Origin of the sequence: Pseudoduganella namucuonensis (assembly GCF_900116645.1) — a bacterium.
Classification (GTDB): domain Bacteria; phylum Pseudomonadota; class Gammaproteobacteria; order Burkholderiales; family Burkholderiaceae_D; genus Rugamonas; species Rugamonas namucuonensis.
The window spans coordinates 21,293-78,963 of sequence record NZ_FPBO01000011.1; the positions used below are offsets into that span (position 1 = coordinate 21,293).

At 67.2% G+C, this 57,671-nt stretch carries 47 protein-coding genes and 1 pseudogene (1 of these 48 cut by a window edge); 33 read left to right on the forward strand and 15 right to left on the reverse strand.

Annotated elements, in window-relative coordinates; translation table 11 throughout:
- On the reverse strand, positions 1 to 440 hold a 440-nt coding region (locus BM436_RS13550), incomplete at its 3' end, for a pectinesterase family protein (protein ID WP_229490247.1).
- On the opposite strand from BM436_RS13550, the gene BM436_RS37540 reads away from it, so the two are divergent.
- Both BM436_RS37540 and BM436_RS37850 read left to right on the forward strand, forming a co-directional pair.
- On the forward strand, positions 427 to 642 hold the full coding sequence (locus tag BM436_RS37540) for a hypothetical protein (RefSeq protein ID WP_218164852.1): 216 nt from the start codon (positions 427 to 429) through the stop codon (positions 640 to 642). The genes BM436_RS13550 and BM436_RS37540 overlap by 14 nt on opposite strands.
- A gap of 66 nt (positions 643 to 708) precedes the next feature.
- A pseudogene (locus BM436_RS37850) lies at positions 709 to 894 on the forward strand ((2Fe-2S)-binding protein); the annotation flags it as partial.
- A 49-nt stretch (positions 895 to 943) separates the two neighbouring features.
- Here BM436_RS37850 and BM436_RS13560 read toward each other — a convergent pair.
- The 5 genes from BM436_RS13560 to BM436_RS13580 all read right to left on the reverse strand — a co-directional run bounded on the left by BM436_RS13560 (position 944) and on the right by BM436_RS13580 (position 5,350).
- On the reverse strand, positions 944 to 1,858 hold the full coding sequence (locus BM436_RS13560; RefSeq protein ID WP_093556064.1) for a helix-turn-helix domain-containing protein: 915 nt from the start codon (positions 1,856 to 1,858) through the stop codon (positions 944 to 946).
- Between the two features lie 233 nt (positions 1,859 to 2,091).
- The gene (locus BM436_RS13565) at positions 2,092 to 2,289 is read right to left on the reverse strand and encodes a hypothetical protein (protein ID WP_093556065.1); all 198 of its coding nucleotides are present in this window, start codon (positions 2,287 to 2,289) and stop codon (positions 2,092 to 2,094) included.
- Positions 2,286 to 2,966 (reverse strand): MlaA family lipoprotein, encoded by a 681-nt coding sequence (locus BM436_RS13570; RefSeq protein ID WP_229490249.1) that lies wholly within the window; start codon positions 2,964 to 2,966, stop codon positions 2,286 to 2,288. Before BM436_RS13570 ends, BM436_RS13565 begins: the two co-directional genes overlap by 4 nt.
- Positions 2,967 to 3,169: 203 nt before the next feature.
- The gene (locus BM436_RS13575; RefSeq protein ID WP_093556067.1) at positions 3,170 to 4,375 is read right to left on the reverse strand and encodes an ABC transporter substrate-binding protein; all 1,206 of its coding nucleotides are present in this window, start codon (positions 4,373 to 4,375) and stop codon (positions 3,170 to 3,172) included.
- 57 nt (positions 4,376 to 4,432) lie between these two features.
- The gene (locus BM436_RS13580) at positions 4,433 to 5,350 is read right to left on the reverse strand and encodes a helix-turn-helix domain-containing protein (protein ID WP_093556068.1); all 918 of its coding nucleotides are present in this window, start codon (positions 5,348 to 5,350) and stop codon (positions 4,433 to 4,435) included.
- A gap of 134 nt (positions 5,351 to 5,484) precedes the next feature.
- Between BM436_RS13580 and BM436_RS13585 the strand changes: the two genes are divergently transcribed.
- From BM436_RS13585 to BM436_RS13600, 4 genes are read left to right on the forward strand one after another with little or no spacing between them, the layout of a single operon-like run.
- Complete coding sequence (locus tag BM436_RS13585) at positions 5,485 to 5,802, forward strand: c-type cytochrome (RefSeq protein WP_093556069.1); 318 nt, start codon at positions 5,485 to 5,487, stop codon at positions 5,800 to 5,802.
- Positions 5,799 to 6,431, forward strand: a complete 633-nt coding sequence (locus tag BM436_RS13590) for a TMEM175 family protein (protein WP_143133112.1) — start codon at positions 5,799 to 5,801, stop codon at positions 6,429 to 6,431. Before BM436_RS13585 ends, BM436_RS13590 begins: the two co-directional genes overlap by 4 nt.
- A gap of 22 nt (positions 6,432 to 6,453) precedes the next feature.
- Positions 6,454 to 6,927 (forward strand): (2Fe-2S)-binding protein, encoded by a 474-nt coding sequence (locus BM436_RS13595; protein WP_093556071.1) that lies wholly within the window; start codon positions 6,454 to 6,456, stop codon positions 6,925 to 6,927.
- A gap of 1 nt (position 6,928) precedes the next feature.
- Positions 6,929 to 9,082, forward strand: coding sequence for a xanthine dehydrogenase family protein molybdopterin-binding subunit (locus BM436_RS13600; RefSeq protein ID WP_093556072.1), 2,154 nt, complete (start codon positions 6,929 to 6,931; stop codon positions 9,080 to 9,082).
- On the opposite strand, the gene BM436_RS38685 is transcribed toward BM436_RS13600, so the two are convergent.
- The 3 genes from BM436_RS38685 to BM436_RS13615 all read right to left on the reverse strand — a co-directional run bounded on the left by BM436_RS38685 (position 9,006) and on the right by BM436_RS13615 (position 13,803).
- Entirely contained in the window at positions 9,006 to 9,419 is a 414-nt protein-coding gene (locus tag BM436_RS38685; RefSeq protein ID WP_371859640.1) for a thermonuclease family protein, read from the reverse strand. The genes BM436_RS13600 and BM436_RS38685 overlap by 77 nt on opposite strands.
- A 144-nt stretch (positions 9,420 to 9,563) precedes the next feature.
- Positions 9,564 to 13,118 carry a pectinesterase family protein gene (locus BM436_RS13610; protein ID WP_093556074.1) on the reverse strand — a complete coding sequence of 1,185 codons (3,555 nt, stop codon included), beginning with the start codon at positions 13,116 to 13,118 and terminating at the stop codon, positions 9,564 to 9,566.
- A gap of 76 nt (positions 13,119 to 13,194) precedes the next feature.
- On the reverse strand, positions 13,195 to 13,803 hold the full coding sequence (locus BM436_RS13615) for a PEP-CTERM sorting domain-containing protein (protein WP_177307180.1): 609 nt from the start codon (positions 13,801 to 13,803) through the stop codon (positions 13,195 to 13,197).
- 332 nt (positions 13,804 to 14,135) lie between these two features.
- Here BM436_RS13615 and BM436_RS13620 point away from each other — a divergent pair, with 332 nt between their 5' ends.
- Complete coding sequence (locus BM436_RS13620) at positions 14,136 to 14,504, forward strand: hypothetical protein (protein WP_143133114.1); 369 nt, start codon at positions 14,136 to 14,138, stop codon at positions 14,502 to 14,504.
- A gap of 36 nt (positions 14,505 to 14,540) precedes the next feature.
- Here BM436_RS13620 and BM436_RS13625 read toward each other — a convergent pair whose 3' ends face one another.
- The gene (locus BM436_RS13625) at positions 14,541 to 15,497 is read right to left on the reverse strand and encodes a LysR family transcriptional regulator (protein WP_093556077.1); all 957 of its coding nucleotides are present in this window, start codon (positions 15,495 to 15,497) and stop codon (positions 14,541 to 14,543) included.
- A gap of 90 nt (positions 15,498 to 15,587) precedes the next feature.
- Here BM436_RS13625 and BM436_RS13630 point away from each other — a divergent pair, with 90 nt between their 5' ends.
- Entirely contained in the window at positions 15,588 to 16,880 is a 1,293-nt protein-coding gene (locus BM436_RS13630; protein WP_093556078.1) for an NAD(P)/FAD-dependent oxidoreductase, read from the forward strand.
- 21 nt (positions 16,881 to 16,901) lie between these two features.
- On the opposite strand, the gene BM436_RS13635 is transcribed toward BM436_RS13630, so the two are convergent.
- Positions 16,902 to 17,810 (reverse strand): LysR family transcriptional regulator, encoded by a 909-nt coding sequence (locus BM436_RS13635; protein ID WP_093556079.1) that lies wholly within the window; start codon positions 17,808 to 17,810, stop codon positions 16,902 to 16,904.
- 94 nt (positions 17,811 to 17,904) lie between these two features.
- On the opposite strand from BM436_RS13635, the gene BM436_RS13640 reads away from it, so the two are divergent.
- From BM436_RS13640 to BM436_RS13675, 8 genes are all read left to right on the forward strand, one after another.
- Positions 17,905 to 18,981 (forward strand): tartrate dehydrogenase, encoded by a 1,077-nt coding sequence (locus tag BM436_RS13640; RefSeq protein ID WP_093556080.1) that lies wholly within the window; start codon positions 17,905 to 17,907, stop codon positions 18,979 to 18,981.
- Positions 18,982 to 19,073: 92 nt separating this feature from the next.
- A complete protein-coding gene (locus BM436_RS13645) occupies positions 19,074 to 20,381 on the forward strand; it encodes an MATE family efflux transporter (protein ID WP_229490251.1) in 1,308 nt (435 codons plus the stop codon).
- A 136-nt stretch (positions 20,382 to 20,517) separates the two neighbouring features.
- A complete protein-coding gene (locus BM436_RS13650) occupies positions 20,518 to 21,045 on the forward strand; it encodes a hypothetical protein (protein ID WP_093556082.1) in 528 nt (175 codons plus the stop codon).
- An 88-nt stretch (positions 21,046 to 21,133) separates the two neighbouring features.
- The gene (locus BM436_RS13655; RefSeq protein ID WP_093556191.1) at positions 21,134 to 22,708 is read left to right on the forward strand and encodes a S10 family peptidase; all 1,575 of its coding nucleotides are present in this window, start codon (positions 21,134 to 21,136) and stop codon (positions 22,706 to 22,708) included.
- Entirely contained in the window at positions 22,705 to 23,085 is a 381-nt protein-coding gene (locus BM436_RS13660; protein WP_143133116.1) for an EF-hand domain-containing protein, read from the forward strand. The genes BM436_RS13655 and BM436_RS13660 overlap by 4 nt, the downstream gene beginning before the upstream one ends.
- Positions 23,086 to 23,221: 136 nt before the next feature.
- A complete protein-coding gene (locus tag BM436_RS13665) occupies positions 23,222 to 25,387 on the forward strand; it encodes an ATP-binding protein (protein ID WP_093556084.1) in 2,166 nt (721 codons plus the stop codon).
- A 70-nt stretch (positions 25,388 to 25,457) separates the two neighbouring features.
- Entirely contained in the window at positions 25,458 to 26,951 is a 1,494-nt protein-coding gene (locus BM436_RS13670; RefSeq protein WP_093556085.1) for an AMP nucleosidase, read from the forward strand.
- Positions 26,952 to 27,018: 67 nt separating this feature from the next.
- Positions 27,019 to 28,155 carry an HAF repeat-containing protein gene (locus BM436_RS13675; protein WP_229490255.1) on the forward strand — a complete coding sequence of 379 codons (1,137 nt, stop codon included), beginning with the start codon at positions 27,019 to 27,021 and terminating at the stop codon, positions 28,153 to 28,155.
- Here BM436_RS13675 and BM436_RS13680 read toward each other — a convergent pair whose 3' ends face one another.
- Together BM436_RS13680 and BM436_RS13685 are read right to left on the reverse strand one after the other, a co-directional pair.
- Positions 28,156 to 29,943, reverse strand: a complete 1,788-nt coding sequence (locus tag BM436_RS13680) for a thiamine pyrophosphate-requiring protein (protein WP_093556086.1) — start codon at positions 29,941 to 29,943, stop codon at positions 28,156 to 28,158.
- Positions 29,944 to 30,025: 82 nt separating this feature from the next.
- Positions 30,026 to 32,128 (reverse strand): TonB-dependent receptor, encoded by a 2,103-nt coding sequence (locus tag BM436_RS13685; RefSeq protein ID WP_093556087.1) that lies wholly within the window; start codon positions 32,126 to 32,128, stop codon positions 30,026 to 30,028.
- Between the two features lie 263 nt (positions 32,129 to 32,391).
- On the opposite strand from BM436_RS13685, the gene BM436_RS13690 reads away from it, so the two are divergent.
- Genes BM436_RS13690 through BM436_RS13715 form a run of 6 tightly spaced genes read left to right on the forward strand, consistent with a single transcriptional unit; the run spans position 32,392 to position 40,661 of the window.
- The gene (locus BM436_RS13690; protein ID WP_093556088.1) at positions 32,392 to 33,600 is read left to right on the forward strand and encodes an ATP-grasp domain-containing protein; all 1,209 of its coding nucleotides are present in this window, start codon (positions 32,392 to 32,394) and stop codon (positions 33,598 to 33,600) included.
- 14 nt (positions 33,601 to 33,614) lie between these two features.
- Positions 33,615 to 35,579 (forward strand): IucA/IucC family protein, encoded by a 1,965-nt coding sequence (locus BM436_RS13695; protein ID WP_093556089.1) that lies wholly within the window; start codon positions 33,615 to 33,617, stop codon positions 35,577 to 35,579.
- Positions 35,576 to 36,862 carry an MFS transporter gene (locus tag BM436_RS13700; RefSeq protein ID WP_093556090.1) on the forward strand — a complete coding sequence of 429 codons (1,287 nt, stop codon included), beginning with the start codon at positions 35,576 to 35,578 and terminating at the stop codon, positions 36,860 to 36,862. The genes BM436_RS13695 and BM436_RS13700 overlap by 4 nt, the downstream gene beginning before the upstream one ends.
- Positions 36,849 to 38,696 (forward strand): IucA/IucC family protein, encoded by a 1,848-nt coding sequence (locus BM436_RS13705; protein ID WP_093556091.1) that lies wholly within the window; start codon positions 36,849 to 36,851, stop codon positions 38,694 to 38,696. Before BM436_RS13700 ends, BM436_RS13705 begins: the two co-directional genes overlap by 14 nt.
- The gene (locus BM436_RS13710; RefSeq protein ID WP_093556092.1) at positions 38,687 to 39,907 is read left to right on the forward strand and encodes a type III PLP-dependent enzyme; all 1,221 of its coding nucleotides are present in this window, start codon (positions 38,687 to 38,689) and stop codon (positions 39,905 to 39,907) included. The genes BM436_RS13705 and BM436_RS13710 overlap by 10 nt, the downstream gene beginning before the upstream one ends.
- Complete coding sequence (locus BM436_RS13715; protein WP_093556193.1) at positions 39,894 to 40,661, forward strand: HpcH/HpaI aldolase family protein; 768 nt, start codon at positions 39,894 to 39,896, stop codon at positions 40,659 to 40,661. Before BM436_RS13710 ends, BM436_RS13715 begins: the two co-directional genes overlap by 14 nt.
- Here BM436_RS13715 and BM436_RS13720 read toward each other — a convergent pair.
- Positions 40,648 to 41,865 (reverse strand): MFS transporter, encoded by a 1,218-nt coding sequence (locus tag BM436_RS13720; protein WP_093556093.1) that lies wholly within the window; start codon positions 41,863 to 41,865, stop codon positions 40,648 to 40,650. The two genes, BM436_RS13715 and BM436_RS13720, sit on opposite strands and share 14 nt — an antisense overlap.
- A 136-nt stretch (positions 41,866 to 42,001) precedes the next feature.
- On the opposite strand from BM436_RS13720, the gene BM436_RS13725 reads away from it, so the two are divergent.
- Positions 42,002 to 43,294, forward strand: coding sequence for a cyclic di-GMP phosphodiesterase (locus BM436_RS13725; RefSeq protein WP_093556094.1), 1,293 nt, complete (start codon positions 42,002 to 42,004; stop codon positions 43,292 to 43,294).
- A gap of 108 nt (positions 43,295 to 43,402) precedes the next feature.
- On the opposite strand, the gene BM436_RS13730 is transcribed toward BM436_RS13725, so the two are convergent.
- On the reverse strand, positions 43,403 to 44,032 hold the full coding sequence (locus tag BM436_RS13730; RefSeq protein WP_093556095.1) for a response regulator: 630 nt from the start codon (positions 44,030 to 44,032) through the stop codon (positions 43,403 to 43,405).
- 103 nt (positions 44,033 to 44,135) lie between these two features.
- On the opposite strand from BM436_RS13730, the gene BM436_RS13735 reads away from it, so the two are divergent.
- The 10 genes from BM436_RS13735 to BM436_RS13780 form a co-directional block, all read left to right on the forward strand.
- A complete protein-coding gene (locus BM436_RS13735) occupies positions 44,136 to 45,569 on the forward strand; it encodes an ATP-binding protein (RefSeq protein WP_093556096.1) in 1,434 nt (477 codons plus the stop codon).
- Between the two features lie 296 nt (positions 45,570 to 45,865).
- Complete coding sequence (locus tag BM436_RS13740; protein WP_229490259.1) at positions 45,866 to 48,367, forward strand: TonB-dependent receptor; 2,502 nt, start codon at positions 45,866 to 45,868, stop codon at positions 48,365 to 48,367.
- An 87-nt stretch (positions 48,368 to 48,454) separates the two neighbouring features.
- Positions 48,455 to 49,807 (forward strand): MFS transporter, encoded by a 1,353-nt coding sequence (locus tag BM436_RS13745; protein ID WP_093556098.1) that lies wholly within the window; start codon positions 48,455 to 48,457, stop codon positions 49,805 to 49,807.
- Positions 49,808 to 49,817: 10 nt separating this feature from the next.
- Positions 49,818 to 50,774, forward strand: coding sequence for a glycoside hydrolase family 43 protein (locus tag BM436_RS13750; RefSeq protein WP_093556099.1), 957 nt, complete (start codon positions 49,818 to 49,820; stop codon positions 50,772 to 50,774).
- The gene (locus BM436_RS13755) at positions 50,771 to 51,832 is read left to right on the forward strand and encodes an aldose epimerase family protein (RefSeq protein ID WP_093556100.1); all 1,062 of its coding nucleotides are present in this window, start codon (positions 50,771 to 50,773) and stop codon (positions 51,830 to 51,832) included. Before BM436_RS13750 ends, BM436_RS13755 begins: the two co-directional genes overlap by 4 nt.
- Positions 51,833 to 51,933: 101 nt before the next feature.
- Positions 51,934 to 52,755, forward strand: coding sequence for a hypothetical protein (locus tag BM436_RS13760; RefSeq protein ID WP_143133118.1), 822 nt, complete (start codon positions 51,934 to 51,936; stop codon positions 52,753 to 52,755).
- Between the two features lie 366 nt (positions 52,756 to 53,121).
- Positions 53,122 to 53,385, forward strand: coding sequence for a translation initiation factor IF-1 (gene infA, locus BM436_RS13765; protein ID WP_093556102.1), 264 nt, complete (start codon positions 53,122 to 53,124; stop codon positions 53,383 to 53,385).
- Positions 53,386 to 53,533: 148 nt separating this feature from the next.
- Positions 53,534 to 55,276 (forward strand): IlvD/Edd family dehydratase, encoded by a 1,743-nt coding sequence (locus tag BM436_RS13770; RefSeq protein ID WP_093556103.1) that lies wholly within the window; start codon positions 53,534 to 53,536, stop codon positions 55,274 to 55,276.
- A 57-nt stretch (positions 55,277 to 55,333) separates the two neighbouring features.
- Positions 55,334 to 56,326, forward strand: a complete 993-nt coding sequence (araD1, locus tag BM436_RS13775) for an AraD1 family protein (RefSeq protein ID WP_093556104.1) — start codon at positions 55,334 to 55,336, stop codon at positions 56,324 to 56,326.
- Positions 56,323 to 57,671 carry the 5' portion of an aldehyde dehydrogenase (NADP(+)) gene (locus BM436_RS13780; RefSeq protein ID WP_093556105.1) on the forward strand. It continues 223 nt past the right edge of the window, so the window shows 1,349 of its 1,572 coding nt (coding positions 1-1,349); its start codon is at positions 56,323 to 56,325; the stop codon falls past the right edge of the window. Before araD1 ends, BM436_RS13780 begins: the two co-directional genes overlap by 4 nt.

Genomic DNA, 57,671 nt, shown 5'->3' on the forward strand with positions numbered 1-57,671 from the left:
GAGATCGACGGCGAACGCAGGGTCGTATTGCGGATGGTGAGCTTGTCCAGCTTCAGCATGTCCGCCGCTTCCACCAGCAGCACGGAACGGCCGCCCGACGCCGTCACGGTGGTGCCCGGGGCCTGGCTGCCGCCCGAGCCGGGGTTCAGCGTGTCGTAGTTGGTGTACTGGATTACCGCGCCGTCGCGGCTTTCGCCCCGGATGGTCACGTTGTCCTTGCCTCGCAGGTACAGCAGTTCCTCGTAGACGCCATTTTTCACGGTGATCGTCACCGGCGTCGCCTTGTCGAACTTCTGCATCGCGAAGTTTAGCGCGCCCTGCACGGAGCTGAAATCGCCCGAGCCGTCCGCCGCCACCGTCAGGCTGCCATCCTCCAACGGCGCCCCGCACTGGCAATTGGCGCCGCTCAGCATGGCATGGGAACACTTGAAGACGGACAAGGCGCTGTGCGAAGCCTTCGTCGACAAGAAAAAAAACGGTGACCGCGACATCGCCAAATTAGTGGAGCATATGACGAACGATCCCCTCGTGCAGTGGGCCTGGGCGCCGGGCGATCGCAAAGCGCCATCCATCAGCCAGCAGGATTTCCATTTGCTGGTCAAGCACTGGGGGAGCTCCGGCGCGGCTTGCCCGGGCAAATAAAAAGCATTCGCGCTCGGGAGAGGTCGTTTTTTGACTCTGCAGGACTTTCTTGGTTAAGGAACCGCGATGGAGATACGACTGAATGTGAACGGTGGCGTCCACCCAGTCAATGTAGATGGCGACACCCCTTTGTTGTGGGTGTTGCGCGATGTGCTGGATATGACTGGCAACAAATTTGGGTGCGGCATGGCGCTGTGCGGAGCATACACTGTCCATGTTGACGGGCAACCCGTACGTTCCTGCGTGCTTCCCAATTTGCGTCTGGAAACCAGCATCGCCAAGTTGCAGTTTTGCAGTGAAGTCAAGGCCGATGGCGCCGGTCACCGAATTCACGTGCGTAGGCCGTGGGCGTCACCCCGATATGCGAGCGGAAGCGCCGGGTGAAATAGCTTTGGTCGGCATATCCAACCAGCATCGCGACCTGGGAAAGTGGCATGCCGCCTGCCTGTATCAATGCCTTGGCGCGTTCCATGCGCACCCGTTCCAGGAAAGTCATGGCGCTGACACCGGCACTCCGGCGGAACACCCGTGCAAAGTGAAACCGGCTGACATTCGCCAGCGAGGCGAGGGTGTCGAGGGTGATATGTTGATCCAGATTTTCCTGGATATAGTCTTTCACGCGTTGTACGGCGCGTGTGTGCATGTCGACCGGCGCCGGCTGGACCGGCGAGCCTTGAGTGTTGAAGCGGCATACCATGTGGCAGGCCAGCGCGCTGGACAGCGCTTGAGTGATGTAGGTCTGCGCCGGATGGGGCGGTGCTCGCAGTTCGTCCAAAAACAAAGTAATGATGCGTTCGACGAAAACATCCTTCCGGCCAAAGCAATTCCGCAGTTCAATTGCAGCCGGGGCCGACTTGAGTGCGGACTCGGCCGCATCCACCAGCAGGGTGGGAGGAATACGTGCGATCGCGACCGCGCCTGGCTTATCCCATGACCATTTCGACTCCATCCCGCGCGGATCGAGCGTCACATTGCCAGGCATCGCTATCGAGGTGTGGGTCTTGCCATCTCGGGTCTGCATCAGACGCACTGGCCCTGATATGCGCAAGGCGACGACGTCATGATCAAGGGCAGGGGAGCTTGCGTAGCCACCGCTTTTCCAGTCGTGCCAGTCGACCACAACACCTTGCCACTCACGACCTCGGCTGGTCATATTGGTGGCAAGTGTCAGTGCCGGGGAATTTATCGGTGGCGACGGTGCGCTCGGAACGGGCATGAATCTCTCCGAAAAGGGGCCCAAAACCAGCAAGAAAATATTAGTCTGAGCAAGACTTTATCATCTTTTTTTGCTAACGGAACGACAATCGGACCGATGAAATAGCATGGGCGTCCGCCTGCTCGCCGCAGTAATTCCGAAGGTGTGCAGTTCGATATAGATGGGCAAGCTCATTCAGCGAAGTACCGCGTTCCACAGTACCGAGTGGTTTTTTTAATTCGCGTCCCGGTCGTTCAGGCATCCACAAAACGAAGCTGGGCCAGCGTGCCCTCGGCGATGGTCGAGTCGATCGTCAGCGACCAGCCGAAGCGCTCGCAGATGCGTTTGGTGAGGAACAACCCGAGGCCCTGTCCGCCGCCCAGTTTTGCCGAGTTACGCAAGGACATCGGCTTGCCGCCGTCGAAGGCCGTCAGATGTCGCAGGGGCTTCATCGGAGGCCTTCCGGAGGCGCAGGCGCTGCCGGCTCGCCATTGCGCACCTTGCCCTTGCGCCGCTGCAGGTGGCCGTCGCGGAGGAAGGCGTAGCGGTCGAGCGCCGCCGCGTCCATCAGGTCGGTCGCCTCAAGCAGGCCGGCCCGGTCATCGACCAGCCGGACCAGGGTTCCCGCCATCTTGACGCCGCCGGACGTGGAGAGGCTCCACGGGTCTGCCGCCATGTCGACGGGAAGTGCGCTGGCGTCCCGGACTGTCGAGGGGCCAAGCAGGGGCAGCATCAGGTAGGGACCGGATGGCACGCCCCAGAAACCGAGCGTCTGGCCGAAGTCCCCGTCGTGCTGCGCCAGGCCGGCCCAGGTCGCCACGTCGAGCACGCCGGCGATGCCGACAGTCGAGTTGATTAGCACGCGGCCGAAGTCGGAAAGGCCGGCTTTCGCCTTTCCCTGCAGCAGGTTATTGGTGCCGGTGCATGCGTCGGACAGGTTGGCGAAGAAGTTGGTGACGCCGGTCCGGACCGTGTCCGGCAGGATCGATTGATAGGCTGTCGCAGCAGGACGGAGCGCATTGCGGTCGACCGCATCGTTGAAAGAGAAGATTTGCCGGTTAAGCTTTCCGTAGGGATCTTTTTCGGCGAGGGAGGCGCAGCCGCTGACCAGCAGCACCATCGTGAACATGGCGCCTCTGCCCCCCATGGGCAGCGAAGAGGGCAAGCCGCAGCAGCGTATCGCCGTACTGCCGGACGATGTGCCGGTGGCGGTGAAGGAGATGGGCTGAACTCAGTGACATTGCGGCCTCGCTTGACTGGGAAAAACCGCAGTCTAGGGGGACGATGTCGTCGTTTTGTCGCGGAGGGCGGCCCGAGGACTGCGCGATTTGCCTACTTCCAGAGTGCGCAGCGCGTTTCGGCGCGGGCGGTGAACGCGTCGTCGCCGCGTATCGTTTGCAGCACCTTGTAGTAATCCCAGGGGTACATCGATTGCGACGGTGCCTTTACCTGCATCAGGTACATGTCGTGCACCATCCGGCCGTCGGGCCGGATGGTGCCGCTGGATGTGAACATATCGCTCAGTGTTGTGCGTTTCAGGTAGGCGAGTACCTTGTCCGGGTCGTCGCTACCGATCGCCTTGACCGCTTGCAGGTATTGGAGAGCGGCAGAGTAGTCGCCTGCCTGCAGCATGGTCGGCATGCGCTTCATTTTCGCGAAATAGCGCGCCGACCATGCGCGGCTGGCCGGGCTCTGGTCCCAGTACCAGCCATCGGTCACATACATCCCCTGGGTTAAATGCAATCCCAGGGTATGGATGTCGCTGATGAAGATCGCCAGGCCCGCGAGCTTCATCGAACGCCCGATGCCGAACGCATTGGCGGCCTTGATCGCATTGATGGTATCGCTGCCGGCCGTGATCAGTCCAAGGACCTGCGCCTTTGAGGCCTGCGCCTGCAACAGGTAGGATGAAAAGTCCGATACCGCGAGCGGGAACCTGACACTGCCTGCCACCGCGCCGCCGGCCGCTTCGATGACTGCGGAGGCGTCCTTTAGCATCTGCACGCCGTAGGCGTAGTCGACACTGATGAAGTACCAGGATTTTTCACCTTGCCTAGTCAGGGCTGCCGCGGTACCGCGCGCCAGTGCGAGCGTGTCGAAGGCGTAGTGGATCGTATAGCGCGAACAGTCCTCGTTGGTCAGGCGCGTCGTGCCGGCGCCGACGGCGATGAACACGCGCCGCTTTTTGGCCGCCACGTGCGCCATCGCGAGGCTTGTGCCCGAATTGGTGCCGCCTATCAGCATGTCCACGCCATGCTGGTCGAACCATTCGCGCGCCTTCCCGGCCGCAATGTCGGCCTTGTTCTGGTGGTCAGCCACCAGCAGCTCGATCCTCTTGCCGTCAATCGATCCGCCGGCTGCGGCGATTGCCATCCTGATCGCTTCGACCCCGCCCGGTCCGTCAATGTCCGAGTAGACGCCTGACAAATCCGTCAGGAAGCCGATCCGCACCACGTCGCCGGAAACCCGGGGCGCAGCGGCGGCGGGCGTGCCAAGGCCAAGGGCGATTGCGGCGGCGATAATGTGGTAGTGGCGCATTCCTTGTCGCGATTTGTGCGGGCGCGATGTCCGTGCAGGCACGCTGCTTATGCTTTCTCAGACCGGGATGCGGCGCGCGGCGCCCGACTCGCGCGCGTAGGCGGCCGGCGTCATGCCAACCCGTAGCCGGAAGCGCCGTGTGAAATAGCTTTGGTCCTCGTAGCCAACCCCGATCGCCACCAGCGACATCGACAGGCCGCCTGTCCGGATCAATTCTTGTGCGCGCGCCATGCGTGCGCGCTCGAGGTAGGCCATCGCACTGACGCCCGTGCTGTGCCGGAACATGCGCGCGAAGTGGAAGCGGCTGACATTGGCCAGCGATGCGAGCGCATCGAGGGTGATGGCTTGGTGCAGGTTCTCCTGTATGTAGTCTTTCACGCGCTGCACGGCACGGGCGTGCAGGTCAAGGGGCCCGGCTTCGGCCGGCGGCCTCGGGGCATTGAACCGGCTCGCCATGTGGCGGGCCAGCGCGACGGACAGCGCTTCGGTCGTGTATGCCTGCGCCGGGTGCGGCGGCGCGTGTAGCTCATCGAGGAAGAGCGCGATGATACGCTCGATGAAGGGATCCTTGCGGCCAAAGCAGTTTTGCAGCTCCATCGTGAGCGGCGGCGATTTCAGCGTGGACTCGGCGGCATCTGCCAGCAAGGCGGGCGGGATGCGCACGATCGCGATCGCTCCCGGCTGGTCCCACGACCAATTCGACTCCATGCCGCGCGGGTGCAGTGTCACGTTGCCCGGCAGCGCGATCGCCGTGTGGGTCTTGCCGTCGCGGACCTGCGTCAGCCGCACCATGCCGGAAGTGCGCATGGCGATGACGTCATGATCGAGGGCGGGGGAGCTGGCGCGGCCGCCGCTTTTCCAATCGTGCCAGTCGACATCGACACCTTGCCAGTAACGGCCCTGGCTCGACGCATTGGTGGCGCGCGCCAGTGCCGGTGAAATCAAGGTGGGGGCTTGGACTTTCAGCTCTGGCATGGGTTCGGCCGCTTGGTTGGGACGTTAAACCAGCAAGTAAATACTAGAACTTCGCACGATATTACCATTATTTTTTTTATGACGGAAAGATAATCAACATAGCGGAAACCACTGAAACCAGCAGGAGAACAAGAATGATCAGACAGGCGATAACAGCCCTTTTTATCACCGCCGCACTGGCTTCACATGCGTTTGCCAGCCCGGAGCTGGCCAAGCAAAAGAACTGCATGGCCTGCCATGCGGTCGCCACCAAGATGGTCGGGCCCGCATTTAACGCGATCGCGGCCAAATATGCAAGCGATGGCGGCGATGCAAAAGCAATGGCAGTCAAGATACAGAAAGGCAGCAAGGGCACCTGGGGCACGATGCCGATGCCGCCGAATCCCCAAGTCAACGATGCAGAGGCAAGTGCGCTCGCCACCTGGATCATGAACCAGAAGTGGACGCCATGACACAATTGACGCCAAGCCGAGGCCTTCGCAAGACCGAACGTACAACTTTGTTCAGCGATGGCGTGTTCGCGATCGTCATCACCATTTTGGTGCTCGAACTGCGGGTGCCACCGCATGAAGCTGGCCAGTTGTTGCAAGCCTTGCTGCATCAATGGGCAAGTTTGCTGGGCTACGTGGTCTCGTTCATTTACATCGGAATCGCCTGGTTGAACCACGAGGCGGTTTTTGCGCGCGTGCGCTATGTCGACCTCCGGCTGCAATGGATCAATCTGGGGATCCTGCTGACGACCGCCTTGCTGCCGTTTCCTACCGGCGTGCTGGCCGAGGCGCTCGGCGAGGGGAACCTGGCCGACCAGCAGGTGGCGGTCGCACTTTACGCGCTGACGGCATGCCTGATGTCGGCGGCCTGGCTGCCGATCTTTGGCTATCTGCGCGACCACCCAGAACTTGTCGACGAGGCGACGCCGCCCGCCTACTTCCACCTGCAGCGGATGCGGCCCTGGACGGGTATCGGCCTGTACCTTTTTGGTGCCGTCGTGGGCGCGTTCTATCCCGTAATCGGCCTGCTGCTGTTCATGGTGATGGTGCTGTACCACGCCTGCACCAGCGAGGGACGGCAAACAGCTTGAATGACCAACCAAGGATTTGGCAATGAAAACGACAATCAATATAAATGGCGCGGCGCATACCGTGGACGTCGATGGCGATACGCCATTGCTGTGGGTGCTGCGCGATGTTCTGGGCATGACAGGCACCAAGTTCGGATGCGGCATGGCCTTGTGCGGGGCCTGCACGGTCCATCTTGATGGCCAGCCGGTACGTTCGTGCGTGACACCGGTCGAATCGATCGGTAAGGGCGCGGTCACCACGATCGAAGCGATCGGCCAGACTGCCGTCGGGCGCCAGGTGCAGCGGGCCTGGACCTTGAAAGAGGTACCACAATGCGGCTATTGCCAGTCGGGCCAGGTCATGGCCGCCACCGCGCTGCTGCAGGCGCAGCCCAACCCGAGCGATGCCGATATCGACCAGGCGATGTCGGGCAATGTGTGCCGTTGCGGCACCTACGTCCGGATCAGGGCGGCGGTCAAGGATGCCGCCCGTGAAATCGCGGCAACAAGGAGCTGACATGGACGACCATACTGCCATTTCCCTCCCGCGCCGGCGCTTCCTGGCGTCGTCGGCAGCCAGCGCGCTGGTGATCGCCTTCCAATTGCCCGGCGCCGCAAAGGTGGCCCATGCGGCGCAAGACCAGGGGTTTTCGCCCAATGCCTACCTGCGAATCGGCGCCGATGATTCCATCACCATTATCGTCGCCCTGGTTGAAATGGGGCAGGGGACCTTTACCTCGGTGCCGATGCTCATCGCCGAGGAGCTCGAAGTCGAACTGTCGAAGGTGAAGGTCGAGCCGGCGCCGGCGGACGAGAAGACCTTCGGTCATCCGCTGTACGGCCTGCAGATTACGGGTGGCTCGGCATCGATCCAGGGGGCGTGGGCCAAGCTGCGCCAGGTGGGCGCGACCGCAAAACAGATGTTGGTGACGGCGGCGGCGCAAACCTGGGCCGTTCCCGAACAGGAATGCCGCGCGGTTGGCGGACAGATCATCCATGGTCCATCCGGACGCAAGCTCAGCTATGGCAAGCTTGCCGCTGCCGCGTCGCGCCTGCCGGTGCCGGCTGGCGCGCCCCTGAAAGACCCATCGCAGTTTCGCCTGGTCGGCACGTCGGCGCCGCGGGTGGACACGCCGTCCAAGGTAAATGGGGCGGCGCAATTCGGCATCGACGTCAAGCTGCCGGGGATGAAGGTGGCGGCGATCGCCGTGTGTCCGGTCATAGACGGTACTTTTGGCAGCGTCGACGACAGCCCGGCAATGAAGGTATCTGGCGTGCGCCAAGTGCTACGCTCGGCGAACGCGATCGCGGTGGTGGCCGATCATTATGGCGCCGCCAAGAAGGGACTCGCGGCGCTGGCGATCAAATGGAACGAAGGCAAGTCCGCCAACTTCTCGAGCAAGATTTGGCGCGCGCAGCTGGCCACTGCGCTCAAGGGCAAGGGCGTGGTGGCGCTCAACGAAGGCAGCTTTGCCAAGGCGAACGCGGCGGCGGCTCGGCGCCACCAGGCCGTGTACGAATCGCCCCCGCTTGCGCATACGACGATGGAGCCGATCAATTGCACGATCCACGTGCGCAAGGACGGCTGCGAGGTCTGGCTGGGAACGCAGGCGCCGGCACGCGCGCAGGGGCTGGTCGCCAAGGCCGTCGGCATGGCGCCGGAACGGGTCGTCGTCCATAACTTCCTCATCGGAGGGGGCTTTGGCCGCAAGCTCGATGCGGACTACGTCGAAACGGCGGCGCACCTTGCGAAACAAGTCGATTTCCCCTTGAAAGTGGTGTTCAGCAGGGAAGAGGATATCCAGCACGACGCCTACCGGCCGTATTTCCTCGATGAGATAGCGGCTGGGCTCGATAAGGATGGCGTTCCGGTCGCATTTAGCCATCGCACGGCTGGTTCGGCGGTCATCGCGCGCTATGCGCCTGCATGGCTCAATAAGGGACAGGACACCGATGCGGTGCACACTGCGGAAACGCCATATGCCGTGCCGAACAAGTTCGTCGAATTCGTGCGGCATGAACCTCCCGCCGGCCTGCTGACCGGGAACTGGCGTGGCGTCGGGCCGACCCACCATGCGTTTCCCAACGAATGCTTCATCGATGAGCTGGCCGTGCTGGCCAAGGCCGATCCAGTCAGCTACCGCGAGCGGCTGCTGGCGAAAAATCCGCGCGCGCTGGCCGTATTGAAACTGGCAGCGGACAAGTCCGGGTGGGGCGCATCATTGCCCGCAAGGCAGGGCAGGGGCATCGCCCTGGTCGATGCCTGGGACAGCTGCGCGGCCCTGGTGACCGATGTTGAGGTTGGCAAGGACGGTTCGGTCAAGGTGAACCGCATTGTGTGCGGGCTCGATTGCGGGATTGCTGTCAATCCCGCCGGGGTGGAGGCGCAAATGGAAAGCGGCATTGTCTATGGCCTGACCGCGGCGCTGTATGGCACGCTCACCTTCGAACGGGGGCGTGTCGTTCAAAGCAATTTCCACGACTATCCGCCGCTGCGATTGAACGAGATGCCGACCGTGGAGATTCACTTGCTCAAGAGCGGCGCGAAGCCGGGGGGCGTTGGCGAGATGGGAACGGCGGTGGCGATCCCGTCGCTCATGAATGCGATCTACGCGGCGACGCGGAAGCGATTGCGTACCTATCCTGTGGCCGTGGATCAGTTGAAAGCCTGAGGCGGGAGTTTAGCGGAGAGGGATACAAGCCGGCTTCGGCCGGCTTGTGTCGCCTGTGGCTAGGATGCCGGCGCAAGATTGCGCAGTTTCTTGTTCTTGCGATACTCCCACGGCGGCACTGCGGCGGCTTCGCTCCACACGCCCCGGAGCTGAGCCCTTGCCGTATTTTGGCCGCTTCGTAGCTCAGGTCCTTCGTATATTGCCGGTACATCCACGCCATGCCCGCGTACACCTGCTCGCGGTTGACGTCGGTCCGTCCGAGCCGGACTTTGCAGATCGACCGCTTGTAGCGATCGCGGGCGGTGACGTCGATCTCGACCATGCGCTTGAAGGTCAGGTCTGACGGGGCCCGCTTCGAGGCCTACCCGAAAGGCTGCGATTTTTCCGGCGCGTCGTCTCCGTGCAGACGGGGACCCAAGTTGCCGGCGGCTCGCCGAACTTGGGTTCCCGCCTTCGCGGGAACGACGTGGTGGTGGCAAATTCAGGGCTGCGGATCCCACCCCGCGCCATTGTTATACGCCGCGAACACCAGCGCCCGCGTCGCGAATCCCGCCGCCACATCCCCCGCGCTCAGCTGGAAACCGCCCACGCGCGTGGCCAGGTTCAGCGGATTCCCCGCCAGGTCCGTGGTGCCGTACTCGCGCCAGCCGCTGACGGCCGTCGGCGTCACCGGGTTCGGCGCCGGCTGGTTGTTCACCCCCAGCCCCGCCCATCCGGCCGGCGCCACGTGCGCGTCCATCCTGCAGTTCACGAAGGCGATGTTGTCCCAGGTGGCGGTGCCGCCGGGGCTGCGCGCCAGGTAGGTCGCGCCGTTCGGCACATCGCCATGCAGCGGACCCGGTCCCGGACCATGCGTCAGGCTGCTGTTGAGGAACACGAAGCCTTTGTCCGTGGCGTTGGGCACGCGCGCCTGCAGCACATAGCCGCCGCCGGTCGCGCTGGTGGTGTCGCCCACCGAGCGGATCTCGCTTTCCTCGAACAGCGCCGCGCGGCTGCCGCCCCAGATGAAGTCCACATTGCCCGCCACCAGCGTGCGGTGGAACCACGACCAGCCCTTCAGGTTCAGCGTGTCCTGCTCGCTGTGGAAGGCGGAATCGGTCACCACCAGGCGTCCAGCGTCGTTGTTGAAGTACATGGTTTCGGCCTGCGCCGAGATCGACGGCGAACGCAGGGTCGTATTGCGGATGGTGAGCTTGTCCAGCTTCAGCATGTCCGCCGCTTCCACCAGCAGCACGGAACGGCCGCCAGACGCCGTCACGGTGGTGCCCGGAGCCTGGCTGCCGCCCGAGCCGGGGTTCAGTGTGTCGTAGTTGGTGTACTGGATCACCGCGCCGTCGCGGCTTTCGCCCCGGATGGTCACGTTGTCCTTGCCTCGCAGGTACAGCAGTTCCTCGTAGACGCCGTTTTTCACGGTGATCGTCACCGGCGTCGCCTTGTCGAACTTCTGCATGGCGAAGTTCAGCGCGCCCTGCACGGAGCTGAAATCGCCCGAGCCGTCCGCCGCCACCGTCAGGCTGCCGTCTTCCAATGGCGCCGCGTCGCGCGTGGCGAAGCTCCAGCCACCCAGCTTGCCGATGCCGACGAATGGCACACCGCCCAGCGTGGCGCCCGTGATCACGCCGTTCGACATCGCAACGTAATACTCCGTGCCATACGCCAGCTTGTTGCTGTGCGGGCGCACGGTCAGCGTCTTGCCGCTGATGGAGATCGGCGTCGTGTTCACCTTGCGCACCAAGGTCTGGCCGGCGTAGCCCAGTTCATCGCTCTCGCCGGACAGCTTCAGCACGTCCACCAGCGCGTCGTCCACCTTGCGGAAGATGCGTATCGTGCCGCCGGTGCCCAGCGTGGGGGCGTTGTCGAAGGTCAGCTTCAGCGCCGGGTCGATGCCGACGCCGGTCTGGTTCGCCGCCGGGCTGACGGCGCCGCCCAGCGTGTAGGCTTGGGTGGGCTGCACGAATTGCGGGTTGATGTTGGCCGCGATGACGCGCTTGAGCGTGGGATCGGAATCGCTGGCCACGACGATGTTCGCGGTGCCGGCGCCCACCGGCGTCAGGGTCAGCGTGCCGCCGTTGACGCCCACCGCCACCACCGCCGGATTGCTGGAGCTGGCCAGGTAGGTGTCCGCCGTGCCGTTCGGCTTCACCGCGTTGACCGCGACGTTCAGCGGCGTGTCGCCCGCCTCGGCGGCGTAGGTGCCGGTGGCCGGGTTGAGCGTCAGTTGCGAGGGCTTCAGGCTCGGATCGCCGATGCGCACGTCGTCGATCTGGAACGACTTGTTGGCCGTGTACAGGCCCACCAGGCCGCGCGCGGCGAAGCCCGTGTCGGTGACCGATCCCAGCGACTCGCCGTCGAGGTAGACCGTCAGCGTGCTTCCTATCATCTCGAAGCGCACGGTGTAGAACTGCGCGTCCATGTTGATCGGCTTCTTCACCTGCTTGGGGCGGCTCAGCGTACCGTTCAGCATCTTGGCGATTTCGACCTGGGTGCTGGCGGTGGTGCTTTGCACATTCAGGCCGCCGCCGTACCAGTTGGTCGAATTAACGTAACGCGTCACGAGATATAGCTGCTTGTTGCCCGTGGTGCTGTTGGTGAGCGGCTTGATGCGCGCCTCGACGTAGTAGTCGGCGCCCGGGATCGCGGCCAGCGCGCTGGATTTCAGCAGCGCGAGCACGCCGCCGGTGGTGGCGGCCGTGTATTGCAGCACCTTGTTGCTGGCGCCGACATTCTCCGCCTTGACTCCGAAGCTGCCGTTCGGACCGGCCACGGGCAGCAAGTCCCAGTTGGCCGTGCCGCCGCCCTGGAAGTCGTCGCAGAAGTACAGGCCGGTGGCGGGGCAGGTGAGGGTCAGGCCGGGATTGGAGGTGACGTCGCCGGTGCCGGTGATGGCCGTGGTCAGCTTGCCGCCGCCGGCTTGCGCCAGCGCGTTGGCCTTCACCAGCGCCGCGGGACGCGGCGTGAACGCGTATGGCGGCGTCCAGTTCACGGTGTTCGGCAGTGTGCAGCCGGCCAGCGCGGAACCGTTCAGCAGAGAGCCGCTGTCCTTGAACACGCCCGTCGGCGTGCCGCCCGGGTTGACCACCACGTCCGCGCAGTTGCTGGCGCCGGCGATCTCGAACACATTGCCGTTCGAGAGCACCTTGGCGTTGTAGCCGGCGCCGATGCTGTAGTCATGCTTGTATATCGGGGAGGTGGTGCTGCCCACGAAGTAGTTGTTCAGCATGTGCACCTGGCCGTAGCGCACGCGCGGCGCGCGGTTGGTCACGTCGCGGAACACGTTGTTGCTGAAGGTGACGCGCAGCTTGCCCTCGTCGGCGGTCGCGCCGTCGCCCGAACCTATCAGGTTGTTCTTGTGGTGCTGGCCGAAGACGTTGTACGAAATCGTCACGTAGTCGGACGCGTTGGTGACGTCCAGCGCGCCGTCGTGGCACTGCTTGATCTTCCCGTTCTCGATCGGCAGCAGGTTGTCCGTCATGGCGCCGTCGGTGAAAGTGTTGTGGTCGATCCAGACGTGGTCCGAACCGGACACGCCGATCGCGTCGTAGGCCGAGTTCCAGTTGCCGGTGGCGCCGTCGGTCGGGTCCCATATCGGGCCCACGTCGCACGGCGCCACGATCTTCAGGTTGCGGATGATGACCTGCGAGACGTTGCTGACCAGGATGTGGCCATTGACGATGCCGGCGCTGGCGCCGTCGCCGATCAGCGTGGTGTTGCTCTTCATGCGGATGGCGCCGCGCGCGGCCTGGTCGCCGGTGTTCGCGTAGGGCACGCCCTCCGTCATGTCGATGGTGCCGACCAGTTTGATGATCTTGGCGTTGTTGCCGCCGTTGCTCAGCGCCGTGAGCAGCTGCGCGCGGTTGGCGACGGTGTAGATGTTGTTGGCGGTGGCGGCCGAGCCGCCGGCGGTGCCGCCGGCCTGGCTCGCCCAGCCGTCGGCGGGCGCGGTCTGGCGCGCGCTGTCCGTGGCGGCGGTGGCGCTGGCGCTGGCGATGCATAGCGTCGCCAGGCAAAGCGCGGCCCTGAAACCGAGATGTTTCATAATTTGCTCCTGTGGCAGGAAATCGATAAGGCGCCCGAAGGGCGGTGCGTAGGTCGCGAATCGCGGGCGCGGCCGGTCAGGCGCGCATCGCGTGGCTCGCGGCCTCTCCGGCCCCACTGCCGCCCGCGCGTCCCCGCCGGCGAACCAGCGCCATCGCGACCAGGCCGGCCAGCAGCACGGACGCCGTGCCAGGCTCCGGCACTTCGGCCGCGCCGATGCGGGCGCTGATGGTCTGGAAGTCATCGCCCCAGTCCACCGCGCTCAGGTCCAGGCCCAGCGCGAGGCCGCCGTCCAGTATCGAGAATTCCGGCAGGCCCGCCGCCACGCTGCTGTTGAGCAGCGCGAAGCTGGTGATGGGCAAGGCCAGGGTGCCGCCGAAATCGAAGCGGAAGCTGTAGCTGCCCGCCGCGACGGGCGCGTTGTTGTAGATGGTGAGGGTGCCGTCCTCGGCGAAGTCGAAGCCGAAAAGGGCGTCGGCGGTGAAGAACTCCACGCCGCTATTGGTCGGATCGAGCGCCGTGGTGTTGGAGCCCGCTTCGGCCGCGAAGCCGTGGTCCAGGCCCAACACCGCGCCGGCCGAGCCGTTGTAGGTGGCCGTGATGACGGCGTCCCGCAGCGGCACGACCGATGCTTGCGCCGTGCCGGCGCAAGCGGTGATGGCGGTGATCGCGACGGCACGCGCCATTGTCTCCCATATCTTTTTTCTCATTTTTTGCTCCACGTAGGAATAGGACTACCGGGAAAAGACTGGCCTCCGCGTAGCGGAAGCCGCCGGGACACCTCGCGTGACCCGTGCCTCTCGGACGAGGGCTGCGAGAGGAGGGCGCCGAGGTCGTTGAGGGGAGCAAGTGCTGGATCGCACTTTTGTTTCTGGAGTCTACATTGGCCTGACCAAAAATTCAAGTTGGTTAGGCCAAATGGCGTTGAAAGGCTACTTTATTGCAAGTGAGAAAATATTGTATTGCTGGCATGTGAATATGGCATCATTATTGTTCCCACCGTTAACAGGAGACCAAGATGGCATATGTCGCACCCGCGCAAAGAAGGATCGTCGCGGCCACTGGCGTGTTGAACGCTCCGGGCCCATACGACGCGAATCCGATATTCGCCCAGGTTCCGCAGCTGGAATGGGCAAATCTCGGCTACCAATACACGCTGACCGTGCAATGGAGCGGTGTCCCGGTTCCCGGCCTGGCTGTGATCACGGTGCGGGCGCACGTGCACTACCGCTGGCAGCCAGCCATACCGCCCGCCGTCGCCGGCCACTGGACCAAATTCTCCGGCAATGCCTGGATCTCGGGTGTGAATGGCTGGTCCATGCAGACACCCAACGCCGTCGTCGTGCTGACACCGGCGGCGCCGCCCGACCCGAACTACCACGCGTGACGGCGCGCGCCTCCGGGCGCCGCATGCGCGCATGGCTCATTTCCCCTTGGGCTTGGGATGCATGTGCTTGCGGTAGAAGGTCTCCAGCTCCGCGCCGATCAGGTCCTGGCCGGAGTTGACCATGAAGTCGCGGAAGGCCGCGGCGATGCGGGGCAGGGGCTGGTCCACCAGGTGCATCACGTGCCAGTCCCCCTCGACCGGGCTTTCCCTCATCGGCAGGATGTCGATCAGCCCCGCCTCGAACTCCAGCGCGCAGGCGTGCACCGACACGAAGCCAACGCCCAGGCCCGCCGCCACCATGCTCTTGATGGCCTCGTTGCTCGACACCTCGGAGCCGAAGTGCAGCGAGTGGCCGTGTTCCTTGAACACGCGTTCCACGGTGGTGCGCGTGCCCGAGCCCCGTTCCCGCACCATCAGGTTGGCGCCGACGATGTCGTCCAGCGTCACGCGTTTTTTTCGCATCAGCGGGTGCTTGGGGCTGGCCACGAAGGCCATCGGATGGTGGGCGAAGCGCGCCGCGTTGATGCGGAACTCGCGCGGCGGCGTGCCCATGATCGCCAGGTCCACCTCCTTGCGCGACAGCAGGCCCACGATCTCGCTGCGGTTGCCCACCTGTAGCTTCATGCGCACGTTGGGACGCTCGGTGGTGAACTTCACCAGCATGGACGGCAGCAAGTGCTCCGCCGTGGTCACCGCGCCGATGCGCAGCGTGCCGGTGCTCACGCCCTGCAGTTCGCCCAGCTCGTCGCCCGCCTGTTCCCACAGCTGCAGTATGCGCTCGGCGAAATCGAGCATCACCTCGCCGGCCGCCGTCAGCTGGATGTTGCGCCCCACCTTGCGCGTGAGGGCCGTGCCGGCCACCTCCTCCAGGGCGCGCAGTTGCGCCGAGATGGCCGGCTGCGTCACGTGCATTTCCTCCGCCGCGCGTGACACGCTTTCGTGGCGTCCAACCAGAACCAGCGCTTGGAGCTGGCGGAAACTTGCGTGATACATATAAAGCAAACCTTATCAATGATTTAGAATAAGTAATTTCTCTTTTCTTTTCGTGGCCTCTATATTAACAGCCAGAAGGAGGGAAAAATCATGCAAACCATCGTAATCGTAGGCGGAGGCGCGGGCGGCCTCGAACTGGCAACACGTCTGGGCGACACCATGGGCCGCAAGGGCCGCGCGCGGGTCATCCTGGTCGATCGTTCGCCCACGCACTTCTGGAAGCCATTGCTGCACACGGTTGCCTCGGGCAAGCGCGATCCGCAAGTGTTCCAGATCGAGTACTCGGCGCAGGCGGCGCAGCACGGCTTCACCTTCATCCACGCCGAGCTGCGCTCGGTGGACCGCGCGGACAAGTCGCTGGAACTGGCGCCCATCCTGTCGGACGACATGGGCGAGGCGCCGTCGCGCAAGCTCGGCTACTCGACGCTGGTGCTGGCGCTGGGCGCGGTCACCAACTTCTACGGCGTGCCCGGCGCGGCGGACAACGTCTGCACGCTGGACAGCGTGCGCGACGCCAAGGCCTTCTACCGCCGCTTCTTCGGCGCCTGCGTGCGGGCCTCGGAGGAGGAGGGGCGGCAGGTCAACGTGGTGATCGTCGGCGGCGGCGCCACCGGCGTGGAACTGGCGGCGGAACTGGTCTACAGCGCCCGCGCGCTGGCCAAGTACAAGGCCCACTCGCTGGACCCGGCGCGCGACGTGCGCATCAGCGTCCTGGAACGCGGCGAGCGGCTGCTGCCGCACCTGCCGGCCGAACTGTCGGCGCGCGCCGAGGCCTACCTGCGTTCGCGCGGCATCGAGATTTGCACCGGCACGGCCGTCAAGAGCGTGGAGGCGGATACGGTGCACGTGGCCGAGGGCGCGGGGGAAGCCAGCGCGCGGCCCGCCACGCTGACCTTGTGGGCGGCGGGAGTGGAAGGGCCCGCGATCTGCACCACGCTGGGCCTGCAACTGAGCCGCATGCGGCAGATCATGGTGAACGCGTCGCTGCAATCGATCGACGACGCCAGCGTGTTCGCCATCGGCGACTGCGCCAGCTTTGTCTGTCCGGTGAAGGGCGCCGCGCCGCCGCGCGCGCAGGTCGCGCACCAGCAGGCCGTGTTCCTGGCCGCCGCCCTGGCCCGCCGCGAGGGCAAGCCGCTGCCGGAGTTCAGCTACCGCGACTACGGTTCGCTGGTGTCGCTGGGGCCGGTCGCCGCCATCGGCGTGCTGCTGGGCGGATCGATCGGCCGGCAGCTGCCGGTCAGCGGCACCATGGCCCAGGTGCTGTACGGGCTGATGTACCAGAAGCACCTGATGGCCCTGCACGGCTTCGTGCGCGCCGCCGCCGTTACCCTGTCGGACTGGCTGCGGAAACGTTTGACGCCGTCGGTCAAGCTGCATTGACCGGATCCGGCGCCGTTCGACCTACGGCGCCGGTTTCGCCAACCAGTCCTCCAGGAACTGCACGCACACGCGCACGTTCGCGGACGTCCCCAACCGCGTGGGGTAGATGGCCCACACGTCGGCCTCCTGGCTGTAGTCGGGCAGCACCCGCACCAGGCGTCCGTCGGCGAGGCTGGGGCCGACGTCCCAGATCGAGCGCAGGATGACGCCGTGGCCGTCGATGGCCCACTGGTGGACCAGCTCGCCGTTGTTGGTCGACAGCGGACCGCCGACCTTCACCGCCTCCGGCCCCCGCGGCCCGGTCAGCCGCCAGCGTCCCGGGTCCTGGTCGCGCTCGCGGATCACGATGCATTGATGCCTCAACAGGTCGCCCAACTCCCGCGGCGTGCCCGCCCGCTCCAGGTAGGCCGGCGAGGCGCACAGCACGCGCGAATTCTCGGCGATCCGCCGCGCGATCAAATGCTGCTCCCGCACCTGTCCCACGCGGATGTCGAGGTGGAAGCCCTCGGCGATCAGGTCCACCGGCCGGTCCAGCAATTCCAGTTCGATCTCCAGTTCGGGATACTGCCGCGCCAGCACCGAGATGGCGGGCGCCACGCGGTTGCGGCCGAAACCGGAACTGGTGCAGAGCCGCAGCGGCCCGCGCGGCGTGGTGCCTTTCTGCGATATCGCCTCCTCGAGCTGGTCGGCGTCCTCCAGGATGCGCTGCGCCCACTGGTGGACAACCGTGCCATGATCGGTCAGCGACACCTTGCGCGTGGTACGGTGCAGCAGCCGCACCTCCAGCGTCTTTTCCAGGATGGCGATGCGCTTGCTCACCAGCGCGTTCGACACCCCCAGTTCCTGCGCGGACGCCGCGAAACTCTGCTTGCGCACCACCACGCAGAACATACTGAGGTCTTCCAACAGCGGCCGGTCTTGATTGTTCACGATATGTGTATTGTAGGATCACGAATGGCATCATTATATATTGAAGCGTATTCAGTACAATGAAGCGGTCAAATCAACCACGAGAGGCGTCACCATGAAAACCCACAAGATCGCAGTCATCGCCGGCGACGGCATCGGCAACGAAGTGATGCCGGAGGGCCTGCGCGTGCTGGAGGCGGCGGCGCGCAAGTTCAACATCGGCCTGGAACTCACCACCATGGACTGGGCCAACTGCGACTATTACCTGGAGCACGGCCAGATGATGCCGGACGACTGGCGCCAGCAGCTCGAGGGCTTCGACGCCATCTACTTCGGCGCCGCCGGCATGCCCGACAAGGTGCCCGACCACATCTCGCTGTGGGGTTCGCTGCTCAAGTTCCGCCGCGAATTCGACCAGTACGTGAACCTGCGCCCGGTGCGCCTGATGCCCGGCGTGCCCAGCCCCCTGGCCAACCGCAAGCCCGGCGACATCGATTTCTACGTGGTGCGCGAGAACACCGAGGGCGAGTACTCGTCGGTGGGCGGCAAGATGTTCGAGGGCACGGACCGCGAGTTCGTGGTGCAGGACGCCATCTTCACCCGCAGCGGCACCGACCGCATCCTGAAATACGCCTTCGACCTGGCGCAGAGCCGCCCCAAGAAGCACCTGACCTCGGCCACCAAGTCCAACGGCATCTCGATCAGCATGCCGTACTGGGACGAGCGGGTGGAGGCCATGGCCCCGTCCTACGCCGACGTGCGCTGGGACAAATACCACATCGACATCCTGTGCGCGCGCTTCGTGCTGTCGCCGGAGCGCTTCGACGTGGTGGTCGCGTCCAACCTGTTCGGCGACATCCTGTCCGACCTGGGCCCCGCCTGCACCGGCACCATCGGCATCGCGCCGTCGGCCAACCTGAACCCGGAGCGCAAATTCCCGTCGCTGTTCGAACCGGTGCACGGCTCGGCGCCGGACATCTTCGGCAAGAACATCGCCAACCCGATCGGCATGATCTGGTCCGGCGCGATGATGCTGGACTTCCTGGGCAACGGCGACGCCAGCCACACCGCCGCGCACGACGCCATCATGCGGGCCATCGAAGCGGTGCTGGTGGAGGGCCCGGTGACGCCCGACCTGGGCGGCGCCGCCAACACCAGCGACGTGGGCAAGGCCATCGCCGCGGCGCTGTGAGGCGCGCTGTTTAGCGCTATCATCATGGGATGACCGCCGCCGCCACTTCGTCCGCCCCCCGTCCCCATATTTTCACACTCGCCTGGCCCCTGTTGATCGAGCTGTTCCTCGCCGTGGCGCTCGGCGTGGCCGGCACCGCGCTGGCCGCCCGCATGTCCGACACGGCGGGGGCCGCGTTCGCGATCGCCAACCAGATCTCGGTGACGCTGTTCATGCTGTTCCGTATCATCGGTTCCGGCATCGGCGTCGTGGTCACCCAGAACCTGGGCGGCGGACGGCGCGACATGGCCAACAAGGTGGCGCTGTCGATGCTGGGCGCCAGCACCTGGCTGGGCGCCTTCACCGCGCTGCTGGCCTTCGTCGGCGCCGACTGGCTGCTGCGCCTGATGCACACGCCGGCCGAGGTGCTGCCGCTGGCCACGCCGCTGCTGCAGGCGCTGGCCCCGGCCATGCTGTTCGACGCCTGGAACGCCTCCATGGCCAGCGTGATGCGGGCCCACCTGCGCACGCGCGACACGCTGACGGTGCTGGTGGCCATGCACCTGAGCCACGTCGCGCTGGCCGTGCCGCTGATGCAGGGCTGGGGGCCGCTGCCCGCGATGGGGCTTCCGGGCTTCGCGCTGGCGCTGCTGGTCAGCCGCGTCATCGGCCTCGCGTTGCACCTGCTGGTGTGGCGCCGCCACCTGGGACTGGCGCCGGTGGCCGGCGACTGGTGGCGCTTGCGGCGCCGCGAACTGGCGGACGTGCTGCACATCGGCATCCCCGCCGCGGCCGAGAACATCGCCTGGCGCGTGTCCTTCATGGCCAGCATGGCGGTGGCCGGCCTGCTGGGCGCGCAGTCGCTGGCCACGCTGGCCTACGTCCACCAGATCGGCAGCGTGGTGGTGATCTTCAGCCTCGCCACCGCCTTCGCGGTCGAGATCATGGTGGGGCACATGATAGGCGCGGGCGAGCTGCGCGACGCCCATCGGCTGGTGCGCAGCGCGCTGGGACGCGGCCTGGTGATCAGCGGCCTGATCTCGGGCAGCGTGGCGCTGGCGGGGCCATGGCTGCTAGGCCTGTTCACCAGGGACCCTGCCATCATCGCCAGCGGCGGCGCGCTGCTCTGGCTGGCCGTGCTGCTGGAACTCGGGCGCACCTTCAACCTGGTCGTCATCAACGCGCTGCGCGCGGCGGGCGATGTGCGCTACCCGGTGATGGCGGGCGCCGCGTCGATGTTCATCGTGCTGGCCGGCGGCAGCTGGCTGCTGGGCGTCCACTTCGGCCTCGGCCTGGCCGGCCTGTGGATCGCCTACTGCGCCGACGAATGGATACGCGGCCTGCTGATGTGGCGGCGCTGGTCGGTGCAAGCCTGGGTCCCCCACGCCCGCGCCGCCCGCCGCCGCCTGCGTCCGCAATGACCGTTCCCCGCCGGCGCCTACAAATTCACGACAAAATTGTTAGTATTCGTGACATTGTGGCGCCAAAAACTTGTCACAATACCGGCTTTGCCCGCGCGGGCGCCTCACAGGGGGAATCGTGGTCACGACAGGGACGTTGAAAACGGCGGTACGGCACGCCGCGGCCGTCGCGCTGCTGGCCTCCGCCGTGCTGGCGTCCGGCTGCTCGCGGACCGAGCGCTGGCAGGAGGAGGTGCGCCTCGGTTCCGGCCAGGTCATCCTGGTCGACCGCGTCAGCGGCGAGCGCGACGCCTCGTTGCGCTTCTCCCTGCCCGGCGTGCCGCGCAAGGTCTACGAGTGGCACGCGCTGCACGACGGCGGCATCTGGCGCCACGAGAATCCGCTGGTGCTGGACGTGGAGAACGGCGTGCCGGTCATCTACACGGTGGTGGTCACGTCGCCCGGCTGCCGCCTGTTCACGCGCTACAGCAACCGCAACGGCGCCTGGGTGGAGGAGGTCTTGCCGGACAAGTTCAAGGGCAAGGCCATGAACCTGTTCGTGCGCGGCGGCCTCGATGTCGGCGACACCGTCACCCTGGACCAGAAGCGCCGCGAAAGCACCGTCATCTCCTATTCCCGCTCGCTCAAGTATCTCGGGCCATCGGACAAGGCCTGCCGCCGCTAAGGCCGGAATGTTGTATTCCATGCATCGGAATGGTGCATAATCTCTCCAGGCAAAGTCACACACTTCCTGGAGACCGGCTGTGGCCAACATATCAAAAGAATATCGCCTGACCGCGCTGGCCTCCGCCTGCGCGGCATTGCTGCTGGCGGGATGCGGCGGCGGCGGGGGAGGGAGCGGCGCCACCACGCCGCCGGTGACCACGCCGCCCGTCACCACGCCCGCCGACGGCTCGCTCGCCGAGAACATCGCCTACTCCGGCGCCGCCACCGCGTCGCTGGCCACGGCGGCGGAGCGCGCCGCGACCGTCAAGGGCACGCTGGCGCTGAACGGCGCCACCATCGCCTACACCGCAACCACCGGCCACCTGACCGGCACCGATTCCCGCACCGGCCGCGCCGCCTCCTTCTTCTACGTGGCCTACACGCGCGACGGGCAGGACCTGGGCAAGCGGCCCGTCACCTTCTTCTACAACGGCGGCCCCGGCTCGGCGTCCATGTGGCTGCACCTGGGCTCCTTCGCGCCCAAGCGCATCGTCACGCAGATCCCGTCCAGCGTGGTGGCGTCGCCGGTGCAGCTGGTGGACAACGCCGAGAGCCTGATCGACGCCAGCGACCTGGTGTTCGTGGACGCCGTGGGCACCGGCTACTCGCAGGCCGTGGCGCCGGCCACCAACCAGGACTACTGGGGCGTGGACACGGACGCCGCCGGCTTCCGCGACTTCGTGCAGCGCTACGTGGCCGTGAACGGGCGGCAGGCCTCGCCCAAGGTGCTGTTCGGCGAATCCTACGGCGCGCCGCGCACCGCCGTGCTGGCCAACCTGCTGGAGACGGCGGGCGTGAGGGTGGACGGGGTGGTGCTGCATTCGGCCATCATGGATTACAACGCCAACTGCGGCGTGCTCGAAGCGGCCATCAGCTGCGAGGGCTATATCCCCACCTACGCGGCCACCAGCAACTACTACAAGCTGGCCAGCCCCGCGCCGTTCGACTTCAACGACTTCATGCGGGAGCTGCGCGGCTTCAGCGCCACCGGCTACCGGAGCGCGGCGCAAGCCTTCCTGTCGCCGGCCCGCACACCGCCGCCGCAAACGGTGGTGACCAAGCTGGTGAGCTACACCGGCATCCCGGCGCTCACCTGGCAGCAGGACCTCAACTACACGCCGGGCAGCTACGCGCGCAACCTGCTGCCCGGCCAGCTGCTGGGCCGCTACGACGCGCGCGTCTCCGGCGCCGTCAACGGTCCGCTGGCGGTGGACGGCGACCCGTCGCTGACGGTGGTGAACAATCCCTTCATCACCACCATGCGCAGCTACCTGGCCGGCACGCTGAAATACAGCGCGCTGACCAATTACCTCAATTTCAACGACATCATCGGACGCTGGAACTTCCGCCACGATGGCAAGGAGCTGCCGGACACCATCCCGGACCTGGCCGCCGCCATCACGCTGAATCCGGCCATGAAGGTGCTGGCGCAAAGCGGCTATCACGACCTGGCCACGCCGTTCTATCAGACCGAGCTCGATATGGCGCGGCTGGGCGCCAATCCCAACATCCAGGTCCGCAACTACCACAGCGGCCATATGATCTACCTGGACGACGCCGCGCGCAGCGCGCAGCGGGCCGACCTGGTTAGCTTCTATGGCGGCATCACGGCGGGGAAATGATGAACACACTACGCAACCTTGGCTTGGGCCTGGCCCTCCTGGCGTGCTGCGGCGGCGCGCTGGCCGGCGATCCACCCGCGCCGTGCATGGACCCCTGCGTGCCGCCTTCCAAGCGGCCGTCCACCGAGGCGCCGGCGTCCGGCGAGCGGCTGCGGCAACAGGCGCTGGACAAGCTCGAACAGCGCTTCCAGGAGGCGGACCTGGACCGCGACGGCGCGCTCACCGAGGAGGAGGCGCGCAAGGCGGGACTGGGCTATGTGGCCAACCATTTCGCGGAGATCGACACCGCCCGCCGCGGCCGCGTCACCTTCGAGGACCAGCGGCGGTACATGGCCCAGCGGCGCCGGCAGGCCATGGCCGAGCCGCCGCAACGCTAGCTTGTCCTGGACGGTTCGCCGGTCGCGCGGACCGCTTCGACGCCCTCGATCGCAGCCCTTCATCGCATCCCTTCAATTGCGCGGCGATGGCCGGGGGTGTCCCGTACAATGGGCGCACCATCGTTAAGAGTGCGTCATGACATCGATCCTTCCGGCTGCGCCGCCCGGCGCGGAGCCTTCCCATTTTGTTCGGTTCTACCACGAGGACGCGAGCTTGCTGGACGAGGTCGCCTCCTTCATCGACGACGGCTTGCGTTGCGGCGGCACCGGCATCGTCATCGCCACGGCCGAGCACCGGGCCGAGCTGGAACGCCGCCTGGCCGGATTCGGCGCGCCCAAGGGAACGAGCCGGCACACCGGGCGCCTGGAATGCCTGGACGCGGACGAGACGCTGTCGCAATTCATGATCGAGGGCTGGCCCGACGCCACCCGTTTCGAGCAGACGGTGGGCCGCCTGGTGCGCGCCGCGGCGGCCTCCGGCGGCGCGGTGCACGCCTTCGGCGAAATGGTGGCGGTGCTGTGCGCGCAGGGCAGGTACGAGGCCGCGCTGAGGCTGGAGGAACTGTGGAACGACCTGGCGAAGGAGGCGCGCTTCGCGCTGTTCTGCGCCTACCCGTGGAAGCTGTTCCGCACCGCCGAGCATTCCGCCGCGTTCGGCAAGGTGTGCTCGGCCCACGACCACGCCGGCCCCTGCCACGCGCACGCGGCGGAGCCGGCGGCCGATCCTGCGCGCCGTATCCTCGAACTCGAGCAGCAGGCCATCGCGCTGCAGTCGGAAATCGCCCGCCGCCGCGCCGCCGAGCTGGCGCTGGCCGAGCGCGAACGCGAACTGGCTGAGTTCCTCGACAACGCCGCCGAGGGTATCCACCGGGTGGACGCCGACGGCACCATCCTCTGGGCCAACAACGCCGAACTGAAGTTGCTGGGCTACCGGTGGGAACACTATATCGGCCGCCCGATCACCGATTTCCACGCCGACCGCGCCGTCATCGACGACATCCTGGCGCGCCTGAAAATGGGGGAAACGCTGAACGACGTGCCGGCGCGCCTGCGCCGCCAGGACGGCGGCATCCGCCATGTGCTCATCAGTACCAACGGCTGCTTCGAGGACGGCGAACTGCGCTACACGCGCTGCTTCACGCGCGACGCCAGCGAGCGTTACCAGCGCGACGAGGCGCTGACACAGCGCGACCGCATGCTGACGCACGCCCCGGTGGGCGCGGCGCTGGTGCTGGGGCCGGAGTTCGCCTTCTATCTGGCCAACCAGCGCTTTTGCGACATGACCCACCGCGGGCCGCTGGAGGGCAGCACCTTCCAGCATGCCTTCCCCGAACTCGCCGGCACGGAGCTGGACGCGCAGCTGCGGCGCGTGCTGGAAACGGGTGAACCCTACGCGGCCGAGGAGGCCCGCCTGCCCATCGACAACGGCGAGGGGCTGGAGGAGCGCTTCTTCCAGGTGGGCCTGCAGCCGCTGACCGGCGCCGACGGCCAGGTGCAGGGCGTGATCCTGGTGCTGGTGGACGTGGGCGAGCATGTGCGCCTGCGCCTCAGCCTGGAGAACGCGCAGGCCGCGCGCGAGGCGGTGCTGGCGGAGCTGACCGCCAGCGGCCGCGCCAAGGACGAGTTCCTGGCCATGCTGGGCCACGAGCTGCGCAATCCGCTGTCGCCCATCGTGTCGGCGGTCGAGCTGATGCGCATCAAGGGCGACGGCCGCACGCAGCGGGAGCAGGAGGTCATCCGCCGCCAGCTGTCCCACCTGGTGCGCCTGGTCGACGACCTGCTCGACATCTCGCGCGTCAACAGCGGCCGCATCGAACTGCACATCGAACACATCGCGCTGGACGACATGCTAGGCAAGGCCGCCGAGATGGTGCGGCCCCTGCTCGGGCAGCGCTGCCACCAGTTCAGCCTCGAGGTCGAGCCGGGAATTTCGCTGCGCGGCGACGCGGTGCGCCTGGCCCAGGCCTTCTCCAACCTGCTGACCAACGCCGCGCGCTACACGCCGCCCGGCGGGCGCGTGCGCCTGGTCGCCCGGAGCGACGGGCCGGAACACGTGCGCGTGTGCGTCGAGGACAATGGCGTCGGCATCCCGGCCGACATCCTGCCCAGGATCTTCGACCTGTTCTTCCAGGGCAAGCGCGGCATCGACCGGGCCGAGGGCGGCCTGGGCGTCGGCCTGGCGCTGGTGCAGTACATCGTCAGCCTGCACGGCGGCGAGGTGGCGGCCCACAGCGCGGGGCAGGGTGGCGGCAGCGAATTCGCCGTGCGCCTGCCCCTGGCCGGGCCCGCCGACGACGCCTGAGCAAAATTGCTGCACTGCAGCGAATAGCCCTATACAATGGAAGCGTGCTTTCTTTGTGAAGGAGTCTATCGTGCATACCCGTCCGTTCATCGCCCCCGTGAGTTTCGATGATCCCGCCGCCGCGCTGGCACAGGTCCAGGCGCTGTATGACGGCAGCATACGGCATTTGCGCGAATCGCTGCAGCGCTTTGTCGACGGCGAAAACCCGCCCGAGCACGTGCGCGCCTGCTATCCCTTCGTGCGCGTGCACACGGACACCGTGGCCCGCGCCGACTCGCGCCTGTCCTACGGTTTCGTGGCCGGCCCAGGCACCTACGAAACCACGCTGACCCGGCCCGACCTGTTCGCCCGCTACTACCTTGAGCAATTCCGCCTGCTGCTGAAAAACCATGGCCAGCAGCTGGAGGTGGGCATGAGCTCCCAGCCCATCCCCATCCATTTCTCGTTCGCCGAGCACGATCACATCGAGGGCAACATGCCGCCGGACCGGCGCATGCTGATGCGCGACGTGTTCGACCTGCCCAACCTGGCGGCCATGGACGACGGCATCGCCAACGGCACCTACGAGGCGCCGCTGGGCGAGGCGCAGCCGCTGTCGCTGTTCACCGCGCCGCGGGTGGACTATTCGCTGCAGCGCCTGCGCCATTACACCGGTACCTCGCCCAGCCACTTCCAGAAGTTCGTGCTGTTCACGAACTACCAGTTCTACATCGACGAATTCGTGCGCCTGGGCCACGAGATCATGCGCGCGCCGCTCGAGGGGGGCGCCGGCGCCGAGTACATCGCCTTCGTCGAGCCGGGCAACATCGTCACGCGCCGCGCCGGCGTGCCGGCCGAACCGTCCGACCTGCTGGGCGCCGCGCCGCCGCGGCTGCCGCAGATGCCCGGCTACCACCTGATACGCAAGGACGGCAGCGGCATCAGCATGGTCAACATCGGCGTCGGCCCGGCCAACGCCAAGACCATCACCGACCACATCGCCGTGCTGCGGCCGCACGCCTGGCTGATGCTGGGCCACTGCGCCGGCCTGCGCAACACCCAGCAACTGGGCGACTATGTGCTGGCCCACGGCTACGTGCGGGAGGACCACGTGCTCGACGAGGACCTGCCGCTGTGGGTGCCGATCCCGCCGCTGGCCGAGGTGCAGGTGGCCATCGAGGCAGCCGTGGCCGAGGTCACGCAGCTCACCGGCCACGACCTCAAGCAGGTGATGCGCACCGGCACCGTGGCCAGCACCGACAACCGCAACTGGGAGCTGCTGCCCCAGCGCACGCCGGAGCGCCGCTTCAGCCAGAGCCGCGCCGTGGCGCTGGACATGGAAAGCGCCACCATCGCCGCCAACGGCTTCCGCTTCCGCGTGCCCTACGGGACCTTGCTGTGCGTGAGCGACAAGCCGATGCACGGCGAGATCAAGCTGCCCGGCATGGCCAACCAGTTCTACCGCGACCGCGTCGACCAGCACCTGCGCATCGGCATCCGCGCGGTGGAACTGCTGCGCGAGCTGGGGGTGGACAAGCTGCACAGCCGCAAGCTGCGCAGCTTCGCGGAGGTGGCCTTCCAGTAAGCCCGCGGCGCTTGTTATCGGCTGGGCAACGCGGTATATTTCCCGGACTAATCCAATGGAGACGTCCATGAAATACACCGCCCTGGCGCTGGCCCTGCTCACCATGACCCTCGAGGCCGGCGCGGCCCCCGACAGGGAGGCCGAACCGGGCTTCGGCGAGCGGCCCGGGGAGAGCAGCGTGGCGGTGGACGCGAACCGCGTGGGCCAGGTGGCCGGCGTGATCGAGGACGCCGATGGCCGCCGCCGCGCCGTGATGTACGCGCAGGGAAGGGTGACCGAACTGGGAACGCTGGGCGGTTCGGACAGCTACACCACCGCCATCAACGCCTCCGGCGTGGTGACGGGCTCCGCGCAGAACGCCGAGGGCCGCTGGCGCGCCTTCATCTACACGCCCGGCCAGGGCATGCGCGGCCTGGACACACTGGGCGGCAACAGCAGCCACGGACTGGCGATCAACCAGCTGGGCCAGGTGGCCGGCCACGCCGACGTGGCGAACGGCGACTTCCACGCCATGGTGTTCGACGGCGCGCAAATGCGGGACCTGGGCACGCTGGGCGGCAAGACCAGCTACGCCACCAGCATCAACAACTCCGGCCAGGTGGTGGGCACCGCGCAGAACGCGCAAGGCTACCGCCGCGCCTTCCTGTACCAGCCGGGCGAGGGCATCGTGGAACTGCCGTCGCTGGGCGGGCGCGTGAGTTCGGCGGCCGCCATCAACGACGCCGGCGTCATCGCCGGCACCGCCGAGACGGCCGACCGCCGCATGCACGCCTTCGTCTACGACGGCAAGACCATGATCGACCTGGGCGCCAAGATCGGTCACGGCACCAACACCTACGCCACCGGCATCAACGCCGCCGGGCACGTGGTCGGCTCGGTGACGGCGCAGGGCTTCGCGCCGCTGACCTTCGTCTACCGCGAGGGCAAGATCTCGGTCCACCCGCGCGAGGCGGGCCTGTACCTGACCAACAAGATCAACGACAGCGGCCTGGTGGTGGGCGCCAAGTTCTCCGGCCAGCGGCTGCAGGCCTTCGGCGTGGACGAGGTGGCGCCGGTGAAGGAAACCAGCCCGTGGGACTGGGCCGTGCGCGCCGTGCTGCTGGCGGCGGCCGGCTTCATGCTGGTGAAGATGCAGCGCCGCGCCAGCGCGTCCATGTTCCCCAGCGGTTCCGTGCGCGTCGTCTCGCACAACTTCGTGCGCTGATCACCGCGCGGGCGGGAACCAGGAATCCCAGGTCTCCTTGATGGTGGCCTTGACGATGGCGATCGAATCCGGATCGCCCTTCAGCAGCGCCGAGACATAGGCGCCGGCCTGCTTCAGCGACACGTCCGGCGGCAGCGGCGGCACGTTCGGGTCGGTCACCATCTCCAGCACGCAGGGCCGGTCCGCCGCCAGCGCGGCGTCCCAGGCCGGCCCCACGTCCTCGGGCCGCGACACGCGTATGCCCTTCAAGCCCAGTAGCTCGCCGTAGGCGGCGTAGGGAAAGTCGGGCAGGCCCTGCGACGGCGCGTAGCGCGGGTCGCCGCCCATGGCGCGCGCCTCCCAGGTCACCAGATTGAGGTCGCCGTTGTTCAGCACCATCACCACCAGGCGCGGGTCGCGCCACTGGGGCCACAGCCGCGCCACGGTGATCAGGCCGTTGATGCCGTTCATCTGCATCGCGCCGTCGCCCGCCAGCGCGATCACGGGCCGGTCCGGCCACGCGAACTTGGCCGCGATCGCGTAGGGCACGGCCGGTCCCATGGTGGCCAGCCCGCCGGACAGACTGGCCATCATGCCGCGCCTGAGCTTCACGTCGCGCGCGTACCAGTTGGCCGACGAGCCGGAGTCGCAGGTGATGATGCTCTTGTCCGGCAGCCGCGACGACAGTTCCCAGAACACCCGCTGCGGATTGACCGGATCGGCCTCGTTCATCGCGCGCGCCTCCAGCACCTGCCACCAGCGCTGCGTGTTTTCCTCGATCTGTTGCTGCCAGCCGCGCTCCTGTTTGCGTTCCAGCAGCGGGATCAGCGCGCGCAGGGTGGCGCGGGCGTCGCCCACCAGGCTGCACTCCATCGGATAGCGCAGGCTGGTGAGGCGGGCGTCGATGTCGATCTGCACGCCGCGCGCCTGGCCCTCCTTCGGCAGGTATTCGGCGTAGGGGAAGGACGAACCCACCATCAGCAGCGTGTCGCAGCCGTTCATCATGTCGTGGCTGGGTTTCGTGCCCAGCAGGCCGATGGAACCGGTCACGTAGGGCAGGTCGTCCGGCACGGCTGCCTTGCCCAGCAGCGCCTTGGCGATGCCCGCGCCCAGGATCTCGGCCACGGAGATCAGCTCGTCGGTCGCGGCCAGCGCGCCGGCGCCGGCCAGGATCGCCACCTTCTTGCCGCTGTTGAGGATGTCGGCGGCCTGCCGGAGCGCCTCCAGCGGCGGCTCCAGGCTGCGGTGCAGCGCGCCTATGCCCGAGTGCACGCTGCCATGCTCGCGCGGCGGCTTGGGCACGGCGGGCAGGTCTTGCACGTCGTTGGGGAAGATGATGCAGGTGACGGTGCGCTGCTCGCGCGCGATGCGCATCGCGCGGTCTATCAGGTGGCGCACCTGGGCCGCGTCGGTCGCCATGTGCACGTATTCGTGCGCCACGTCCTTGAACAGCGACAGCAGGTCCACCTCCTGCTGGTAGTCGCCGCCCATGGCCATGCGCTGCTGCTGGCCGACGATGGCCACCACCGGCTGGTGGTCCAGCTTGGCGTCATACAGGCCGTTCAGCAGGTGGATGGCGCCGGGCCCCGAAGTGGCCAGGCAGACGCCGGTCTCGCCGGTGAACTTGGCGTGGGCGGTGGCCATGAAGGCGGCCATCTCCTCGTGGCGCGGCTGGACGAACTCGATCTGGTCCTGCCGCCCGAAGGCGCCGACGATGCCGTTGATGCCGTCGCCCGGATAGCCGAACACCCGCCGCACGCCCCATTCGGCCAGGCGCTGCAGCAGGAAATCCCCCACGGTGGTAGCCATGCCCCGCCTCCCGTCGATTGAAGTGGCCCCATCTTAGTGAGGCTGCGGCGGGGGCGGCGCACGCTATCTGCGCGGCAAGTCGTCAGAAGCGGTAGCGCGCGGTCACGCGGAAGGCGCGCGGCGCGCCGGGCAGCATCAAATGCTTGCTGCTGCCGTGGCCGGACACGATGTAGCCGCGGTCGAACAGGTTCAGCACGTTGAGCTGCAGGTCCAGCGATTTGGTCCTGTAATAGACCATCGCGTCCGCCGTCGTGTAGCCCGCCAGCGTCACCGTGTTGCCCGGATTGGCGAACCGGTCGCCCACGTAATTGACGCCGGCGCCCACGCCCACGTTGGCGGTCAATTCCTTGCTCAGCCAGGCGTTCGCGCTGTGCTCGGGCGTGAGGGTGGGGCGCTTGCCCTGCACCGCCTGGCCGTCGTCCCTGGCGATGGAGGCCACCATGCGGCCGTCCAGCCACGAGTAGCCGGACCACGCCTTCCAGCCCTGTCCCAGGTCGCCGGTGAAGGTCAGTTCCAGGCCGTCGGTGCGCTGGGTGCCCATGGAGATCACGCGCGAGGTGGCCGGATCGGTGGCCTTCATATTGGTCCGCTCCAGGCGGAACAGCGACACGCCCGCCGCGGCCTTGCCGCCCAGCAGATCGAACTTGGCGCCCACCTCCTTGTTCTTCGTGACTTCCGGCGCCAGGTCGGCGTTGCTGGCCGCCAGCGTGAAGGTCTCGCCGGAAGGCTGGAAGGAGCGGCTGAACGAGGCGTAATAGGACTGCTCCGCCGTCGGCTGGTACACCAGGCCGGCGCGCGGACTCCAGGCCACGTCGGTGCGGGTGAGGCTGGACTGGCCGGCGCGGCGCTCCCGGTTCTCCTGCTCGAAGTGGTCGTAGCGCACGCCCGCCAGCGCCTTCCAGTTCGCCGCCAGCGTCACCAGGTCCTGCACATAGGCGCTGGCCACGGTGAACACGCCCAGGTTGTTGGCGGTGGGGTTGCCGGCCGCCGTGAACGGCACCACCGGCGCGATCGGGTTGAACAGCGACACGGTGGCGGCGTTGGCCTGCGAGCGCACCACCTGGTCCTTGTCCTGCGCGCCGAATTCCAGGCCATACAGCAGCTGGTGGCGCATGCCGGCCAGGTCCAGGTTCTGCGTCAATTCGGTCTGATTGAACCAGCAGTCCTCGTTGCGCAGCACGTTGCCGCGCGTGAGCGACACGGTTTGCGCGGCCTCGTTCACGGAGCCCACCAGCGTGTTGTTGCGGTCCAGTTTGTAGTCGTAGTGGCGGAAGGCGTTGCGCAGCGAGAGCTTGTCGTTGAAGCGGTGCTCCAGCGTGAAGCCCAGCGCCTTCACGCGCGCCTCGCTGAAGTCGAAGTCCCTGGCGTTGGCCGCGCCGTAATAGGTGGACGGCGCCACGTCCACCGGCCTGCCCTGGTAGGAGGGCAGGCCGAAGTCGGTCAGGCGCTTGTCGTGCAGGTACTCGGCCTGCAGCAGCAGGCTGGTGTTCGCGCCCAGCTTGAACTGCACCGACGGCGCCAGCGCCTCGCGCTCCAGGAATTGCTGGTCGCGGTAGCTGTCCGCGTCCTCCACGGCGCCGGTCACGCGCCAGGCGACGCCGCTGTCGGCGTGCCTGCGCGCCAGGTCGAACTCGCCGCGTTTCTGGCCCCAACTGCCGGCCCGCAGCGTCACTTCGCTCACGTCCGCGCCGGGCTTCTTCGTCACGCGGTTGATCATGCCGCCGGACGAGCCGCGCCCGTACAGCACCGAGGCCGGTCCCTTGATGACCTCGATCTGCTCGATGTTGGACAGGTCGCGGTAATACAGCGCGTCGTCGCGCAGGCCGTCGATGAACTGGTCGGCGATGGCGGAGAAACCGCGGATGGTGACTTGGTCGCGCTGGCCGTCGCCGGTGGACATGCCCACGCCCGGCACGGCCTTCAGCGCGTCCTGCAGGGACAGCGTGTCCTGGTCGCGCAGCAGCGCCTGCGGGATCACGTTCACGGTTTGCGGGATGTCGCGCAGCGGCGCCTCGATCTTGGTCGCGCCGGTGGCGGTGGGGGGATTGTAGCCGGCGTCGCCGTTGGCGCTGACGGTCACCATCGGCAGGCTGGCGTCGGCCTGCGCGGTGCTCTGTGCGTAAAGGGCCGGGGCGGGGACGGTCAGGGCCAGCGCCAGGGCCAGCGGCAGTTTTTTCAGTTTCATGCGGAGTCCAGGAGGGTGAGGGCTGGCTGGCATCCGGACGACGCGTGGCTGGCTAAATGAGAATGATTGCTAATTATGAAGGCTTTGCCGCGGACGCACAACCGGGAAAATAGTTATTGCAAATGATTCTCATTAACCTTATGATGGCTTCGTCGCTGGCATAGCAAATCATCCATATTGATGATTTCGCCATGCCGCGCCCGCCACCCATCAGCCAGCCCCCTCCCTGGAAGCCAGCAAGCAACCAACCTCTAGGGAATTCCATGCAAGAACTGATCATCCTGGCCCACGTGCCGACCGACACCGTCAACCTCGGTTTCCTGCCCGCGGCGCAAGCGCTCGGCCTGTCCGTGGTGCTGCTGACCGACCATGCCGACGCCCACCGCGCCCACTACAGCCAGCCCGGGCTGGCCGCCTATCCGGCCGAAATCGTCGCCTGCGACGTGTTCAACCCCTTGGCCGTGATCGGCGCGCTGACCTGCCGCGCGCAGACGCCGGCCGCCGTGTTCTCCAACAGCGACCACCTGCAGGCCAGTACCGCGCTGGTGGCCAGCTATTTCGACCTGCCGCACAAGGATTGGCGCGTGACCTACCGCGCCAAGAACAAGGCCGAAATGCGCAGCCACCTGAAGCTGCAGGGACTGGACCCGCTGTGGTACGGCCTCGCGTGCGGGCCCGCGGACCTGGCGCGGCTGGCGGAAGAGGCGCCGCTCCCCTGCATCGTCAAGCCGCGCGAGGGCGTGGCCAGCCAGCAGGTGACGCTGGCGGCGAACCGCGACGAACTGGCGGCGCAGTGCGCGGCCGTGTGGGAGTCCCAGCCCGGGCTGCCCTTGCTGCTGGAGGAGTACATCGACGGGCCCCTCTACACGCTGGAGACGCTGGGCGACGGCGAGCGCGTTTGCGTGCTGGGCGGCTTCCAGGTGACGCTGTCGCCGCCGCCGTTCTTCGTGGAACTGGAAGCGCGCTGGGGCACGGGGCTCGACGAGCGGCAGCAGGCCAGGGTGCTGGACCTGGTACGGCGTTTCGGCGTGGGCTTCGGGGCCTGCCACACCGAATTCGTGATGAGCGAAAGCGGGCCGCGGCTCATCGAGATCAACTACCGCAACATCGGCGACTATCGCGAGTTCCTGCTGCAGGAGACGTTGGCGATCCCGCTGTTCGAGATCGTGCTGCGGCTGTACCTGGGCGAGCCCTTGCCCGACCTGCGGCTCGCGCCGAACGCCGCGCAGATCCGCTACTTCACGGCGCGGAGCGAGGGCAGGCTGTCCACGCCGCCCGCCGCCTTCGCCGACCAGGGCGACGGCATGCAACTGCACTACCAGCCGCTGCGCGCGGCGGGCGACAGCATCAGTCTCAGCAACTCCAACAAGGACTACCTGGGCGTGCTGCGCGGCATAGGGCCGGACGCGCGGCGCCTGGGTCTGGCGATGGACCGCGTCAGCAACACCTTGAACTGGGAGATCGCGGCGTGAGGGGCGGATTGGGAATGAAGGCGGCGCCCGACGCCGATGCCGGCGATCCGCGGCACGTTCAATACATCCGCCAGCGCGTGCTCGACGCGCTGCTGCGCGAAGACGTGCGCGGCTGCGTCAGCGGCGCCACGCTGGTGGCGTCCGAAGCCTTGCCGCCCGGCGCCGCCGCGCTGGAGGCGTTCAGCGCCGCGCCAACCGGCGCCGCCGCGCTGGAGGCGTTCAGCGCCGCGCCAACCGGCGTTGCCGCGCTGGAGTTGTCCGAGGCGCCGCCACCCGGCGCCGCCGCGCATGCCCGCGTGGCCCGGCGTTGGCTGCGCGTCGGCCATTTCGAGGGCGGCATGCTGTGGATACCTGTGCTGCCCGCGCGTTTCATGCAGGTTTGGCGCAGCGCCGGCCTGCCGCTGCTTTGGCGGGAGCACGGCGCTGAGCCGGTGGCGCTGAACGACCTGGCCGGCGTCCTGGCCTGCTACGCTCGCGGCCTGCCGCCGCAGGCCGCCGCCTTGTTCCGTGCCTTCGGCGAGGAGTGCGACGCCGCCGTCGGCCACCGGGTCCATAGCGAGTCCGAACGCGAGCGCTGGTTCGCGGAGCTGCGTGGGGCCAGCGCGCCGCGCAGTGTCGCGCTGGCGGCGGCCGGCGGCGCGCCGGCCGTCGACTGGCAAGCATCGCTGCTGTACCACGACCGCGTGGCGGCCTTCCACGACCATCCCCTATACCCGACCGCCCGCGCCAAGCTGGGCTTCGACGAGCATAGCCTCGCCGCATACGGCCCCGAATGCCAGCGCGAGTTCCAGCTGCGCTGGCTGGCGCTGCCGCGGGACATCCACCATCCCAGCGCCGACGCGCGTCATTGGCCCGCCTTGTGGCCATCCTTCGCCGACGTCGGCCTCGATCCAGCGTTGGCGGACAGCCACGCGCTGCTGCCGGTCCATCCCTTCATGTGGGGCGCCCAGCTGCAAGCCATGCTGGAGGACGCCAAGCTCGCGCAAGCCGCCATCCCCGCGCCGCGCCCCTGGCTGCGCGTCGCGCCCACGCTGTCGGTGCGCACAGTGGTGCTGCTGGATGCGCCCGAGTGGCACGTCAAGGTCCCGCTCACCATCCGCACGCTGGGCGCGCGCAACATCCGCACCATCAAGCCCAGCACCATACGGGACGGCCACGCGGTCCAGACCCTGCTGGGCGCCATCGCGGCCCACGAACCGGGTATCGGCGGCCGCCTGCTGCTCACCGATGAACGCTGCGGCGCGCATGCCGACCACCGCATGTTCCTGGGCTACATACTGCGCCGCTATCCGGACGCGGCGCTGCAAGGCTGCGACGTGGTTCCCATCGCCGCCCTGGCGGCCGACGCCCCACACGGCGGCATCGTCGCGCAAGACCTGGCGCGCCGCCACTACGGCGGCGACCTGCTGGCCTTCTTCGACGACTACCTCGACCTGACGCTGAACCTGCACTTGACGCTGTGGACGCGCTACGGTGTGGCGCTGGAGTCGAACCAGCAGAACTCCGTGCTGGTGCTGGGTGGCGGCGGGCCTTTGCGCCTGCTCCTCAAGGACAACGACGCGGCGCGCATCCATACCGGCCGCCTGCGCCAGCGCTGGCCGCTGCTGGCGGCGCACGTGGCGGAACTGCGGGACGATCGCATCGCTGTGAACGACGAACTCCCGCTGGCGCAGATGTTCACCACCATCACGCTGCAGCTGAACATCGCGGTGCTGGCCGAAAGCTACGCCGTGGCGCTGGACCGGCCGCCCGCCGCCCTGTACGCGCTGGTGCGGCGCCGCGTCGACGCGGTGCTGGCCAGGCTGGACGTCGAAGGGGAGGACACCGCGCTTGCCCGCCACGTGCTGCTGGACAGCGAGTGGCTGCACTTGAAATGCCTGCTGGTGGCGGCCACGCTGGCCGAAAAGAGCGAGACCGGCGCGGCGGACGTCAACAAGTTCTACGGCCGCAGCGCGCCGAACTTCCTGAGGCAGGCATGACCGGATCGCAAACCCGGCCCGGCCTGGCGGACTGCGGCGCCCCCCGCGCCGTGGTGGCCACCGTCATGGGCTGCCACTTCATCGCCGCTTTCGCCGCGCTGGGCATGCCGCCGTTCTTCGCGTTGATACTGAATCAGTCGCTGCAAGGCGGCGCGCCCTACCTGGCGGGCTGGCTGTACGTGCTGCCGACCTTCTTCACCGCCCTCAGCAGCCCGTGGTGGGGCAGGGTGGCGGACCGCTACGGCAAGAAGCCGCTGCTGCTGCGCGCGCAGCTTGGCCTGGCGGCCAGCTTCCTGCTGGCCAGCTACGCCAACGACGTGCCGACCTTTGTGGCCGCGCTGGTGCTGCAAGGGCTGCTGGGCGGCACCTTCTCCGCCTCCAACGCCTACCTGGCCACGGTGGTGAGCGGCCCCGCGCTGGCGCGCAGCCTCACGCTGATGCAATGGTCCGCCCGCGCCGCGCTGGTGGCCGCGCCGGCCGCGCTGGGCTGGCTGGTCGACGGCGCGACCTCGCCGCTGGAACTATACCGCTGGCTGGCGTTGCTGCCCCTGGTCGCCGCCCTGTGCATCTGGCGCCTGCCCGCTCCGGACCAGCCGCCGGCTTCGAAACAGGAAGCCGGCGCGCCCCCCGTGGCGCGTCGTTCGCGCGCAGGCGGGAACCCAAGTTCCGCGCCGCTGCCCGCGTCCGGCGACCCTGCAGCCACCCCGCGCCAGGTCTACGTCCTGCAATGGCTCTTCGTCTTCGCCACCGTGCTGACCTTCCCATACTTCGTGCCCTACCTGCGCGAGGGCGGCGCGCTGACCGCGGCGGCGGCGGGCCTGCTGTTCGGCCTCCCGCACCTGGTCTACCTGGTCTGCGCGGTGCCGCTCACGCGCTGGCTGGGCAAGGACAGCCTGCTGCCCACGCTGGCCCTGGCCTGCCTGCTGCTGGCCGCCTCGCTGTTCGGCCAGGCCTGGAGCGGCGCGGAGGCGTGGCCCTTGCTGGCCGCCTGGCGCCTGCTGATGGGGCTGGGCATGACCATGGCCTACCTCGCCCTGCACGGCCTGATCGCCGCCCAGGTCCACAGCGGCAACGCCGGCCGCACCTTCGGCTGGTTCGAAAGCAGTTCCAAATGGGGGGCGGTCGCCGCCGGACTGGCCGCCGGCGCGCTGGCGCAGGCCGCCGGGCTGCGCGCCCCCTTCGTCATCGGCGGCGCGGCCATGCTGGCCGCCGCCGGCCTCACCGCGTGGATAGCCTCCAGCCAGCTCCACCTGAACAACAGGAGTCAACATGCAAACAAGTAATCACCTGAACAGGCAAGCAAATACGCAAGCAAACCCGCAAGCCATCCCGCGCGCCGTCGCGGCGCTGCACGAAGCCCGCCGCCGCGCCAGCGAAACGCTGCTCAACTGCTATTGCCGCGAAGTGGCGGGGCCCGCCGGGCATCTGAGCGTGGGCCCGCTGTTCGGCCAGAACGACTGGCCGCAGTCCGTGCGCCTGGCCCTGCGCGCCAGCGGCGGCAGCGTCATGCACGTGCTGCTGCCGCGCACCCGCGCCCGGCTGCTGGCCGTGGTCGCGCTGCCATCCCCGACCGGCAATTACAGCTACCGCTCGCCGCTGTATTGCAAGGCCGAGGCGCAGCCATGGGCCTTGCTGGACAACGAGGAACTGGCCGGCGCGCTGCTGCGCGAACTGGCGCTGCAGACCGGCACCGACTACAACGACGAGTTGATGCGGCAGATGCGCGACAGCGTGACCGTCACGGCGGCCCTGCTGGAAAACGCCCGTCCCGCGCCGTTCTCCGCCTACCCCGCGCTGGCCTTCATCGAGAGCGAGCAGTCGCTGTTGTACGGCCATCCCTTCCATCCCGCGCCCAAGAGCCGGCAGGGCGTGTCGCACGAGGACATGTTGCGCTATTCGCCGGAGACGGGCGCGCGTTTCCCGCTGCATTACTTCGCCGTGCGGCGCGATTGCCTGCGCCAGCAATCCTTGCTGGACCAGCCTTGCGACGAGATCGTGGCGGCCCAGGCGCCGGCCGGCCTGGCCCCAAGTCAGGACTATGCGCTGATCCCCGTCCATCCGTGGCAGGCCGGGCACCTGCTGGAACTGCCGTCCGTCGCCGCCGCGCTGGAAGACGGCCGCCTGCGCGACCTGGGCCCGCGGGGCCGCGACTACATCCCCACCTCGTCCATCCGCACGCTGTACGAACCCGGCAACCCCTATTTCTACAAGTGCTCGCTGAACATCCGCATCACCAATTGCGTGCGCAAGAACGCGCACTATGAACTGGAGGGCGCGCTGCAGGTCAGCGCCATCATGCGCGAACTGATGCCGGAACTGCGGCAACGCTTCCCCGGCCTGGAAGTGCTGGAGGAGCCGGCCTTCATGACGGTGGACCTGGGCACGGGCAAGGATGTGAGCGAAGGCTTCGGCATGATATTGCGCCGCAATTGGGACGGCTTGGCGCGCCCCGGCACCACGCCGCTGCTGGCCGGCGCGCTGTTCGGCAACCACCTGCCCGGCGCCGAGCGGCTGCGCGAATCCCTGGACCGCATGCGCGGCCACACCGGCATGCTCCACGCGGCCACCGCCGAACAGTGGTTCTCGCAGTACGTGGAACTGCTGATGTACCCGGTGCTGGATTGCTACTTCGCCCATGGCCTGGTGTTCGAGCCGCACCTGCAGAATGTGCTGGTGAGCGTGGACGAGGGCGGCCCGCGCCAGGTCTTCCTGCGCGACTTCGAGGGCGTGAAGCTCACCCGCGAGCATTACAGCGAACAGCGCCTGCGAGGCGTGAGCGAGGCCGCGCGCCAGGCGCTTTGGTACAGCGCGGAACTGGGCTGGAAGCGCATCGCCTACTGCCTGTTCGTCAACAACTTCTGCGAAGCCGTGGGCCAGTTGGCGGGCGACGACGCGGCGCTGCAGGCGCGCCTGTGGGCCATCGTGGGGCGCCACCTGCAACGCTACCAGCGGCTGCACGGCGGCGAGGCGTCCGCCGTCCGCGTCGGCGAGCTGCTCGATGGCGCCCCGCTGCCGGGCAAGACCAACCTGCTGAACCGCTTCTTCAAGCGCGCCGACCGCGCCACCACCTACGTCCCGGTCGGCAATCCCATCGGCGCGGAGGGCGCATGGAATTGAGGCTGAATCCCGTGTTCGACAGCATCCGCGCCGCGCGCGCGGGCGAACCGCTGTGCGCCTACGTGTACGACTTGCCCGCGCTGCGCCGGCACGCGGCGCGCACCGTGTCCGCGCTGCCGGCGGGCGCCGAGCTGTTTTACGCCATCAAGGCCAATTCGGACTTGCCCATCCTCCAAACGCTGGCGCCGCTGGTGGCCGGCTTCGAAGTGTCGTCCGGCGGCGAGCTGGCGTGGGTGCGGGGGCATTTCCCCGATGTGCCGGTGATCTTCAGCGGCCCCGGCAAGCTGGATGCGGAATTGCGGGCGGCGCTGGAGCTGGGTGTCGAATCCCTGCACCTGGAAAGCGCGCACGAGATCGACCGCCTCGCCGCGCTGGCGGAGCGCCTGGGCAAGACGCAGCAGGTGCTGTTGCGCGTGAATCTGGCGCTGGACGGCCTGGCCGAAACGCGGCTGATGATGGGCGGGAAGCCGACGCCGTTCGGCATCCCGTCGGCCGACCTGCCGGCCTGCTTGGCGCGGCTGCGCGACTATCCGCGGCTCAAGCTGGGCGGCTTCCACTTCCACCTGATGTCGCACCAGCTGGACGCGGAAGCGCACCTGCGACTGATGGCCAGCTACCTGCGCCAGGTGGCGCAATGGTGCGCGCAACACCGGCTTGAGATCGGCCATGTCAATGTGGGCGGCGGCATCGGCGTCAACTACCGCGAGCCGGCGGCGCAGTTCGACTGGGCCGGCTTTTGCGCGGGGCTGTGCCGCCTGCTGGACGCCGAAGGCCTGCCCGGTGTGCGCCTGCGCTTCGAGATGGGTCGCTACATGACGGCCGCCTGCGGCTACTACGCGATGGAGGTCATCGACGTCAAAACCAGCTACGGCAAGACCTTCGTGGTGGGGCGCGGCGGTTCCCACCACTTCCGCACGCCGTACGCGCAAGGGCACAGCCATCCCTTCCACGTGCTGCCGGTGGACGCCTGGCCGCACGCCTGGCCGCGCCCGGAGGCGCGGCGCACGGAGGTCAGCGTGGTGGGCCAGCTTTGCACGCCGAAGGACCTGCTGGCCTACGACGCGCCCGTGGAGCGCGTGCGGGCCGGCGACGTGCTGGTGTTCCCCCTGGCGGGGGCGTATGCCTGGCACATCTCGCACCACGACTTCCTGCGCCACCCGCATCCGCCGCAATGGTATCTGCCGCTGGAGGATGGCCATGCTGCGGACTAACCGCCTGAGGCAGGCGCTGGCCGACGGCGTGCCCGTGTACGGCCTGCTCAATTCCATGCCCTCCGCGCTGATGGTGGAGATGATCGGCTACGCGGGCTACGACTTCGTGCTGCTGGACATGGAGCACGTGTGCCTGAATCCTGAAACGCTGGAGCACATGGTGCGGGCGGCGGAGGGCGCGGGATTGACGGCGCTGGTGCGCGTGCCCGGGCCGGACGTCGGCGCCATTCTGCGCGCGCTCGATTGCGGCGCCATGGGCGTGGTGGTGCCGCACGTGCGCTCCCGCGCCGACGCCGAACTGGCGGTGTCGGCCAGCCGCTACCACCCGCTGGGTGCGCGCGGCATCAGCGGCGGGCGCACCACCGGCTTCGGCACGATGCCGTTGGCCGCCTACCTGGAGCAGGCCAACCGCGAGGTCATGGTGGTGGCGATGGTGGAGGATGGCGAAGGCGTCGACAACATCGACGAAATATTGTCGGTGCCGGGACTGGACATGGTGCTGGAGGGCGCGGTGGACCTGTCGCAGTCCTACGGCGTGCCGGGTCAGCCGCTGCACGCCCTGGTGCAGCGCGCGCTCGGCCGCGTGGCGGAGGCCTGCCGGGAGCACCGGGTGCCGTTCTGCGCCATACCGCGCGCGCCCGGCCAGCACGCCGCGTGGCGCGAACAGGGTGTGCGGGCCTTCCTGCTGGGAGACGACCGGGGCGTGGCGTTCCGCGCGCTCAAGGCGAACCGGGAGGACGCTATCCGGTCCTGACCGCCAGCAGGTAGAAGCCGAGCGACAGCAGGGCCGCCGCCAGCAGCACGAGCAGCAGCGTGGCGGGGGCGTTCGCCTGCACCAGCGCCGCCACCGCCAGCGGGCCGGCCGCGCGCGCGACCAGCGACGGGCCGGCCAGCGCGCCGGAGATGGCGCCGTAGTTGCGGCGTCCGAACAGCAGTTGCGGGATGGTGCCGCGCACGATGGTGAGGATGCCGTTGCTCAGGCCGTACAGCACGCAGAACAGCGCCGCCGCCCAGGCGTGGGCGCCGAACAGCAGCAGCGCGAGCAGGGCGGCGGGCAGGGCGCCGAAGGTGATCTTGCCGATGGTTTGCGGCGCCGCGCCGCGGCCCAGCGTCATCTCGCCCACGCGTCCGGCCACCTGCATCGGCCCGATCAGGGCGGCCAGCCACACGGCCAGCGCCGCCGCGTGCCCGTACTGCCGCAACAGGGGGATCAGATGCACCGACATGGCGGAGAAAATGAAGCTGTTGGCGGAGAAGGCGAAAGCCAGCTTCCAGAACGCCGGATGGCGGACCGCCTCCCGCAGGGTGTGTTCGCGCGGCGCTGCCTCGCCTCCCGCCGGCGCGGCCGCCGCTTTGTCGCCGCCATCGGCCGGGGCCGCGCGGAATTCGGGGCCGCCGCCCGCGCTCCCGGGCAGCATCAGGTGCAGCGGCACGCACACCAGCAGGTGAGCGACGCCGTACAGCAGCCACGTCTCGCGCCAGCCGACCATGCCGTTCAGGTACTGCGTCAGCGGCCACGACACCGTGCTGGCGAAGCCGCCGAACAGGGTCAGCGTCGATATGGCCTGGCGGCCGCCAAGGCGGAACTCGCGGTTGATGGTGGCGAACGCCGCCTCGTACATGGTCATCGCCATGGCCAGGCCGAGCAGCGTCCACACGGCGTAATAGGCGGGCACGGTGTGCACGCGGCTCAAGGCCAGCAGCCCCGCGCCGCACAGCAGCGACCCGGCGCCCATGACCCAACGGCCGCCGTGGCGGTCCAGCAGCGCGCCGATCGGCGCCGCGGCCACGCCGGACACCAGCAGGCTCCATGAAAACGCGCCCACCGCCACCTCGGCGCGCCAGCCCATCTCCTTCGCCATTTCCGGCGCCAGGATCGCGATCGCGTAGTACAGCGCGCCCCAGGACATGATCTGCGTGCAGGCGAGGATGGCGATGGTCTTCCTGGGGCGGCGCATGGGCTGGCGTGGGCAAGGCGAAAGCGCCAGTGTAACGCGTTGCCGGGGATGTGGTTATTTTGCCGGCCCACTCCGCGCCGGCCCATTTCACGCTAGGATGGGTGCGCGCGCTTGTTTCCGAAGTGAAAGGCACAGTATGCTGAAGAAGATACCAGTTGAGCAACTTCGAATTGGCATGTATATCGAAAAGGTGTGCGGCTCGTGGATAGAGTCGCCGTTCTGGCATAAGCACATCCTACTGGAGACGATCGAGCAATTGGACGTGGTGCGCACCAGCGCGATCCGCGAGGTCTGGATCGACACCGCCAAGTGCAAGCTCGTCGCCGTGCCGGTGCCCGCGCCCGCGCCAGCCGCCGGCCTGGAGGAAAGCGGGGACGCCTGCGGCGACGGCGACCAAGGGGAGCCGGAGCCGGCCGCGGCACAGCCGGCGGCGCGGCCGCCCCGGCGCAAGCTGCGCGACATCGGCCATGTGAGCATGGTCAGGGAGGTCGAGCACGCCGCCAAATTGATCAAGAAGTCGCGCGAGGCGGTGCAGGCCATGTTCCACGAGGCCCGCATGGGCAACGCCGTGAAGGTGGAGGCCGCGCTCCCGCTGGTGGAAGAGATCACCGAATCGGTGATGCGCAACGCCGGCGCCATGATCGGCCTGGCCCGCCTGAAGACCGCCGACGACTACACCTATATGCATTCGGTGGCCGTGTGCGCGCTGATGATCGCGCTGGGGCGGCAGCTGGAGCTGCAGGACGACGAGATACGCGAGGCCGGCCTGGCCGGGCTGCTGCACGACATCGGCAAGATGGCGGTGCCGGCCGCGATCCTGAAAAAGCCGGGCAAGCTGACGGATGAGGAATTCAACGCCGTCAAGCTCCATCCCGCGGCCGGCCACAAGATGCTGGAAGGCTCGCCCGGCGTGGTGGCGATGGCGCTGGACGTGTGCCTGCACCACCACGAGAAGATCGACGGCAGCGGTTATCCCGAGGGCCTGAAGGACGACCAGATCAGCCTGCACGCGCGCATGGGGGCCATCTGCGACGTGTACGACGCGATCACCTCCAACCGGCCCTACAAGCGGGGCTGGTGTCCGGCCGAATCGCTGCGCCGCATGGCCGAGTGGAGCAAGGGCCATTTCGACGAGCGCATCTTCGCCGCCTTCGTCAAGTGCATCGGCATCTACCCGGTCGGCACGCTGGTGCGGCTCAAGTCCGAGCGGCTGGGCGTGGTGGTGGAGCAGCCGGTGGGGCAGTCGCTGATACGGCCCAAGGTGCGCATCTTCTACTCGGCCAAGTCGCGCGGCTACCTGCGGCCGGAGTTGATCGACCTGGCCTCGCCGGCCGCCGCCAACGACAGCATCGTCGGGCGCGAAGACGCCTCCACCTGGGGCTTGCAGGATATAGACCGCTACTGGGACGGCGAGATCGCCTTCGCCTGATTCACCGCCGCGCTTAAACCGGGGACAGACCGTCCGCGCCACAAGCCGTCGCAGGGACATGGGACTCGGACCGCGGGTCTGTCCCCTTGGCTACCGGCGCCGACGTTTTTATGGATCGATGATCCCGCGCCGCAGCGCGATGGTGACGGCGTGCGTGCGGTCGTTGGCGCCCAGCTTGGCCAACACGCCGCTCATGTGCGCCTTCACCGTCTCCTCGGCGATGCCCAGCTCCTTCGCCACGCGCTTGTTGGTATTGCCCTCGGCGACCAGGCGCAGCACGTCGGTCTCGCGCGCGGTCAGCGCGTCGGCGGCGAAATAGGCCGACATCTCCGCCGCGATCTCGGGCGGGATGTGGTCCTGGCCCAGGTGTACCTTGCGGATGGTGTCCGGCAGCTCCGTGCGCAGCGTGCTTTTCAGCAGATAGCCCGCCGCGCCGGCCTTCAGGGCGCGCAGCACCTGCGTGTCGCCCTTGTAGGTGGTCAGCACGACGATGCGCGCCGCGGGATCGCTGGCGCGGATCGCGGCGATCGCTTCGAGTCCGCCCATCACGGGCATCTGCAAATCCATCAGCGTCACGTCCGGCCGGTGCTCGGCGTGCAGCGCCACGGCCTCCACGCCGTTGCCCGCCTCGCCGACGAGCGCCATGTCGGCGCAATGCGCGAGCATGGCCGACAGGCCGTCGCGCAGCAGGGGATGGTCGTCCGCGATCAGCACGCGGATGGGGGGAGATGTGCTCACAAGCGTTGAAATCGTCAAATCCTCTTTCTCGGGAGTTAATATTTTAACCGCTCTCCCCCGATCGGGGGTAGGGCCTCCAGGGAGCGCGCGCTAGGCTGGCGCCATGGATACATGGCTGCAAGAAGACAACGACACGATCGTATTTGGCCGCTACCGGCTGCTGCCCCGGCGGGGCGAATTGCGCACCGCCTGCGGGCGCGCCATCCCGCTCGGGCCGCGCGCGACGGCGGTGCTGCTGGCGCTGATCGGCGCGCGGGGCGGCATCGTCAGCCAGGAGGCGCTGCTGAAAAGCGCCTGGCCCGGGCAGGACATCCACGCCAGCAACCTGCGGGTGCAGATCGCCGCGCTGCGCCGGGCGCTGGGGGAGGGCCGTGAACTGATCGGCACCGTGGCGGGCAGGGGCTACCTGTTCGCGGGCGTGGCGTCGTCGAGATCATCGCCATCGCCATCGTCAGGGGCCACAGGGGCGGTGGGTGCGGCTGGGGGGAGGGCGGCCCCGGTTGACCGCGTTCGCCGCGCGCCGCTGCGGATGCCCGAACTCATCGGCCGCCAGCGCCATTTGCAGGAAGCGCTGGCGCGGCTGGACGGCGTCCGCATGCTGACCCTGGCCGGCATCGGCGGCATCGGCAAGACCGTGCTGGCGCAGGCCATGGTGCGGCGCCGGGCGGCCGAGAGCACCAACCCGGTCTGCTGGGTCGAACTGGCCGATGTGCGAACGGAGGAGGGCGTGGCCGCCGCCGTCGCCCGCGCGCTGGGCTGGCCCGCGGCGCCTTATCACACGGCCGCCACGCTGGCCGCCGAAATCGGCCGCCAGCCATTGCTGCTGGCGCTGGACAACTGCGAGCATGTGGCCGACAGCGCGGCGCGCCTGGCCGAGACGCTGCTGCAGCGCTGCCCCAGGCTGCGACTGCTCGCCACCAGCCGCCAGCCGCTGCTGGCCGCCGGCGAAACCGTGTGGCGCGTTCCGCCGCTGGCGGCACCGCCGTACGGCGAGGGCGGCCCCGCCCACGCGCTGCAATCCAGCGCCGTCCAGCTGTTCCTGGCCCGCGTGCGCGCCGCCGACAGCCAGTTCGACCCGACGCCGCGCGCCTTGCGCCTGATCGCCCGCGTCTGCCACCGCCTCGACGGCCTGCCGCTGGCGATCGAGCTGGCGGCCGCCTGCGTGCCCGCGCTGGGCCTGGAACAGACAGCCAACGGACTCGACGACGTGTTGCGGCTTTTACGCAACGGTCGCCGCAACGCGCCCCCTCGCCACCAGACGATGCGCGCCGCGCTGGACTGGAGTTACGCCTTGTTGGGCGAAAACACCCGCCTGGCGTTGTGCCACCTGGCAATGTTGCCAGATGGTTTCACGATCGAAGCGGCCGTCGCGGCGCTCAAGCCGCAAGGACTCAGCGATTACGAGGCCATCGACAGCCTCGCCGGCCTGGTCGCCCATTCGCTGCTCGGCGCCGACCACAGCGCGGTGCCGTCGCGCTATCGCATGCTCGCCACGACGCGCGCCTATGCCGTCCATAGCCACAGGTATGATGACTGATGAGTAACTGAAAAGTACAAACGGCCGTGTTATCCTGGCGCGTCCGCCATGGTGCGGCCCTCCCCAAGCTGGTGCGTGAGATACCAAAAAAGGTATCAAAAGTGCTCAAAAATTGATTGGATCGAATTCACCCCACCTCATAAGATGGTTTCCGAACTGGCGGTTTCGACATCTTCCCCGGTCTATAACTAGAAATATGAGGAGCGTATATGCAATGGACTAACGGCCCCGCTGCGGGCCAAAATCAAACTTTTATCCTGAAAGCCGCTGTGGCCTCGCTGGTCGCTGCAGGCGTGATGAGCAGCGCCTCCGTGTGGGCGCAGGACAGCGGCGCCGTGGTGACGGTGACCGGCGTGCGCAAGGCCGCGCAGAGCGCGCAGACCATCAAGCGCAATTCCGACGAGGTTTTGGATTCCATCGTCGCCGAAGAGGCGGGTAAATTCCCCGACAAAAACGTGGCCGAGGTGCTGGGCCGCGTCACCGGCGTGCAGATCCGCCGCGAATCCGGCGAAGCCAGCTCGGTCATCATCCGCGGCCTGCCCGGCCTGATGACCTTGCTGAACGGCCGCGAAGTCTACACCTCGAACGGCCGCAGCCTGTTCCTGGCCGATATTCCCACCACCATGCTGCAGCGCGTGGACGTGTACAAAACCCAGGGCGCCGACATGGTCGAGGGCGGCACCGCCGGCGTGATCGACGTGCGCACCTCGCGTCCGTTCGACTTCAAGGGCCTGCACGCCACCGTCACCGGCCGCGTCGAGAACCGCGACAAGTCCAAGACCAACGATCCCCAGGCCTCGGGCATGGTCTCGAACCGCTGGAAGACCGACTTCGGCGACATCGGCGCGCTGATCGGCCTGTCCTACCAGAAGGGCCACTACCAGGACGAGATCACCTGGAGCGCGCCACCGGCCCGCCTGGTGCCGGGCGATCCCGCCGCCACCGGTCCGATCGACCTGGGCCACGTGAACGCCCTGGGCGAGCGGGTCCGCTATTCGGCCAACTGGGCCCTGCAATGGCGTCCGTCGCGCGAAGTCGAGCTGTACGCCGAAGGCTGGTCGACCCGCATCGACCACGACATGGAGCGCCAGTTCTACCTGGGCGGCGTGGGCTGGAACGCGGACTCGAAATACACCCTCTTCCCCGGCACCAAGCAGGTCGCCACGGTGACCTCCACCAACCCGGCCGGCCTGTTCTCGCTGAGCTCGAACCAAGTGCCGCAGGACGATTCGGTGGGCCACCAGGGCGCCATCGGCGCGCGCTGGGACGTGACCCCCGACCTGCGCGTGACCTCCGAATTCTCCCGCACCAACAGCCGCTGGAAGCAGGAGTTGCCGATTCTTGAAATGCTCGCCAGCCCGAAGACGATCCAGGGCAGCACCTATGTGAACGGCGGCGCCTACTTCGACTACCCGGGTTACGACATGACCAACCCGGCCAACTACAAGCTGGGCGCCTTCCTCGATCTGTGGCAATCCTCGCGCGGCCAGTCGAACGACTGGCGCGCCGACGCCACCTACAACAACGGCGACGACAGCTTCTTCCGCGAATTCAGCGGCGGCGTCCGCCTGGCCCAGCGCAAGGCGTCGTACATGCACGAGAGCGCGGGCTTCCTGCCCCCGCCGGCCGGCCTGCCGTCCGTGACCTCGCTGCCGGGCATGCTCTGCCCGTCGATGCGACTGGCCAACGACTATGGCATGAACCAATGGCTGGTCGCCTGCGGCGGCTACCAGCACGCCAACATCGAGCAGATCCGCAAGATGTACGGCCGCACCGGCCGGGTCGCAGCCGATCCGTACTCGCTGTATAAGAACGGCGAGGACACCACCGCCTTCTACGGCAAGACCCGCTTCGGCTTCGACGCCTTCGGCATCCCGGTCGACGGCTCGGCCGGTGTGCGCGTGGTCAAGACCGAGCTGGACGTGAACGGTTTCAGCAACATCAACGGCAATCCGGTGGCGGTCAACCGCAAGGTGTCCTCGACCGACGTGCTGCCGACGATGACCCTGAAGGCCACGCTGCGCCAGGACCTGATCGCCCGCCTGAACGCCGGCAAGGCGGTGCAGCGTCCGAACTTCGGCGACTTCAACCCGGGCGTGTCGCTGGGCCAGACCGCCAACTCGGCAGGCGTCTACGACGGCAACGGCGGCAATCCGGACCTGAAACCGGTCACCGGCAAGAACCTGGACGTGGCGCTGGAATGGTACTTCGCCCCGACCGGCAGCGTGACCGGCACCGTCTTCAACCACAAGTTCGAGGACTACGTGATCCGCCGCCTGACGCTGGAGCAGATCGACGGCAAGACCTACCGCATGGACCGTCCGCGCAACATCAACGACGGCGAGCTGAAAGGCATCGAGCTGGGCTACCGCCAGTTCTACGACTTCCTGCCCGGCTGGCTGGGCGGCTTCGGCCTGGAGGCGAACTACACCTACATGAAGGGCTACCTGATGGAGGACGGCAAGCGCAATCCATTCCAGGGCATGTCGAAGAACGCGTACAACATCGTCGGCCTGTATGAGCGCGGTCCGATCTCGGCGCGCGTGGCCTACAACTGGCGCAGCCAGTTCGTCGACACGTACAATTACCGCGCCCTGGGCCTGGACCTGATCGTCGAACCGATCAAGACCGCCGACGCGTCGATCTCGTACAAGATCAACGACAATTTCGGCGTGACGCTGGACGTGGAAAACCTGCTGGATCGCACTTACAACGATTACCATGGCATTCCGACCAACCCGCGCGACGTGCGCCGCTACGACCGCACCGTCGGCCTGTCGCTGCGCTGGAAGCTGTAAGCGCCCGAGTGTCGTACAACGTTGAGTAATGCGAGAGGGCGTTGCTGGCCGTGGCCGGCAGCGCCTTCTTGCCCTTAAGGATACAGAATGCATACCCAGAAGCTAAGCACGCTGGAGAAAATCGGCTTCGGCGCCGGCGACATGGCGCTGAACGTGGTGATCTCGTCGATGATGCTGATCATCACCTTCTTCTACACCGACATCTACGGCCTGCACACGGCCGACCTGGCGATGCTGTTCCTCGTGGTCAAGCTGGCCGGCGCGGCGGCCGACCTGGTGATGGGCCAGATCACCGACCGCTACACCAGCAAGTGGGGCCGCTACCGCCCGTACTTCCTGCTGCTGGCCGTCCCCTACGGCATCAGCGTGTTCTTCGTGTTCACCACCCCCGCGTGGGGCTATGACGCCAAACTGGTGTGGGCCTATTCGACCTACATCCTGATGACCCTGATGACCGCCGGCGTCGGCATCCCCTACATTTCCCTGCCCAGCAGCCTGACCAGCGATCCGCAGGAGCGCCTGTCGGCCAACGGCTACCGCCTGTTCTTCGCCAAGATCGCCGGCTTCCTGGTCACCATCGTGGTGCCGGTGCTGGCCGAGCGCTGGGGCGGCGGCAGCGCCGCCACCGGCTACCAGATGGCCATGGCCGTGATGGCCGCGATGGGCGTGCTGCTGTTCCTGTTCTGCTTCGCCACCACCACCGAGCGCGTCACGCACGTGGTGGAGAAACAGTCGCTGTGGGCCCAGCTCAAGCTGCTGCTGCGCAACGACCAGTGGCTGATCCTGTGCGGCGTGTGCGTCACCGGCACCATCGGCTACGTGCTGCGCGGCTCGGTGGCCATCTACTACGCCAAGTACTACCTGGGCGGCGACACCGCCACCGTGTCCGCCTTCATGTCGATCGGCGTGGCGGCGGCCATCGTCTCCATGATCGCCTCCACCTGGATCACCAAGTTCTACTGCAAGGTCAAGCTGTTCCGCTACACGCAGATCGGCGTGGCCGTCATCAGCCTGCTGATCTACGTGCTGGTGAAGCCGGGCGACATCATGCTGGCCTTCGCGCTGTACTTCCTGCTGTCCTTCGTGGTGGACCTGCACGCGCCGGTGTTCTGGTCGGCCATCGCCGAGACCATCGACTACGGCCAGGTCAAGACCGGCAAGCGCGTGTCCGGCTTCGCCTTCGGCGGCATCTCCGTGTGCCAGAAGGCGGGCATGGGCGTGGCCGGCGTGCTGGTGGGCACCTTGCTGACCTACTTCAACTACCAGCCGAACCAGGAACAGACCCAGTTCGCGCTGACCGGTATCGCGATGATGCTGTCCATCATCCCCGGCTTCTTCCACTTGCTGATGGGCCTGTTGATGTTCAAGTACCGCATCAGCGACGAGTACTACACCGAAGTGAAGGCCGAGATGAAATCGCACGGCTACGTGGCTGGCTAATCTTTACACTATGGAGAACAATGTGACGGAAATCGTCAAGCCCCTGATCGAGCAGCGCGCCGATCCCTATATCTACAAGCATAGCGACGGCTATTACTACTTCACCGCCTCGGTGCCGCAATACGACCGCATCGAGCTGCGCCGCGCGTCCACCATCGCCGGCCTGGCCGCCGCGGACAAGGTCGACGTCTGGCACAAGCCGGAGACCGGCCCGTACAGCGAACTGGTGTGGGCGCCCGAGCTGCATTACAACCAGGGCGCCTGGTACGTCTACTTCGCCGCCGCGCCCAGCCGCGAGATCAAACACAAGCTGTTCCAGCACCGCATGTACGCGATCCGCAACACCGGCGCCAATCCGCTGGAGGGCGAGTGGGAGTTCATGGGCCAGGTGGACACCGGCATCGACACCTTCTGCCTGGACGCCACCACCTTCAGCCACAACGGCCAGCTGTACTACCTGTGGGCGCAGAAGGACAACGAAATCGAGGGCAATTCCAACCTCTACATCGCGCCGATGAAGACGCCGTGGCAGCTGGGCGGCGCGCCCGTGATGCTGAGCAAGCCCGAGTTCGACTGGGAGATCCGCGGCTTCTGGGTCAACGAGGGCCCGTCCGTGCTCAAGCGCAACGGCAAGATCTTCATCAGCTACTCGGCCAGCGCCACCGACGAGAACTACGCCATGGGCCTGCTGTGGGCCGACGAGAACGCCGACCCGCTGGACCCGGCGTCGTGGACCAAGTCCCGCGAGCCGGTGCTGCAGACCTGTTTCGAGCACAAGATTTACGGTCCCGGCCATAACAGCTTCACCTATGGCGAGGGCGACGACGTGTTGCTGGTGTATCATGCGCGCACTTACACCGAGATCATCGGAGACCCCTTGTGGAACCCCGACCGTCATACCTTCGTCAAGCCGCTGCGCTGGGACGGGAACGGCATGCCGGTCTTTGGAAAGCCTTCAATAGCATGACGAAACACAGCATCACGGAGGCGCCGTTCGGCGCCACGCCGGACGGCGTCGCGGTCAGCCTGTACACGCTGACCAACGCCGCCGGCATGACGGTCAAGATCACCAACTACGGCGGCATCGTCACCGAGCTGCACGTGCCGGACCGCGACGGCCGCCTGGCCGACGTCACGCACGGCTTCGACAGCGTGGAGCCCTACTGCGGCGACGTGCCGTACTTCGGCGCGCTGATCGGCCGCTACGGCAACCGCATCGCCGGCGGCCGCTTCGAGCTGGACGGCGAGACCGTGCAGCTGGACGTCAACAACGGCGCCAACCACCTGCACGGCGGCGCGCTGGGCTTCCACAAGCGGGTGTGGAGCGCCAGGCCCTCGGTGGGCGCGGACGCGGCCTGCCTCACGCTGGCCTACCTGAGCAAGGATGGGGAGCAGGGCTATCCGGGCAATCTGCAGGTCGAGGTCGTGTATGAGCTGAACAACGCGAACGAGCTGCGGGTGCGTTACCGCGCCACCACCGACAAGCCCACCCTCTGCAACCTGACGCAGCACGCCTATTTCAACCTGGCGGGCGAGGGCGACATCCTGGGGCACGAGCTGAAGATCTACGCCGACCGCTACACGCCGATCGACGCGGCCTCGATTCCGCTGGGCGAGCTGTCCGAGGTGGCCGGCACGCCGTTCGACTTCCGCAACAAGCGCAAGATCGGCGAGCGCATCGACGCGGACGACCAGCAACTGAGGAACGGACTGGGCTACGACCACAACTGGGTGCTGAACAAGCCGGCGCCCGGCCTGCTGGCGCTGGCCGCCAAGCTGCGCGACCCGGCTTCCGGCCGCGTGATGGAGCTCTATACGCGGGAGCCCGGCTTGCAGTTCTACAGCGGCAATTTCCTCGACGGCACGCTGAAGGGCAAGGGGCGCGGCTACGGGCACCGCAGCGGCCTGTGCCTGGAACCGCAGCACTATCCGGACTCTCCCAACAACCCGTCCTGGCCCAGCACCGTGCTGCGGCCGGGCGAAACGTACAGCACCGAATCGCTGTACCGTTTCTCCGCCGATTGAGGAGACGACCGGGCCCGGGCCTGGAACTTTGCATCGCCAAAATCCACAGAGGAGGAGTGGCGGCCCAGGCCGCCGATGTATAACACTCCACGAAAGGATGCATGGCGATGCATAGAATCCCCAGGATCGCTTCCCATATCGTCAAGACCGCCCAGGCCGCGGCGGTCAAATCGCCCTCCGCCCCCGGGGTGGCGGCCGCGGCGGGCGCTGCTCCCAGGCCCGACGCCATTCCCACCGCGCCGATGCGCCGCGACTTCGGGACCCGGTTCTCGTTCGATACATTCCGCTTGTCCGGCAAGGAGGAGCGCAAGAAGACTTCCTTCGTCAACCCGGAGCACGCGGAAGCCATACTGAAGCGGGCCCCCCCCTCCGCCCTCGAGCCGCGCGATCCGTCCAAGCCGCCCACCAGGGAGGGCCTGCTCGCGGTGATCGCCTACACCAGCAACGGCATGCTGGCCGCGCAGATCAACGATGCGCTCGCCGGCAAGAAAATCCCGACATTGAGCGCGGACGGAAACGCCGATCTCAAGGAATTCGCCGACCTGGTGGCGGAGACCGTGTCGCGGCTCAAGCCGCTGCCCGTCGACACGGTACGGCGCAACACCGCGATCGACGCCGAGGGACTGGCGCGGTATGGCGAGGGAAGCACCATCTCCATCTCGAAACTGGTCAGCGTCACCTTGAACGACGGCCAGGTCTACACCGGCGGCAATGTCGACTTCGTCTACCATCCCAGGAAGGAGAGCGGCGTGGTCAGCATAGCGGCGCTGTCGGAATACAAGAACGAGAACGAGGGCTTGCTGGTGCCGGACCAGGACCGCCTATGGGTGGTCGACAAGGTCGAAGCCGCGCGGGAAGGGGCGGGGCAGGGACTGGATCCCGAAAACTACCCGCCCAGGACCATCCATCTCAGGGAAGTCTAGTTTTCCGGTGAAATAGTTTGTGCGCCGCACAAACAACCGTGCTATACTTCGTTTCATTGGTGAAGCAGTTAGCGTTAGTTAAGCGCTTCACCTTGTCCCAAGGGGAGTGCGACGCAGTAAGTGTAAGGTTGCGCGCAGATCGTACCGAGGGGGCAGTTGTAGTTCAGGATACGTTGGTCGGTTTACACATTTGGATGCACTACGCAGATAGCATAGGCGTCCAAACGCGGCGGCACGGTACAGATAGCACCGGCTGCGCGACGATTGAAGCATTGTCTCTACATTGAAACGAAGCCCGCAACATGCGGGCTTTTTTTTCGGCCTTCACAGTTCTTCCCACCCATCCCACCATCCACAGGAGTCTCAATGGCAAAAGAAGAATTGATTGAAATGAACGGCGCGGTCACCGAAGTGCTGCCGGACCTGCGCTTCCGGGTCGACCTGGACAATGGCCACAAGCTGATCGCCTACACTTGCGGCAAGATGAAAAAAAACAACATCCGCATCCTGGCCGGCGACAAGGTCACACTGGAACTGTCGCCTTACGACCTCAGCAAAGGCCGCATTATCTTCCGCCACATCGAAAAACGCGGCCCGGCGCCCGCCGGCGGCTACCAGCGCCGCCGTTAATGACGATGGATTGAAGCTTCATATCGATTTGGATATCGATATCGATTTTTAATTCATTGGAAAGACATCGCAACTCTCTTTAGTATCTCCCCATCGCAGCCCGCGCTGTGAACGCGACCAGGCGCGGGTACTACTACAGGAGATTTGCATGTCGGAGACTAAGAAAAAAGTTGAACTGCGCTCGGCCCAGTGGTTCGGGACGCAGGACAAGAACGGCTTCATGTATCGCAGCTGGATGAAAAACCAGGGCATACCCGACCACGAGTTCCAGGGCAAGCCCATCATCGGCATCTGCAACACCTGGTCCGAACTCACCCCCTGCAACGCCCACTTCCGCAAGCTGGCCGAACACGTCAAGAAGGGCATCCTGGAGGCCGGCGGCTTCCCGGTCGAATTCCCGGTGTTCTCGAACGGCGAATCGAACCTGCGCCCGACCGCCATGCTGACCCGCAACCTGGCGTCGATGGACGTCGAGGAATCGATCCGCGGCAATCCGATGGACGCCGTCGTGCTGCTGGTCGGCTGCGACAAGACCACCCCGGCCCTGCTGATGGGCGCGGCCAGCGTCGACATCCCCACCATCGTCGTCTCCGGCGGCCCCATGCTGAACGGCAAGCTCGACGGCAAGAGCATCGGTTCCGGCACCGCCGTCTGGCAGCTGCACGAGCAGGTCAAGGCCGGCGAGATCTCCATGCACAAATTCCTGGCCGCCGAGGCGGGCCACTCGCGCTCGGCCGGCACCTGCAACACCATGGGCACCGCCTCGACGATGGCCTGCATGGCCGAATCGCTGGGCACCACCCTGCCGCACAACGCCGCCATCCCCGCCGTCGACGCGCGCCGCTACGTGCTGGCCCACATGTCGGGCATGCGCATCGTCGACATGGTGTGGGAAGACCTGCGCCTGTCCAAGATCCTGACCAAGGAGGCGTTCGAGAACGCGATCCGCGTCAACGCCGCCATCGGCGGTTCCACCAACGCCGTGATCCACCTGAAGGCCATCGCCGGCCGCATGGGCGTGCCGCTGGAGCTGGAGGACTGGACCCGCATCGGCCGCGGCCAACCCACCATCGTCGACCTGCTGCCGTCCGGCCGCTTCCTGATGGAGGAGTTCTACTACGCCGGCGGCCTGCCGGGCGTGATCCGCCGCATGGGCGAGGGCGGCATGCTGCCGCACAAGGACGCGCTGACCGCCAACGGCCGCACGCTGTGGGAAAACAACATCGACGCGCCGATCTACGACGACGAGGTGATCCGCACGCTGGACAACCCGCTGATCCAGGATGGCGGCATCTGCATCCTGCGCGGCAACCTGGCGCCGCGCGGCGCCGTGCTGAAACCGTCGGCCGCCACCCCTGCGCTGATGCAGCACCGCGGCAAGGCCGTGGTGTTCGAGAACTTCGAGCACTACAAGGAACGCATCGTCGATCCGGACCTGGACGTGGACGCCAACTCGGTGCTGGTGATGAAGAACTGCGGCCCGAAAGGCTACCCCGGCATGGCCGAGGTGGGCAACATGGGCCTGCCGCCCAAGCTGCTGGCGGCCGGCGTGAAGGACATGGTCCGCATCTCGGACGCCCGCATGAGCGGCACCGCCTACGGCACCGTGGTGCTGCACGTGGCGCCCGAGGCGATGGCCGGCGGCCCGCTGGGCGTGGTCAAGGACGGCGACTACGTCGAACTCGATTGCGCCGGCGGCAAGCTGAACCTGGACATCTCCGACGAGGAAATGACCCAGCGCCTGGCGGCCCGCGCCGAACAGAAGGTGGAGGGCGCCAAGTCCGGCTACCAGCAGCTGTACATCGACCACGTGCTGCAAGCCGACGAGGGCTGCGACTTCGACTTCCTGGTCGGCTCGCGCGGTTCGGCTGTTCCAAAACACTCCCACTAACCCATCGTCCGGCCGTTCCCCGCAGTCGCGGGAACGGCGGGCCATCGGAGACATTCTATGCTGCTCGTACAATTCAAAACCACCGCTGGAGAGCGCCGCGTCGGCCTGCTGGAAGAGGCGACCATCCGCGAACTCGAAGGCTACGCCACCACCTACGCGCTGGCGCAAGCGGCCATCGGCCAGAAGAAGTCCCTGGCCGAGCTGGCGCAAGCCGCCGCCGGCGCGGCGACCCACGCCTACGCCGACGTGTACGCGTCCGGCCGCCTGCTGGCGCCCCTGGACCACGCCGACGACGCCCACGCCTACGTCACCGGCACCGGCCTGACCCACCTGGGCAGCGCCGACACCCGCGACGCCATGCACAAGAAAATCGGCGGCGACGTCGAGACCCTGAGCGACTCCATGAAAATGTTCCGCATGGGCGTCGAGGGCGGCAAGCCCGCCGAAGGCCAGCGCGGCGTGCAGCCCGAATGGTTCTACAAGGGCGACGGCTCCATCGTGGCCGCCAGCGGCCAGCCCCTGTCCATGCCCGATTTCGCGCTGGACGGCGGCGAGGAGCCTGAAATCGCCGGCCTGTACGTGATCGGCGAGGACGGCCAGCCATACCGCGTCGGCTACGCCATCGGCAACGAATTCTCGGACCACGTGACCGAGCGCCAGAACTACCTGTACCTGGCCCACTCCAAGCTGCGCGTCTGCGGCCTGGGCCCGGCGCTGCTGGTGGGCGAACTGCCCGCGCACGTCACCGGCACCTCGCGCATCCTGGACCAGGAGGGCAAGGTACGCTGGGAGAAGGCCTTCGTCAGCGGCGAGCAGAACATGTCGCACACCATCGCCAACCTGGAATACCACCACTTCAAGTACACGCTGTTCACCCGTCCGGGCGACGTGCACATCCACTTCTTCGGCACCGCCACCCTGAGCGTGGCCGACAACATCAGCGTGCAGCCGGGCGAGACCTTCGAGGTCGAATCGCCGGTGTTCGGACCGAAACTGAGCAACCGCCTGCAAGTCGTCGCAACCAAATACACGAAAGTAAACACCTTATGATCATTACCGGAGAAGCACTGATCGGCGGCCTGGCCGTCAAAGGCAAGGGCGGTTCCTTCAACGCCTTCGACCCGTCCAAGCGCGAGGAACTGCAGCCGGCCTTCCACATGGTGGACGTGTCGCAGATCAACGAGGCCTGCACCCTGGCCGGCGCCGCCTTCGACGCCTTCCGCGCCACCAGCGACGCGCAGCGCGCCGACTTCCTGGAAGCCATCGGCGCCCAGATCATGGCCCTGGGCGACACGCTGATCGAGCGCGCCATGGCCGAAAGCGGCCTGCCGCGCGTGCGCCTGGAAGGCGAGCGCGGTCGCACCGTCAACCAGCTCAAGCTGTTCGCCGACCTGCTGCGCGAAGGCTCGTGGCGCGACAACCGCATCGACAGCGCGCTGCCCGAGCGCACCCCGCCGCGTCCGGACCTGCGCATGCGCCTGATCCCGGTCGGCCCGGTCGCCGTGTTCGCGGCCTCGAACTTCCCGCTGGCCTTCTCCGTGGCCGGCGGCGACACCGCCTCCGCGCTGGCCGCCGGCTGCCCGGTGGTGCTGAAGGCCCACTCGGCGCACCCCGGCACCTCCGAGCTGGTGGCGCGCGCCATCGTCAAGGCGGTGGAACTGTGCCGCCTGCCGGTGGGCGTGTTCGCGCTGCTGACTGGCACCGGCAACGGCATCGGCCAGACGCTGGTGGCGCATCCATCGATCCAGGCGGTCGGCTTCACCGGCTCGCGTTCCGGCGGCACCGCGCTGATGGCGGTGGCGGCGGCGCGTCCGCAGCCGATTCCCGTGTACGCCGAGATGAGCAGCATCAACCCGGTCTACCTGCTGCCGCAGGCGCTGGCCGCCCGCGGCGACGAGATCGCCAAGGGCTTCGCCGCCTCGCTGACCATGGGCGTGGGCCAGTTCTGCACCAATCCCGGCCTGGTGCTGGGCCTGGCCGGCGACGCCTTCGACCGCTTCGCCAAGGTCGCCGCCGAGGCGCTGGCCCCGGTGCAGGGCGCCACCATGCTCACCCCCGGCATCTCCGGCAGCTACCAGCGCGGCGTCGCGGCGCTGGCCGGCCAGGAATGCGTGCGCACGCTGGCCAAGGGCGAGCAGGAGGAAGGCAAGGGCGCGCCGGCGCTGTTCCAGACCACCGCCGCCTCCTTCCTCGCCGAACGCGCGCTGCACGAGGAAGTGTTCGGCCCGGCCTCGCTGCTGGTGGCCTGCGCCGACGTGGCCGAGATGGCCGCCATCACCGAGCGCCTGGAAGGCCAATTGACCGCCACGCTGCAGCTGGACGAGGGCGACTTCGACGCCGCGCAAAAACTGCTGCCGGTGCTGGAGCGCAAAGTGGGCCGCATCCTGGCCAACGG

Excerpts from the sequence above, each read along its gene's own strand:
- BM436_RS13585 (WP_093556069.1), top strand. The coding sequence starts at position 5,485 with ATGATCAGACAGGCGATAACAGCCCTTTTTATCACCGCCGCACTGGCT.
- BM436_RS13560 (WP_093556064.1), bottom strand. The coding sequence starts at position 1,858 with ATGCCCGTTCCGAGCGCACCGTCGCCACCGATAAATTCCCCGGCACTG.
- BM436_RS13740 (WP_229490259.1), top strand. The coding sequence starts at position 45,866 with ATGAGCAGCGCCTCCGTGTGGGCGCAGGACAGCGGCGCCGTGGTGACG.
- BM436_RS13710 (WP_093556092.1), top strand. The coding sequence starts at position 38,687 with ATGGAATTGAGGCTGAATCCCGTGTTCGACAGCATCCGCGCCGCGCGC.
- BM436_RS13620 (WP_143133114.1), top strand. The coding sequence starts at position 14,136 with ATGGCATATGTCGCACCCGCGCAAAGAAGGATCGTCGCGGCCACTGGC.
- BM436_RS13590 (WP_143133112.1), top strand. The coding sequence starts at position 5,799 with ATGACACAATTGACGCCAAGCCGAGGCCTTCGCAAGACCGAACGTACA.
- BM436_RS13715 (WP_093556193.1), top strand. The coding sequence starts at position 39,894 with ATGCTGCGGACTAACCGCCTGAGGCAGGCGCTGGCCGACGGCGTGCCC.
- BM436_RS13705 (WP_093556091.1), top strand. The coding sequence starts at position 36,849 with ATGCAAACAAGTAATCACCTGAACAGGCAAGCAAATACGCAAGCAAAC.
- BM436_RS13630 (WP_093556078.1), top strand. The coding sequence starts at position 15,588 with ATGCAAACCATCGTAATCGTAGGCGGAGGCGCGGGCGGCCTCGAACTG.
- BM436_RS13745 (WP_093556098.1), top strand. The coding sequence starts at position 48,455 with ATGCATACCCAGAAGCTAAGCACGCTGGAGAAAATCGGCTTCGGCGCC.
- BM436_RS13680 (WP_093556086.1), bottom strand. The coding sequence starts at position 29,943 with ATGGCTACCACCGTGGGGGATTTCCTGCTGCAGCGCCTGGCCGAATGG.
- BM436_RS13700 (WP_093556090.1), top strand. The coding sequence starts at position 35,576 with ATGACCGGATCGCAAACCCGGCCCGGCCTGGCGGACTGCGGCGCCCCC.
- BM436_RS13755 (WP_093556100.1), top strand. The coding sequence starts at position 50,771 with ATGACGAAACACAGCATCACGGAGGCGCCGTTCGGCGCCACGCCGGAC.
- BM436_RS13580 (WP_093556068.1), bottom strand. The coding sequence starts at position 5,350 with ATGCCAGAGCTGAAAGTCCAAGCCCCCACCTTGATTTCACCGGCACTG.
- infA (WP_093556102.1), top strand. The coding sequence starts at position 53,122 with ATGGCAAAAGAAGAATTGATTGAAATGAACGGCGCGGTCACCGAAGTG.
- BM436_RS13690 (WP_093556088.1), top strand. The coding sequence starts at position 32,392 with ATGCAAGAACTGATCATCCTGGCCCACGTGCCGACCGACACCGTCAAC.
- BM436_RS13770 (WP_093556103.1), top strand. The coding sequence starts at position 53,534 with ATGTCGGAGACTAAGAAAAAAGTTGAACTGCGCTCGGCCCAGTGGTTC.
- BM436_RS13615 (WP_177307180.1), bottom strand. The coding sequence starts at position 13,803 with ATGGCGCGTGCCGTCGCGATCACCGCCATCACCGCTTGCGCCGGCACG.
- BM436_RS13750 (WP_093556099.1), top strand. The coding sequence starts at position 49,818 with ATGGAGAACAATGTGACGGAAATCGTCAAGCCCCTGATCGAGCAGCGC.
- BM436_RS13575 (WP_093556067.1), bottom strand. The coding sequence starts at position 4,375 with ATGCGCCACTACCACATTATCGCCGCCGCAATCGCCCTTGGCCTTGGC.
- BM436_RS13725 (WP_093556094.1), top strand. The coding sequence starts at position 42,002 with ATGCTGAAGAAGATACCAGTTGAGCAACTTCGAATTGGCATGTATATC.
- BM436_RS13595 (WP_093556071.1), top strand. The coding sequence starts at position 6,454 with ATGAAAACGACAATCAATATAAATGGCGCGGCGCATACCGTGGACGTC.
- BM436_RS13720 (WP_093556093.1), bottom strand. The coding sequence starts at position 41,865 with ATGCGCCGCCCCAGGAAGACCATCGCCATCCTCGCCTGCACGCAGATC.
- BM436_RS13565 (WP_093556065.1), bottom strand. The coding sequence starts at position 2,289 with ATGAAGCCCCTGCGACATCTGACGGCCTTCGACGGCGGCAAGCCGATG.
- BM436_RS13660 (WP_143133116.1), top strand. The coding sequence starts at position 22,705 with ATGATGAACACACTACGCAACCTTGGCTTGGGCCTGGCCCTCCTGGCG.
- BM436_RS13665 (WP_093556084.1), top strand. The coding sequence starts at position 23,222 with ATGACATCGATCCTTCCGGCTGCGCCGCCCGGCGCGGAGCCTTCCCAT.
- BM436_RS13570 (WP_229490249.1), bottom strand. The coding sequence starts at position 2,966 with ATGTTCACGATGGTGCTGCTGGTCAGCGGCTGCGCCTCCCTCGCCGAA.
- BM436_RS13610 (WP_093556074.1), bottom strand. The coding sequence starts at position 13,118 with ATGAAACATCTCGGTTTCAGGGCCGCGCTTTGCCTGGCGACGCTATGC.
- BM436_RS13625 (WP_093556077.1), bottom strand. The coding sequence starts at position 15,497 with ATGTATCACGCAAGTTTCCGCCAGCTCCAAGCGCTGGTTCTGGTTGGA.
- BM436_RS13600 (WP_093556072.1), top strand. The coding sequence starts at position 6,929 with ATGGACGACCATACTGCCATTTCCCTCCCGCGCCGGCGCTTCCTGGCG.
- BM436_RS13695 (WP_093556089.1), top strand. The coding sequence starts at position 33,615 with ATGAAGGCGGCGCCCGACGCCGATGCCGGCGATCCGCGGCACGTTCAA.
- BM436_RS13760 (WP_143133118.1), top strand. The coding sequence starts at position 51,934 with ATGGCGATGCATAGAATCCCCAGGATCGCTTCCCATATCGTCAAGACC.
- BM436_RS13735 (WP_093556096.1), top strand. The coding sequence starts at position 44,136 with ATGGATACATGGCTGCAAGAAGACAACGACACGATCGTATTTGGCCGC.
- araD1 (WP_093556104.1), top strand. The coding sequence starts at position 55,334 with ATGCTGCTCGTACAATTCAAAACCACCGCTGGAGAGCGCCGCGTCGGC.
- BM436_RS13675 (WP_229490255.1), top strand. The coding sequence starts at position 27,019 with ATGAAATACACCGCCCTGGCGCTGGCCCTGCTCACCATGACCCTCGAG.
- BM436_RS13640 (WP_093556080.1), top strand. The coding sequence starts at position 17,905 with ATGAAAACCCACAAGATCGCAGTCATCGCCGGCGACGGCATCGGCAAC.
- BM436_RS13685 (WP_093556087.1), bottom strand. The coding sequence starts at position 32,128 with ATGAAACTGAAAAAACTGCCGCTGGCCCTGGCGCTGGCCCTGACCGTC.